52 protein-coding genes and 1 other RNA gene (1 of these 53 running past the window's edge) are annotated in these 57,671 nt (G+C 61.6%); 41 read left to right on the forward strand and 12 right to left on the reverse strand.

Annotation, left to right across the window (positions count from 1 at the left end):
- Window positions 1–279 precede the first annotated feature (279 nt).
- Together PSV26_RS10140 and zwf are read right to left on the reverse strand one after the other, a co-directional pair.
- Window positions 280–1,128: an SIS domain-containing protein gene (locus tag PSV26_RS10140; protein WP_300570497.1), complete on the reverse strand. Its 849-nt coding sequence runs from the start codon at window positions 1,126–1,128 to the stop codon at window positions 280–282.
- A gap of 261 nt (window positions 1,129–1,389) precedes the next feature.
- A complete protein-coding gene (gene zwf, locus PSV26_RS10145; RefSeq protein WP_300511872.1) occupies window positions 1,390–2,856 on the reverse strand; it encodes a glucose-6-phosphate dehydrogenase in 1,467 nt (488 codons plus the stop codon).
- Between the two features lie 132 nt (window positions 2,857–2,988).
- Between zwf and tal the strand changes: the two genes are divergently transcribed.
- The 3 genes from tal to PSV26_RS10160 all read left to right on the forward strand — a co-directional run bounded on the left by tal (window position 2,989) and on the right by PSV26_RS10160 (window position 5,919).
- Window positions 2,989–3,936 carry a transaldolase gene (gene tal, locus PSV26_RS10150; protein ID WP_300570315.1) on the forward strand — a complete coding sequence of 316 codons (948 nt, stop codon included), beginning with the start codon at window positions 2,989–2,991 and terminating at the stop codon, window positions 3,934–3,936.
- A gap of 9 nt (window positions 3,937–3,945) precedes the next feature.
- The gene (pgi, locus tag PSV26_RS10155) at window positions 3,946–5,511 is read left to right on the forward strand and encodes a glucose-6-phosphate isomerase (RefSeq protein ID WP_300570318.1); all 1,566 of its coding nucleotides are present in this window, start codon (window positions 3,946–3,948) and stop codon (window positions 5,509–5,511) included.
- Window positions 5,512–5,595: 84 nt separating this feature from the next.
- Window positions 5,596–5,919: a DUF805 domain-containing protein gene (locus PSV26_RS10160; protein WP_300511869.1), complete on the forward strand. Its 324-nt coding sequence runs from the start codon at window positions 5,596–5,598 to the stop codon at window positions 5,917–5,919.
- Window positions 5,920–5,987: 68 nt separating this feature from the next.
- Here PSV26_RS10160 and PSV26_RS10165 read toward each other — a convergent pair.
- From PSV26_RS10165 to groES, 3 genes are all read right to left on the reverse strand, one after another.
- Window positions 5,988–6,062: non-coding RNA, sX9 sRNA (locus PSV26_RS10165), on the reverse strand.
- Between the two features lie 51 nt (window positions 6,063–6,113).
- On the reverse strand, window positions 6,114–7,769 hold the full coding sequence (gene groL, locus PSV26_RS10170; RefSeq protein ID WP_300511868.1) for a chaperonin GroEL: 1,656 nt from the start codon (window positions 7,767–7,769) through the stop codon (window positions 6,114–6,116).
- A gap of 51 nt (window positions 7,770–7,820) precedes the next feature.
- Window positions 7,821–8,111: a co-chaperone GroES gene (groES, locus tag PSV26_RS10175; RefSeq protein WP_096667046.1), complete on the reverse strand. Its 291-nt coding sequence runs from the start codon at window positions 8,109–8,111 to the stop codon at window positions 7,821–7,823.
- A gap of 572 nt (window positions 8,112–8,683) precedes the next feature.
- Here groES and PSV26_RS10180 point away from each other — a divergent pair.
- A complete protein-coding gene (locus tag PSV26_RS10180) occupies window positions 8,684–8,872 on the forward strand; it encodes a hypothetical protein (RefSeq protein WP_300570321.1) in 189 nt (62 codons plus the stop codon).
- 240 nt (window positions 8,873–9,112) lie between these two features.
- On the opposite strand, the gene metK is transcribed toward PSV26_RS10180, so the two are convergent.
- Window positions 9,113–10,294: a methionine adenosyltransferase gene (gene metK, locus PSV26_RS10185; protein ID WP_300511866.1), complete on the reverse strand. Its 1,182-nt coding sequence runs from the start codon at window positions 10,292–10,294 to the stop codon at window positions 9,113–9,115.
- Window positions 10,295–10,461: 167 nt separating this feature from the next.
- On the opposite strand from metK, the gene PSV26_RS10190 reads away from it, so the two are divergent.
- On the forward strand, window positions 10,462–11,352 hold the full coding sequence (locus tag PSV26_RS10190) for a lysophospholipid acyltransferase family protein (RefSeq protein ID WP_300570323.1): 891 nt from the start codon (window positions 10,462–10,464) through the stop codon (window positions 11,350–11,352).
- Entirely contained in the window at window positions 11,349–12,245 is an 897-nt protein-coding gene (locus PSV26_RS10195) for a lipid A biosynthesis acyltransferase (RefSeq protein ID WP_300570325.1), read from the forward strand. The genes PSV26_RS10190 and PSV26_RS10195 overlap by 4 nt, the downstream gene beginning before the upstream one ends.
- A gap of 88 nt (window positions 12,246–12,333) precedes the next feature.
- Here the strand turns inward: PSV26_RS10195 and PSV26_RS10200 are convergent, their stop codons facing one another.
- Together PSV26_RS10200 and yihA are read right to left on the reverse strand one after the other, a co-directional pair.
- Complete coding sequence (locus tag PSV26_RS10200) at window positions 12,334–13,365, reverse strand: alpha/beta fold hydrolase (protein WP_300570329.1); 1,032 nt, start codon at window positions 13,363–13,365, stop codon at window positions 12,334–12,336.
- Between the two features lie 104 nt (window positions 13,366–13,469).
- The gene (yihA, locus tag PSV26_RS10205) at window positions 13,470–14,195 is read right to left on the reverse strand and encodes a ribosome biogenesis GTP-binding protein YihA/YsxC (RefSeq protein ID WP_300570500.1); all 726 of its coding nucleotides are present in this window, start codon (window positions 14,193–14,195) and stop codon (window positions 13,470–13,472) included.
- Window positions 14,196–14,415: 220 nt separating this feature from the next.
- Between yihA and PSV26_RS10210 the strand changes: the two genes are divergently transcribed.
- The 5 genes from PSV26_RS10210 to PSV26_RS10230 all read left to right on the forward strand — a co-directional run bounded on the left by PSV26_RS10210 (window position 14,416) and on the right by PSV26_RS10230 (window position 20,614).
- Window positions 14,416–15,060 (forward strand): c-type cytochrome, encoded by a 645-nt coding sequence (locus PSV26_RS10210; protein WP_300511862.1) that lies wholly within the window; start codon window positions 14,416–14,418, stop codon window positions 15,058–15,060.
- A gap of 176 nt (window positions 15,061–15,236) precedes the next feature.
- Window positions 15,237–17,477 (forward strand): cytochrome c biogenesis protein ResB, encoded by a 2,241-nt coding sequence (locus tag PSV26_RS10215; RefSeq protein ID WP_300511861.1) that lies wholly within the window; start codon window positions 15,237–15,239, stop codon window positions 17,475–17,477.
- Window positions 17,474–18,823, forward strand: a complete 1,350-nt coding sequence (gene ccsB / locus PSV26_RS10220; protein WP_300570332.1) for a c-type cytochrome biogenesis protein CcsB — start codon at window positions 17,474–17,476, stop codon at window positions 18,821–18,823. Before PSV26_RS10215 ends, ccsB begins: the two co-directional genes overlap by 4 nt.
- A gap of 78 nt (window positions 18,824–18,901) precedes the next feature.
- Window positions 18,902–19,900, forward strand: coding sequence for a protein-methionine-sulfoxide reductase catalytic subunit MsrP (gene msrP / locus PSV26_RS10225; RefSeq protein WP_300570335.1), 999 nt, complete (start codon window positions 18,902–18,904; stop codon window positions 19,898–19,900).
- A gap of 69 nt (window positions 19,901–19,969) precedes the next feature.
- Window positions 19,970–20,614: a sulfite oxidase heme-binding subunit YedZ gene (locus PSV26_RS10230; protein WP_300570338.1), complete on the forward strand. Its 645-nt coding sequence runs from the start codon at window positions 19,970–19,972 to the stop codon at window positions 20,612–20,614.
- A gap of 71 nt (window positions 20,615–20,685) precedes the next feature.
- Here PSV26_RS10230 and PSV26_RS10235 read toward each other — a convergent pair whose 3' ends face one another.
- The 3 genes from PSV26_RS10235 to PSV26_RS10245 form a co-directional block, all read right to left on the reverse strand.
- Window positions 20,686–21,513 (reverse strand): MBL fold metallo-hydrolase, encoded by an 828-nt coding sequence (locus PSV26_RS10235; RefSeq protein ID WP_300570341.1) that lies wholly within the window; start codon window positions 21,511–21,513, stop codon window positions 20,686–20,688.
- A gap of 86 nt (window positions 21,514–21,599) precedes the next feature.
- Window positions 21,600–22,889, reverse strand: a complete 1,290-nt coding sequence (gene lysA / locus PSV26_RS10240; RefSeq protein WP_300570344.1) for a diaminopimelate decarboxylase — start codon at window positions 22,887–22,889, stop codon at window positions 21,600–21,602.
- Between the two features lie 13 nt (window positions 22,890–22,902).
- Entirely contained in the window at window positions 22,903–23,235 is a 333-nt protein-coding gene (locus PSV26_RS10245) for a lipoprotein (RefSeq protein WP_366945993.1), read from the reverse strand.
- Between PSV26_RS10245 and cyaY the strand changes: the two genes are divergently transcribed.
- A complete protein-coding gene (gene cyaY / locus PSV26_RS10250; RefSeq protein ID WP_300511854.1) occupies window positions 23,209–23,544 on the forward strand; it encodes an iron donor protein CyaY in 336 nt (111 codons plus the stop codon). The genes PSV26_RS10245 and cyaY overlap by 27 nt on opposite strands.
- Before the next feature lie 6 nt (window positions 23,545–23,550).
- Here cyaY and PSV26_RS10255 read toward each other — a convergent pair whose 3' ends face one another.
- Window positions 23,551–25,977, reverse strand: coding sequence for a penicillin-binding protein 1A (locus PSV26_RS10255; RefSeq protein ID WP_300570347.1), 2,427 nt, complete (start codon window positions 25,975–25,977; stop codon window positions 23,551–23,553).
- A 267-nt stretch (window positions 25,978–26,244) separates the two neighbouring features.
- Here PSV26_RS10255 and PSV26_RS10260 point away from each other — a divergent pair, with 267 nt between their 5' ends.
- The 29 genes from PSV26_RS10260 to hisA form a co-directional block, all read left to right on the forward strand.
- Window positions 26,245–27,324, forward strand: a complete 1,080-nt coding sequence (locus PSV26_RS10260; RefSeq protein WP_300511851.1) for a pilus assembly protein PilM — start codon at window positions 26,245–26,247, stop codon at window positions 27,322–27,324.
- The gene (locus tag PSV26_RS10265) at window positions 27,321–27,974 is read left to right on the forward strand and encodes a PilN domain-containing protein (protein WP_300570349.1); all 654 of its coding nucleotides are present in this window, start codon (window positions 27,321–27,323) and stop codon (window positions 27,972–27,974) included. Before PSV26_RS10260 ends, PSV26_RS10265 begins: the two co-directional genes overlap by 4 nt.
- A 27-nt stretch (window positions 27,975–28,001) precedes the next feature.
- The gene (locus tag PSV26_RS10270; protein ID WP_300570352.1) at window positions 28,002–28,676 is read left to right on the forward strand and encodes a type 4a pilus biogenesis protein PilO; all 675 of its coding nucleotides are present in this window, start codon (window positions 28,002–28,004) and stop codon (window positions 28,674–28,676) included.
- Complete coding sequence (locus PSV26_RS10275) at window positions 28,673–29,233, forward strand: pilus assembly protein PilP (protein ID WP_300570355.1); 561 nt, start codon at window positions 28,673–28,675, stop codon at window positions 29,231–29,233. Before PSV26_RS10270 ends, PSV26_RS10275 begins: the two co-directional genes overlap by 4 nt.
- An 86-nt stretch (window positions 29,234–29,319) precedes the next feature.
- Window positions 29,320–31,377, forward strand: coding sequence for a type IV pilus secretin PilQ (locus PSV26_RS10280; RefSeq protein WP_300570503.1), 2,058 nt, complete (start codon window positions 29,320–29,322; stop codon window positions 31,375–31,377).
- Between the two features lie 170 nt (window positions 31,378–31,547).
- A complete protein-coding gene (locus tag PSV26_RS10285) occupies window positions 31,548–32,090 on the forward strand; it encodes a shikimate kinase (protein ID WP_300570358.1) in 543 nt (180 codons plus the stop codon).
- A gap of 112 nt (window positions 32,091–32,202) precedes the next feature.
- The gene (gene aroB / locus PSV26_RS10290; protein ID WP_300570361.1) at window positions 32,203–33,318 is read left to right on the forward strand and encodes a 3-dehydroquinate synthase; all 1,116 of its coding nucleotides are present in this window, start codon (window positions 32,203–32,205) and stop codon (window positions 33,316–33,318) included.
- Between the two features lie 83 nt (window positions 33,319–33,401).
- Window positions 33,402–34,616, forward strand: coding sequence for a deoxyguanosinetriphosphate triphosphohydrolase (locus tag PSV26_RS10295; protein WP_300570364.1), 1,215 nt, complete (start codon window positions 33,402–33,404; stop codon window positions 34,614–34,616).
- Window positions 34,613–35,830 (forward strand): CynX/NimT family MFS transporter, encoded by a 1,218-nt coding sequence (locus tag PSV26_RS10300; protein WP_300570367.1) that lies wholly within the window; start codon window positions 34,613–34,615, stop codon window positions 35,828–35,830. The genes PSV26_RS10295 and PSV26_RS10300 overlap by 4 nt, the downstream gene beginning before the upstream one ends.
- Before the next feature lie 286 nt (window positions 35,831–36,116).
- Window positions 36,117–37,232 carry an ABC transporter substrate-binding protein gene (locus PSV26_RS10305; RefSeq protein WP_300570505.1) on the forward strand — a complete coding sequence of 372 codons (1,116 nt, stop codon included), beginning with the start codon at window positions 36,117–36,119 and terminating at the stop codon, window positions 37,230–37,232.
- Window positions 37,233–37,316: 84 nt separating this feature from the next.
- A complete protein-coding gene (locus tag PSV26_RS10310; RefSeq protein WP_300570369.1) occupies window positions 37,317–38,015 on the forward strand; it encodes a transposase in 699 nt (232 codons plus the stop codon).
- A 235-nt stretch (window positions 38,016–38,250) separates the two neighbouring features.
- On the forward strand, window positions 38,251–43,041 hold the full coding sequence (locus tag PSV26_RS10315; protein ID WP_300570372.1) for a glutamate synthase-related protein: 4,791 nt from the start codon (window positions 38,251–38,253) through the stop codon (window positions 43,039–43,041).
- 33 nt (window positions 43,042–43,074) lie between these two features.
- Complete coding sequence (locus tag PSV26_RS10320; protein ID WP_300511839.1) at window positions 43,075–44,553, forward strand: glutamate synthase subunit beta; 1,479 nt, start codon at window positions 43,075–43,077, stop codon at window positions 44,551–44,553.
- Between the two features lie 377 nt (window positions 44,554–44,930).
- A complete protein-coding gene (locus PSV26_RS10325) occupies window positions 44,931–45,776 on the forward strand; it encodes an ABC transporter ATP-binding protein (RefSeq protein ID WP_300511838.1) in 846 nt (281 codons plus the stop codon).
- Window positions 45,773–46,552, forward strand: coding sequence for a lipid asymmetry maintenance ABC transporter permease subunit MlaE (gene mlaE, locus PSV26_RS10330; protein WP_300511837.1), 780 nt, complete (start codon window positions 45,773–45,775; stop codon window positions 46,550–46,552). Before PSV26_RS10325 ends, mlaE begins: the two co-directional genes overlap by 4 nt.
- Before the next feature lie 10 nt (window positions 46,553–46,562).
- A complete protein-coding gene (gene mlaD, locus PSV26_RS10335; protein WP_300511836.1) occupies window positions 46,563–47,069 on the forward strand; it encodes an outer membrane lipid asymmetry maintenance protein MlaD in 507 nt (168 codons plus the stop codon).
- Window positions 47,066–47,812 carry a VacJ family lipoprotein gene (locus tag PSV26_RS10340; protein WP_300511835.1) on the forward strand — a complete coding sequence of 249 codons (747 nt, stop codon included), beginning with the start codon at window positions 47,066–47,068 and terminating at the stop codon, window positions 47,810–47,812. The genes mlaD and PSV26_RS10340 overlap by 4 nt, the downstream gene beginning before the upstream one ends.
- Window positions 47,813–47,961: 149 nt before the next feature.
- Window positions 47,962–48,597 carry a phospholipid-binding protein MlaC gene (locus PSV26_RS10345; RefSeq protein WP_300511834.1) on the forward strand — a complete coding sequence of 212 codons (636 nt, stop codon included), beginning with the start codon at window positions 47,962–47,964 and terminating at the stop codon, window positions 48,595–48,597.
- Between the two features lie 14 nt (window positions 48,598–48,611).
- Complete coding sequence (locus PSV26_RS10350; RefSeq protein WP_300511833.1) at window positions 48,612–48,896, forward strand: STAS domain-containing protein; 285 nt, start codon at window positions 48,612–48,614, stop codon at window positions 48,894–48,896.
- A gap of 110 nt (window positions 48,897–49,006) precedes the next feature.
- Window positions 49,007–49,936, forward strand: a complete 930-nt coding sequence (locus PSV26_RS10355) for an ABC transporter ATP-binding protein (protein WP_300511832.1) — start codon at window positions 49,007–49,009, stop codon at window positions 49,934–49,936.
- A 139-nt stretch (window positions 49,937–50,075) separates the two neighbouring features.
- Window positions 50,076–50,831: an ABC transporter permease gene (locus PSV26_RS10360; RefSeq protein ID WP_300570375.1), complete on the forward strand. Its 756-nt coding sequence runs from the start codon at window positions 50,076–50,078 to the stop codon at window positions 50,829–50,831.
- Between the two features lie 108 nt (window positions 50,832–50,939).
- A complete protein-coding gene (locus PSV26_RS10365) occupies window positions 50,940–51,185 on the forward strand; it encodes a BolA family protein (RefSeq protein WP_300511830.1) in 246 nt (81 codons plus the stop codon).
- A 3-nt stretch (window positions 51,186–51,188) separates the two neighbouring features.
- The gene (gene murA, locus PSV26_RS10370) at window positions 51,189–52,475 is read left to right on the forward strand and encodes a UDP-N-acetylglucosamine 1-carboxyvinyltransferase (RefSeq protein ID WP_300570378.1); all 1,287 of its coding nucleotides are present in this window, start codon (window positions 51,189–51,191) and stop codon (window positions 52,473–52,475) included.
- A 28-nt stretch (window positions 52,476–52,503) separates the two neighbouring features.
- A complete protein-coding gene (hisG, locus tag PSV26_RS10375) occupies window positions 52,504–53,151 on the forward strand; it encodes an ATP phosphoribosyltransferase (RefSeq protein ID WP_300511828.1) in 648 nt (215 codons plus the stop codon).
- 7 nt (window positions 53,152–53,158) lie between these two features.
- Window positions 53,159–54,481: a histidinol dehydrogenase gene (gene hisD, locus PSV26_RS10380; RefSeq protein ID WP_300570381.1), complete on the forward strand. Its 1,323-nt coding sequence runs from the start codon at window positions 53,159–53,161 to the stop codon at window positions 54,479–54,481.
- Complete coding sequence (gene hisC, locus PSV26_RS10385) at window positions 54,478–55,554, forward strand: histidinol-phosphate transaminase (protein ID WP_300511826.1); 1,077 nt, start codon at window positions 54,478–54,480, stop codon at window positions 55,552–55,554. Before hisD ends, hisC begins: the two co-directional genes overlap by 4 nt.
- Window positions 55,551–56,171 carry an imidazoleglycerol-phosphate dehydratase HisB gene (hisB, locus tag PSV26_RS10390; protein ID WP_300511825.1) on the forward strand — a complete coding sequence of 207 codons (621 nt, stop codon included), beginning with the start codon at window positions 55,551–55,553 and terminating at the stop codon, window positions 56,169–56,171. Before hisC ends, hisB begins: the two co-directional genes overlap by 4 nt.
- An 81-nt stretch (window positions 56,172–56,252) precedes the next feature.
- Window positions 56,253–56,921, forward strand: coding sequence for an imidazole glycerol phosphate synthase subunit HisH (gene hisH / locus PSV26_RS10395; protein WP_300511824.1), 669 nt, complete (start codon window positions 56,253–56,255; stop codon window positions 56,919–56,921).
- A 94-nt stretch (window positions 56,922–57,015) separates the two neighbouring features.
- Window positions 57,016–57,671, forward strand: the 5' portion of a protein-coding gene (hisA, locus tag PSV26_RS10400) for a 1-(5-phosphoribosyl)-5-[(5-phosphoribosylamino)methylideneamino]imidazole-4-carboxamide isomerase (RefSeq protein WP_300511823.1). Its footprint extends 85 nt past the window's final position; 656 of the gene's 741 nt are visible here — the first part of the coding sequence; its start codon is at window positions 57,016–57,018; its stop codon lies beyond the right edge, outside the window.

Raw genomic sequence — 57,671 nt, forward strand, 5'->3', positions numbered from 1 at the left:
GGCTGGGCCGAGGAGCGCAGGCAAAAGCGGATCAGGGCTGGCGTTGTTTGAGCCGAAGGCGAGTTTAGCCAGACCCCGCTTTTACCGAGCACCGGAGCTTGCCCCGGAGCGCAGCGCAGGGGACCCAGACCATCGGGTCGCCTTTCTTTTGGGTACTTTTCTTTGGCGAAGCAAAGACAAAGTGCCTCGCCCGCCGGGGCGAGACCCGGCTTGCTTGAAGACCCACCGAAGCGCGAGCCTGCACAGGCCTCAAACAGACTCAGCCAGAGCCGGAAAAGCTCAAGCGTAGCGCTTGCTCCGCAAATTGTTCTTCATTTCCTTGAGCAGCGGCTGCAGGGTCGGGCTGCCGATGCGCAGCGCCACGCAGGTCGCCAGGATATCGACGATCATCAGGTGCAGCAGGCGTGACACCATGGGGCTGTAGCGGTCGTAGCCCTCCGGGTGGTCGGCGGCCAGATGGATATGGCCTTCAGCGGCCAGCGGCGAGCCGCTGGCCGTGATCACGATGGTGGTCGCGCCGTTCCTGCGGGCAATGTCGCAGGCGTCCATCAGGTCGCGCGTGCGGCCCGAGTTGGAGATGATCACCACGCAGTCCCCCGGCCTGAGCAGCGAGGCGCTCATGACCTGCAGGTGGCCGTCGCTGTAGGCGATGGCATGCACCCCGAGGCGGAAGAACTTGTGCTGCGCGTCCTGCGCGACGATGCCGGAATTGCCGACACCGAAAAATTCGATGCGCTGTCCGCTGCTGCAGGTCGCCGCCAGGGCCAGCACGGCCTTTTCAATGAGTGCCGCGCTGGCGTCATTGCGGTACTTCAGGAAGGCCGCCACCGTGTTGTCAATCACCTTGACCAGTACATCGCTCGTCTTGTCATCCGCATCGACACTGCGGTGAATGAAAGGCACACCTTCACTGACGTTTCCGGCCAACTTGAGCTTGAAGTCCGACAGGCCGTCATAACCGACACTGCGGCAAAACCGGATCACGGTTGGCTTGCTGACATGGGCACGTGCGGCCAGCTCGGTCACCGGCAGACTGGCAAAGGCCCGTGGATCGCTGAGCACCAGCTGCGCAACACGCTGCTCGGCCGGCGCCAGCGAAGGCAGGCAGGCCTTGATGCGGTCAAGCAAGGTGGCCCCCACGGTCGTTCGCTTCGCGTAACTCCCTGCCCCCCAAGGGGGCCGCCCCGCCCGCGGCCCGGCGAAGCCGGTTCCGCGGCTCGGACCGGTATTTTTGGAGCCGCGGGCTTGCGGTCTGCAGTGCTCGATACGCGACGAACGCCCGCGCAGCTTTCTGATTCAAGCAGGGGCCGCGGGTCCGGCTTTGCCGGCCCGCAGGCGCAGCGGCCCCCTCGGGGGGCAGCGCAGTACGCGAAGCGACAAGCGTGGGGGTCAAGACTCCTCGCTCCACCAGTGGCTGTCCCGCGCAATCATCGCGCTGGAGGCGCTGGGCCCCCAGGTGCCGGCCGTGTAGGGGCGCGGTCCATCGGTATCGTGTTGCCATGCGTCCAGAATCGGTTCGACCCAGCGCCAGGCTTCCTCCTGTTCGTCGCTGCGCACAAACAGGTTCAGCCGGCCGTCGATCACGTCCAGCAGCAGGCGTTCGTAGGCGCCGACACGTTCGGTGCCAAAACGCTTGTCGAAGTCGAGGTCCAGCTGCACCGGAGCCAGCGTCTGGCTGGCCGCGCGTGCGCCCTGCCGGTTGTCCTGGCCTTGCGCCAGCAGGTGCAGCTCCAGCCCGTCCTTGGGCTGCAGGTTGATCACCAGCCGGTTGCCGGCGCCCAGTGGCGACTTGAAGATGGCGTGCGGCGTCGGGCGGAAGTTCACCTCGATGTGGGCGTCGCGGTCGGCCAGCCGTTTGCCGGTGCGTATGTAAAAAGGCACGCCGGCCCAGCGCCAGTTGGCGATTTCGGCGCGCAGGGAGACGAAGGTTTCGGTCCGGCTGTCCGGGCTGACGCCGCTTTCGTGCAGGTAACCGGGCACGGCCTCACCGTTGATGTTGCCGGCGGCGTACTGGCCGCGAATCACGTGGTGCTTCAGGGTTTCCGGTGTCCACGCCTTGAGCGAGCGCAGGACCTTGAGCTTTTCGTCACGGATGGCGTCGGCATGGGCGTTGATCGGCGGCTCCATGCCGATCGCGCAGAGCAGCTGCAGCGCGTGGTTTTGCACCATGTCGCGCAGGGCGCCGGTGCTGTCGTAAAAGGCACCGCGTTTTTCCACGCCGAGTTCCTCGGCAATCGTGATCTGGATGTTGGCAATGGTCTCGCGGCGCCACAGCGGCTCGAACAGCGAATTGCCAAAACGCAGCGCAAACAGGTTTTGCACCGAAGGTTTGCCGAGGTAGTGGTCGATGCGGAAGATCTGCTTTTCCGGCAATACACGCAGCACGGCTTCGTTGATGGCGCGGTTCGAGGCGAGATCATGGCCCAGCGGTTTTTCCAGCACCACACGGGTTTGCGGCCCATTGAGCCCGACGGCCGCCATGTTTTCGCAGATCGCCTGGAACAGCGTCGGCGCGGTGGCTAGGTACATCACCACGGTGTCGGCCTGGCGAGCTTTGAGCAGGGTTGCGAGTTCCGCATAGTCGGCCGGACCGGACAGGTCCATGCGCAGGTAGTGCAGCAGCGCGGCAAAACGTTCGAACTCGTCACCGGTGGGGCGTTTGGCCAGCTCGACACTGTCAAAACGTGCGCGTATCAATGCGCGGTACTCTGCATCGCTCATGGCGTCGCGGCCCACGCCCACAATCCGGCCATCCAAGGGCAGCGAGCCGTGCCGGAAGGCCTGGAACAGCGCGGGCATCAACTTGCGCCAGGTCAGGTCGCCCGTGCCGCCAAACAGGACCAGATCAAAACTCATGGGGCCCCGCCTTCCCGATCGTTTCCCGATCAGGCGATATGTAATAAAGTTTCATAGGATATTGCCATAATCGTAACTCAATCAGGGCCTGCTCTTACAAAGCCGTGGCCGTCACCCACCTACACTTTCACCATGAACCAACTCGAAGCCCTCAAGCAGTTCACCACCGTGGTGGCCGACACCGGTGATTTCAGACAACTCGACGCCTACAAGCCGCAGGATGCGACGACCAACCCGTCGCTGATCCTCAAGGCGGTGTTAAAGCCCGACTACCAGCCGCTGCTGCGTGACACGGTGGCCAAGTTTCGCGGCCGCGCGCTCGATGAAACCATGGACCGGCTGCTGGTGCGTTTTGGCTGCGAGATCCTGTCCATCATCCCGGGCCGGGTGTCGACCGAAGTCGATGCGCGCCTGAGTTTCGACAGCAACGCCACCTTCACACGCGGTGAACGCATCATCGAGCTGTACGAGGCCGAAGGCATCCACATCGACCGTGTGTTGATCAAGGTGGCCGCCACCTGGGAGGGCATCCAGGCGGCGCGCCGGCTTGAGGACCGGGGCATCCACACCAACCTGACCCTGCTTTTTTCCTTCTGCCAGGCGGTGGCCTGCGGGCAAGCCGGGGTGCAGCTGATTTCACCCTTTGTCGGCCGCATCTACGACTGGTACAAGAAGTCGGCCGGCGCCGCGTGGGACGAAACCGCCCATGCCGGCGCCAACGACCCTGGCGTCCAGTCGGTGCGCCAGATCTACAACCATTACAAGAAATTCGGCATCAAGACCGAGATCATGGGCGCGAGTTTCCGCAACATCGGGCAGATCATCGCCCTGGCTGGTTGTGACCTGCTGACCATCAGCCCCGAACTGTTGGGCCAGCTGGCTGCCAGCGAGGCGCCACTGGCGCGCGCGCTGGACGCCGGTGCCGCACAGGCGCTGGACCTGCCTGCCGTCGGTTTTGACGAGGTGACGTTCCGCTACGCACTCAACGAAGATGCGATGGCCACTGACAAGCTGGCTGAAGGCATACGCGCCTTTGCGGCGGATGCAGTCAAGCTTGAACAGCTGATGCTGGCGGCCTAGGTCGGGCCGATGAACCATCCACCTTGCCACCAGACCCCCGCCTGGGCTGCGCTGCAGGCGCAGTTTGACGCGTCAGGGAAGACGTTCGACCTGCGCCGGGCCTTTGCGGCCGATCCCGGCCGGTTCGCTGCCTTCAGCCAGGAGGCGCCGCACGTTTTTGCCGACCTCTCCAAAAACCTGATCGATGCGCCCACGCAGGCCTTGCTGCTGGACCTGGCGCGCCAGCGCGGCGTGGAGCATTACCGCGATGCGATGTTCGCCGGCGAGAGGATCAACCGCAGCGAAGACCGGGCGGTCATGCACTTTTTGTTAAGAAATCCGGCTCCAGCCCAGCAGGGCCGGGCGCCGGCAGCTCCTGAAAACATAGCGACCGGGTTTGAGCAGGTGCACGAAACACTGGCCGCCATGCTGGCTTACGCAGAGCTGGTGCGTCGGGACGAGGCCATCACCGACATTGTCAACATCGGCATCGGTGGCTCCGACCTCGGTCCGCAGATGGCGGTGCTGGCGCTCGATGCGTTTCGCATTCCCGGCAAGCGCTTTCACTTCGTCTCCAACGTCGACGGGCAGGAGCTCGCCAGTGTATTGGCGCAGGTCCAGGCGCAGAACACCCTGTTCCTGATTGCCTCCAAGACCTTCACGACCACCGAAACCATGACCAACGCCCTGTCGGCGAAACGCTGGTTTGAAGCGCAGGGCGGTACGGACATCGCGCGTCACTTCGCGGCGCTGACGACCAACATTGCCGCGGCCCAGGCCTTCGGCATCAGCACGATCTTCGGCTTCTGGGACTGGGTGGGAGGGCGTTATTCGCTGTGGTCGGCCATTGGGCTGCCGCTGGCCATCAGCATAGGCGCGCCCGGTTTTCGCGACCTGCTGGCCGGCGCCCATGCCATGGACGACCATTTCCGCGCGGCAGCACTGGCGCAGAACCTGCCGGTACGGCTGGGGCTGCTGGATGTCTGGTATCGCAACTTCCACCGTTTCACCAGCCGCAGTCTGGCGCCCTACAGCAGCGCCTTGCGCCGCTGGCCGGCCTACCTGCAGCAGCTGGAGATGGAGAGCAATGGCAAACGAGTGGACATGGACGGCAGGGCGCTGCCTTTTGCCACCGCACCCGTGCTCTGGGGCGAGCCCGGCACCAATGGCCAGCACGCGTATTTCCAGATGCTGCATCAGGGCACGGACGTGGTGCCGGTCGAGTTTGTGGCCGTCAGAAAATCCTCCCATGGCTTGCCGGGCCATCACGACAAGCTGCTTGCGAACGTGCTGGCCCAAGCCCAGGCGCTGATGCTGGGCAAGAACGATGCCGGTGGGCACAGACACTTCCCCGGCAACCGCCCCAGCACCTTTCTCCTGCTGGAGGAACTGAACCCGGCCAGCCTCGGCGCGCTGATTGCGCTGCAGGAGCACCGCGTGTTTGTCAGTGGCGCGATCTGGGGCATCAACAGTTTTGACCAGTGGGGCGTCGAGCTCGGCAAGGTGCTGGCCAGGGACATCGAACCGCGTCTGCGCAGTGGAGATGTTTCAGGGCTGGATTCCTCCACCGCCGGCTTGCTCAAGCGCCTGCGCTGAGGGACCGCCGCACTACTGTCGCGGGTGTGGCATATCATGGCGCGGGGAATTTACCCCGTCTGTATCCTGAGGAGGAGAAAAAACATGAACTTCGGTCAAGCCATTTCCACCTGTTTCGCCAAGTACGCGACCTTTTCCGGCCGCGCATCGCGCCCTGAATTCTGGTGGTTTTTCCTGTTCCAGGTCCTGGTTTCCATTGCCGCTTCGATGCTCAGTGACACGCTGAGCGGGCTGGTGGGCCTGGCCCTGCTGCTGCCGGCCCTGGCCGCGGGCACGCGCCGGCTTCACGACATTGGCAAAAGTGGCTGGTGGCAACTCATCATGCTCACCGTCATCGGCTGGTTTGTGCTGGTCTACTGGTGGGCCCAGCCTGCCCGCGAAGCCGGCAGCGAGTACGCGTCGGCCTGAGTTTCGAACGTCCATGAAAAAACCCGCAGGGCTTGGGCCCTGCGGGTTTTTTGTTTGCCGCCCGGAAAGTCCGGACGGCGTAGCGAGCAGGTGCCAGGCTAGGCGGACGGAGCGCAGGAACCGGAACGTACCTTGGGGTACGTGAGGATTCCGAGCACCGCCCAACGACGCATGGCGCCTGCGCAGTAGCCGGATTACATGCCCATGCCGCCCATGCCGCCCATACCACCCATATCACCGCCACCCATGCCGCCGCCAGCGCCGGACTCGTCTTTCGGAGCCTCGGCAACCATGCATTCGGTCGTCAGCATCAGCGACGACACAGACGCTGCGTTTTGCAGTGCGGTGCGGGTCACTTTGGTGGGGTCCAGGATACCCATGTCGATCATGTCGCCATAGGTCGCGTTGGCGGCGTTGTAGCCGTAGTTGCCCTTGCCTGCCAGCACCGCATTGACCACAACGCTTGGCTCTTCGCCGGCGTTGGAGACAATGATGCGCAGCGGCTCTTCGATGGCGCGCAGGATCAGTTTGATACCGGCGTCCTGGTCAGGGTTGTCACCCTTGATGGTGCCAGCGGACTGCTTGGCACGCAGCAAAGCCACACCGCCACCAGCCACAATGCCTTCTTCCACAGCAGCGCGGGTAGCGTGCAGGGCGTCTTCAACGCGGGCTTTTTTCTCTTTCATCTCGACTTCGGTGGCAGCGCCCACCTTGATCACGGCAACACCGCCGGCCAGCTTGGCCACGCGTTCCTGCAGTTTTTCACGGTCGTAGTCGCTGGTCGCTTCTTCGATCTGGACACGAACCTGCTTGACGCGGGCTTCGATGTCAGCAGCGGCGCCGGCGCCGTCGATGATGATGGTGTTTTCCTTGCCCACTTCGATGCGCTTGGCCTGGCCGAGGTCGGCCAGCGTCACTTTTTCGAGGGTCAGGCCGACTTCTTCAGCAATCACCTTGCCGCCGGTCAGGGTGGCGATGTCTTCCAGCATGGCTTTGCGGCGATCGCCGAAGCCAGGGGCCTTGACAGCCACAACCTTCAGGATGCCGCGGATGGTGTTGACCACCAGCGTGGCCAGGGCTTCGCCTTCGACGTCTTCCGAGATGATCAGCAGCGGACGGCTGGACTTGGCGACTTGCTCCAGGGTAGGCAGCAGGTCACGGATGTTGCTGATTTTCTTGTCGTAGAGCAGCACAAACGGGTTGTCCAGAATCGCAGACTGCTTTTCGGGATTGTTGATGAAGTAGGGCGACAGGTAGCCGCGGTCAAACTGCATGCCTTCAACCACGTCGAGTTCGCTGTTGAGCGACTTGCCGTCTTCAACGGTGATGACGCCTTCCTTGCCAACCTTGTCCATCGCTTCAGCGATGATCTTGCCGACTTCTTCGTCGCTGTTGGCGGAAATCGTGCCGACCTGGGCAATTTCCTTGCTGGTGGTGGTGGGCTTGGAAGCTTTTTTCAGCTCTTCGACCAGGGCTGTCACAGCCTTGTCGATGCCGCGCTTCAGGTCCATCGGGTTCATGCCGGCGGCGACATATTTCATGCCTTCGCGAACAATGGCTTGTGCCAGAACGGTAGCGGTCGTGGTGCCGTCACCGGCGATGTCGGAGGTCTTGGAAGCAACTTCCTTGACCATCTGCGCGCCCATGTTCTGCAGCTTGTCCTTGAGTTCGATTTCTTTCGCGACGGACACACCGTCCTTGGTCACGGTGGGGGCGCCGAAAGAGCGCTCCAGCACCACGTTGCGGCCCTTGGGGCCCAGGGTGACCTTGACTGCGTTGGCCAGGATGTTCACACCCTCGACCATGCGTGCGCGGGCTTCGCCGCCGAAAATGACGTCTTTTGCTGCCATGTTTAATTCTCCAGATTCAGTTAATTAAGGTTGCGGTAGGTATGCGAGAACTTACTTCTCGACCACTGCGAACAGGTCGTCTTCTTTCATGACCAGCAATTCGTCGCCATCGACCTTGACGGTCTGGCCGCTGTATTTGCCGAACAGCACGCGGTCGCCGACCTTGACGGCCATGGCGCTGATTTCGCCCTTGTCGTTCTTCTTGCCAGGACCGACGGCCAGGACTTCGCCCTGATCCGGCTTTTCAGCGGCGCTGTCAGGAATGACGATGCCAGAGGCGGTTTTGGTTTCGTTTTCAACACGTTTGACGATCACGCGGTCGTGCAGGGGACGAAGTTTCATGGGAGCTCCTTGTTTTGAAACAGGTTTGGAATCAGAAAACACCAGCGCGGGGAGGCGGGTGCTTGTGAACGGGCTGGTGTAAGTGGTTGTTAGCACTCAATACCATCGAGTGCTAATCATAAGGCTGTTTCGTGGCAGTTTCAAGTCAGGAAACACAAAAAGGACAGGTCGCTGGCAGTTTCCTTTCTTGCCGTAGGCGCCGCCGCACAGTGGGAGCGGCATGGTTTGTCCTACAAAAGTCTGGCCGGCGTCCGACAACGGGTGCCCGGTTGCCGATTTAAAGTGGTCTCACGATTGATGGATTGATCGACGGGCAGGTTTGCCCATATTGGGGAATTTATGAGCCAATTTGTTATTGCCACGGGAGCCGGTCAGCCTGGCATCCGTTACGAGCGTCCAGCGACTGGAGACGGCAGGTTGTACGGGACTGGCCCGGGTGGCGGCGTGGTTCGCTCGGCATGGCCGTTCCTTGTTAAAGCCGGTACGTCATCGACGGTCGTGCAGCCGCAGAAGCATTGCAGCAGCCCGTCTGGCTTTGTGAGCTGATCCCCTGGCCATCATGGAGAGAGAAAATGGCTGACGTCAGCGTGGGACAGGGCAATCGGCGGGACCGAAACGAAAACGAAGTGGAAAAGGACAGCACCTTGAACAAGACCTTTGGCGAGGAGGGAACTGACAAGGCGCAGCCCAGGCCCGACCCGAATGCCAAACCAGTCGAAGTCGGGGACAAGGGGACCAAGCCGCCGCCCTTTACCCGCTGAGAATCCTTCGAGCCGAACAAAAAAGCCACCGTCTCCGGTGGCTTTTTTTCGTCTACCGCCCTGAGTGGCAGTGCGGAAACGGGGGCCGTCCGCCGGTTTCAAGCGGCGGATGGGGGTAACTGACTTGAGGCCGGCCGCTGCCCGCAGCACGGCGACCTTGTCCGTTTTTTGGGCGACACTCACATCGCTGCGCGATATGAGTGTCGCCCACGGACCAAGGCCGCGCTATGCGCGGTGGCCTTACAGGCCGGCTGCCGCCTTGAGGGCGTCAACTTTATCGGTGCGTTCCCAGGTGAATTCCGGCTCGTCGCGGCCGAAGTGGCCGTAGGCGGCGGTTTTCTCGTAGATCGGACGCAGCAAATCCAGCATCTGGATGATGCCTTTTGGGCGCAGGTCAAAGTGCTCATTGACCAGGGCCGAGAGTTTTTCGTCGGACATCACGCCCGTGCCTTCGGTGTAAACCGTGACATTCATCGGGCGGGCCACGCCGATCGCGTAGGCCACCTGGATCTGGCACTGGCGCGCCAGCCCGGCGGCCACGATGTTTTTGGCTACGTAACGGGCGGCGTAAGCAGCCGAACGGTCGACTTTCGAGGGGTCCTTGCCTGAAAAGGCGCCACCGCCGTGCGGGCAGGCGCCCCCGTAGGTGTCGACAATGATCTTGCGGCCAGTCAGGCCGCAGTCGCCCTGCGGGCCGCCGATGACAAAGCGGCCGGTCGGGTTGATCAGGTACTTGGTGTCCTTGAGCCATTCCTTGGGCAGCACAGGCTTGATGATTTCTTCAATGATGGCTTCAATGAAGGAGGCCTTCATCTTGTGCGGGGTTTCGCTCTGGTCGGGGCTGTGCTGCGAGGAGAGCACGACGGTGTCGATGCTGTGCGGCTTGCCGTCCACATAACGCATGGTGACCTGGCTCTTCGCGTCCGGGCGCAGGAAAGGCAGACGGCCGTCCTTGCGCAACTGGGCCTGGCGCTCGACCAGGCGGTGCGCGTAATAAATCGGCGCGGGCATCAGATCCGGCGTTTCGTCGCAGGCGTAACCGAACATCAGGCCCTGGTCACCGGCACCGGTGTTCAGGTGGTCGTCGGACGCGTGATCCACGCCCTGGGCGATGTCGTTGCTCTGCTTGTCGTAGGCGACCAGCACCGCGCAGCCCTTGTAGTCGATGCCGTATTCGGTGTTGTCGTAACCGATGCGCTTGATGGTGTCGCGTGCGACCTGGATGTAGTCCACATGCGCGTTGGTGGTGATTTCACCGGCCAGCACCACCAGACCGGTGTTGGTCAGGGTCTCGGCGGCCACGCGCGACAGAGGGTCCTGCTTGAAGATGGCATCGAGGATGGCATCGGAAATCTGGTCGGCAACCTTGTCGGGATGGCCTTCGGAGACGGATTCGGAAGTAAAGAGAAAATCGTTCGCCATTGCGTACACTCCATGAAGTTAGTCGGCGCGTTGCCGGCTTGGGGTGCCTCGGCGAACGCTTTAGCAGTTTGGTTTAATGTCGCCCTGCAAGTAGTTCAATAACTCGGCGACAAGCTTAATTATATCGCTTTGTCCTTTGCCACGGTGCCCGGCCCTATCCGCCTTTCATGATCCTGTTGTTCCGTTTTTTCTCCCACTGGCCTTTGCGCGCACTGCATGCACTGGGCGCGGCCCTGGGCTGGCTGGTCTGGCTGCTCAGCCCCAGCTACCGCCGGCAGTTTCGCGCCAACGTGACGCAGGCCGGCATCACTTTCGAGGCTGCCCGGCCGGCCATTGCCGAGGCCGGACGTTTTGTGGCGGAGCTGCCCAAGCTCTGGATGCGGCCACAAACCGAGTCGTGCCTGGGCAATGTGCGGGTCGAAGGCCAGGCCCATGCCGAGCACGCCTTTGACCGGGGCCGCGGGGTGATTTTTTTCGGACCGCATTGCGGCAGCTTCGAACTCGGCCCGCAGGCGCTGGCCGAACTGTATGGCCCGATCACCGCGATCTACCGGCCGGCCCGCAAGTCCTGGCTGGCGACGATTGAACAGGCGACCCGGCAGCGGCCGCAACTGACGGTGGTGCCCGCCAGCCTGAGCGGCATCCGGCTGATGCACCGGACGCTCAAGGCCAACCAGGCGGTGGCCCTTCTGACCGACCAGGTGCCGCCCGAGGGCCTGGGAGTGTGGGCGCCATTTTTTGGCAAACCGGCCTACACCATGACGCTGGCGGCCCGGCTGGCGTTGCAAAGCGGGGCCGTGCTGCTGCCGGTGAGTTGCGAGCGGCTGCCGCGCGGCGCAGGTTATTTCCTCAAGATCTGGCCTCCCGTGGCCGGTCCGCAGGCGCAACCATCACCACCACCGGCCGAAGGCGGCCCGCGCACCGGTCCATCGCCGGCGGACATCCTCCATGGCGTGACGCGCATCAACCAGGCGATCGAGGCCATCGTCCTGAGCCAGCCGGGGCAATACCTCTGGGGTTATGCGCGTTACAAGACCCCCCGCAAGGACGCGTTTTGAAGCCCCTCCGCCAATGGCTTGGCCGCCTGGTCACCCGCGCCGGCATCGGCCTGATGCAGGTGCTGGCGGTATTTCCGTTGCCCGTGGCGCGGGCGCTCGGTGTGGCCCTGGGCTGGACGCTGTATGCCCTGGTCGGGGCGCGCCGGCGTGTCGTGCGGTCTAACCTGCAGCTGTGCTTCCCCTCGCTCGTGGAGCGCGAGCGACGCCGGCTGACGCAGCAGACCTTTGTGTATTTTGCGCAGGCCTGGCTGGATCGCGCCTGGCTGTGGCATGCGCCCCGGGACTGGGTGCAGCGGCGTGTGCGGCTGACCGGCGCGGTGCATGAACTCGCCGGCAACGCCCCCACGGTGATCTTCCTGCCGCATTTTGTCGGTCTCGATGCCGCCTGGGCTGCGGCCGCCCTGCATTCGCCGCGCCAGTCGACGACCATTTACACCGACCAGTCGAACAAGCTCGTGGACCGGTGGATACTGCGCGGCCGGCAGCGTTTTGGCCACCTGCGTCTGTTCGGACGGGCCGACGGCGTCAAGCCCATCGTGACGGCCCTGCGCGAGGGGCAGCCGCTGTACCTGCTGCCCGACATGGACTTTGGCCCCGACGATTCCGTGTTTGTGCCGTTTTACGGCCTGCCGACAGCGACCGTGCCTTCGCTGTCCCGCTTCGCCCGCCTGGGCCGCGCCAAGGTGGTGCCCCTGGTGCCGCGCCTCACGCCCTGGGGTTATGAGGTGGAGGTCCTGCCGGCTTGGGCCAACTTCCCGTCGGACGATCCGGTGGCCGATACCGCTTTCATGAACGCACAACTGCAGGCCTACATCGACACCATGCCGGCGCAGTACTACTGGGTGCACAAACGCTTCAAGACCCGGCCGGAAGAGGCGCCTTCGCTCTACTAGGGCCCCAGCCGGGGTTCAGGCCGATTCCTCAGGTGTTTTCGGGCTTCAGCCCTTATCTGGAAAGCGCAGGCAGCTATAAAAACAGTAGCTAACGGACCTGGCCCAGAAAGTCCTGCAGATACCCGGCCACCCGTTCGGGCTGTTCATGCACGATCCAGTGGGAGGCGCCCGGCACCTGCTGCAGCTGCATCTCCGGCACGTAGTCGGCCAGGCCCTCGATCAGCGCCGGCGGCAAGGCGATGTCGTCGAGCGCCCAGATCACCAGCGTGGGCAGCAGGACGGTCATGCGTTCGCGCGCCATCGTGACTGCAGCGGCAGCCGGGTCGTGATGCGGTGGCCCGGGCCGGGGCGGTCGCAGCGGCGAGGCCCGGTACAGGTTGCAGCCGCCGGTGAGCCCGGCACCCCAGACCTCGCGGTACTGTTGCCTGACGCTGTCAGTGAGCCAGGCCGGCTGGCTGTCGCTGCCGTTGGTCAGAAACTGCCACAGGCGGCGGAAGTCGTCCCTGGCCAGCAGTGCTTCGGCGTCCGGGCGAATCAGGAAATTCATGTAGGCGCTGGCGGCCTGCTGGGCCGGCGAATGCTGCAGTTCGCGCAAAAAGGTGCCGGGATGCGGGGAGTTGATGATGGCGAGTTTTTTCATCAGCTGCGGCATCGCAGCAGCCAGGTTCCAGGCGATAGCGCCGCCCCAGTCGTGAGCCACCAGGCATTCCAGGTGGCCCCCACGCTTGTCACTGCGTGTACTGCGCTGCCCCCCGAGGGGGCGCTGCGCCTGCGGCCCGGCAAAGCCGGTTCCGCGGCCCCGGCTGGCAGGGAGGGATCCCCCGTTTTCTTCGTCGCACACCGCTGCGATCAGCGCGGCAATGTCCTGCATCAGGTGTTTGGGCCGGTAGGCGTCCACTTCCGGCGGCGCACTCGACTTCTCGAAGCCGCGCAGGTTGGGCGCGATGCAAAAGTAAGCACCGTTTTCCGGCCTGGCAAAGTGCGCCAGCAGGGCGTCCCAGACAAAGGCCCCTTCCGGAAAGCCATGCAGGAACATCAGGACCGGCCGGCCCGGCTCACCTGCCATGCGGCAGGACAGGCTGATGCCGTGGGGCAGGGGGATCAGGCGGGTTGCAATCATGGTGCTATGCATTCAGGAGCTGCCTGCGCCCGTGTTATTTGGGCCGCAGGAATTTTTTGCTTGAAAAATGCACAAGCGGCAGGGCTGGCCCGTCCGGCCGGGACTCAGCCTTCGCCGGTTTCCTCTTCCGGTGGCGGGGTAAGCGCCGCCTTGCTTGCCTTGTCAGGCTTGACCGGGGGATGGGCCCACTGCCACAGGTGCTGGGCGACTTCTTCCACGCCTTGCCGCTTGAGCGCAGAAAACAGTTTGACATCGCCGCCGCCGGCCTGCAGTCGCACAATGGACAGTGCCTTGGCCGCCTCGGTCTTGTTGAGCTTGTCGGACTTGGTCAGCAGCACCAGAAACTTCAGGCCTTCCTCGACCCGTGGACGGATCACGTCGAGCAGGATTTCGTCAAGTTCGGTCAGGCCCAGACGCGGATCGCACAGCAGGACCACGCCCTTGAGGTTGTCCCGCGTCTGCAGGTAATTGCCCATCACCTGCTGCCAGCGGTACTTGGCGGCCTTGGGCACGGCCGCATAGCCGTATCCCGGCAGATCGGCCAGCACCGCATCGGTCACCCCCTGTTTGCCGAGCGAAAACAAATTGATGCTCTGCGTGCGGCCCGGGGTCTTGGAGGCAAAAGCCAGGCGGTTGATTTGGGTCAGCGTGTTGATGCAGGTGGACTTGCCCGCGTTGGAGCGGCCGACAAAGGCAATCTCGGGAAACTCGTACACCGGCAGGTGCTTGAGCTCGGGGGCCGTGGTCAGGAACTTGGCGGTGTGCAGCCAGCCCATGGCAATTTTCGCCTCGGCGGACTGGGGTGGCTGGGCGGCCAGCGCCGCAGCCATTTTGGCCGCCGCTTCTTTGGGCGGCGCCCGCTTGGCGGTCGGCTTCTGCGTTTTAACGGGTGTAGATCGGGGAGATATGCTCATATTTTGGATTGTCCCCCAAGCCATTGTAAAATCAGGGAGTTTTGCGTTGGTCGGCGCCCCGGCGGGTTGTTAATTTCAGCCCAGGTTGTGCGCCGACTGCCTGGTCCACCTTAGAGTCAACTATTAAACCCCCGATATGAAGCTTGTTTCCACTTCGTTGATTACTTATTTATTCGCTGCCCTGATGGTCGTGCCGGCCGTGTCGCGGGCGGCCGGTGAGGCCGCTCCGGCCAAGGTGGCCAAGCCGGATCTGGTCAAGGGGGAGGCCACTTACACCGCAGTGTGTGTCGCCTGCCACGCGGCGGACGGCAATTCCGCGATTGCCGCCAACCCGAAACTGGCGCAGCAGCACCCCGAATATCTGGTCAAGCAGCTCCAGGAATTCAAGTCGGGCAAGCGCAACAATGCCGTCATGAAGGGTTTTGCCAGCGCCCTCAGCGACGACGACATGAAAAACATCGCTTACTGGGTGACCACCAAGAAGGCCAAGCCCGGGTTCGCGAAGGACAAGGCCTTGGTGACGCTGGGTGAGCGCATTTACCGCGGCGGCATCGCCGACCGCCAGGTGCCGGCCTGCGCCGGTTGCCACAGTCCGAACGGCGCCGGCATTCCCTCGCAGTACCCGCGCCTGGGCGGCCAGCATGCCGAATACACCGCGACCCAGCTGACGACCTTCCGCGACGGCGTGCGCAATAACAATCTGCAGATGACGCAGGTTGCCGCCAAACTGAACGACCGGGAAATCCGCGCCGTGGCTGACTACATCGCCGGTTTGCGCTGAATCCCCTGAAAATTCCATGGAATCCGTGGCCGGGGAGTTGGTGACGCCGCCTTCCCGGGAAAATACGGGAGCTCGCCCGGTTTGTATTGAACCCCAGCCAGAATAGTCACTCCATACAGGGCGGGTCTTTTGCAGAAGACCCGCCTTTTTTGTTTCCGTCCTACCGAACACCACGCATGACCGTTCCCAGCCACGCAGTTTCCACCCACGGCCTCAGGCTCAAGGCGGGCTCGCATGCCCTGCGCTCTACCGTGGAGTTGCTGTCGTCCATGCGCTTTTCCATCTCGCTGCTCACGGTGATCTGCATCGCCTCGGTGATAGGCACGGTGCTCAAGCAGCAGGAGCCGATTGGCAACTACGTCAACCAGTTCGGCCCGTTCTGGGCCCAGGTGTTTGGCGCCGTCAGCCTGTACACGGTGTACAGCGCATGGTGGTTCATGCTGATCCTGGCCTTTCTGGTGGTTTCCACATCGCTTTGCATCAGCCGCAACACGCCGAAAATTCTCGCTGACCTGAACCAGCTCAAGGAAAACATCCGGGAACAAAGCCTCCAGGCTTTCGGCCACCGCGCCCAGGCGGCGCTGGTTGAAGGGCCTGAAGCGGCCGCGCGGCGTATCGGACAGACGCTGGTGCAGGGTGGCTGGAAGGTCAAGCTGCAGCAGAGAACCACGTCTGGCGGAGAAGGCTGGATGGTGGCGGCCAAGGCCGGCGCCGCCAACAAGCTGGGCTACATCGCGGCTCACAGTGCCATCGTGCTGGTGTGTGTGGGTGGGCTTCTTGATGGCGATCTGATCGTGCGTGCGCAGATGTGGCTCAACAACAAGTCGATCTACACCGGCGGTGGACTGATTGCCGATGTGCCGGCCCAGCACCGGCTCAGCGAGCGCAACCCCACCTTCCGCGCCAACCTGCTGGTCGCCGAGGGAACGCAGTCAAGCACCGCCATCCTGAACCAGCCTGGCGGCGTCCTGTTGCAGGACCTGCCTTTTGCGGTGGAGCTGAAAAAATTCATTGTCGAGTACTACTCGACCGGCATGCCCAAGCTGTTTGCCAGCGATATCGTGATTCACGACAAGGCAACTGGCGAAAAGATCCCGGCTCGCGTCGAGGTCAATCACCCGGTGCGCCACAAGGGCATAGAAATTTACCAGTCCAGTTTTGACGACGGCGGCTCCAGCGTCACGCTCAAGGCGGTGCCGCTGGCCGTCGGAAGCCAGGCGACGAGCAAGGCGTTTGAAATCCAGGGCACGATTGGCGGCTCGAGCAAGCTGACGAATGGTCAAGGGGAAGGCGCCGAAAAGATGACGCTGGAATACACCGCGCTGCGTGTCATCAACGTCGAGAATTTTGGCGGCACGGGCAGCATGGGGGCAGGCTCGGGTGCGGATGTGCGCAAGGTCGATCTGCGCCAGTCCCTCGATGCGCGCCTGGGCGCGGCCAACAAGACCCGCGAAAAGAAGGAATTGCGCAACGTCGGCCCCAGCGTGACCTACAAGCTGCGCGATGCGTCCGGCCAGGCCAGGGAGTTTCACAACTACATGCTGCCGGTCAAGATGGACGCGGCCGAGTCCAGCCCGGCGCTGTTTTTGCTGGGTGTGCGCGAAAACCCGGCCGAGCCTTTCCAGTACCTGCGCATCCCTGCCGACGAGCAGGGCAGCATGGAAGGCTTTTTGCGGCTGCGGCGCGCGTTGGCCGACCCGGCCCAGCGCGACCTGGCCGTCAAGCGTTATGTGCGTCAGGCCATCGCGGCGGACCGGCCCGATCTGGCAGCGCAGCTGTCCGCATCCGCATCGCGAGCGCTGGCCCTGTTCGCCGGCCCGGACCAGCCGGTGAGCGGCGGCCAGACCAGGCCGCTGGCGGGGCTGCAGGCCATCTCTGACTTCATGGAAGCCAATGTGCCGGAAGACGAGCGCAACCGCGCCGGCGAGGTGCTGGTGCGCATTCTCAACGGCGTGCTGTTCGAGCTGGCGCAGCTCACGCGTGAGCAAAGCGGCCTGCAGCCGCTGCTGCGCGACGACACAACCCAGGCTTTCATGGCCCAGGCCGTGTTGTCCCTCAGTGATGCCCACTATTACCCGGCGCCGATGGCGTTTGAACTGAAGGACTTCACCCAGTTGCAGGCCAGCGTGTTCCAGGTGGCGCGTACACCCGGGAAAAATATTGTTTACCTCGGCTGTGCGCTCCTGATTCTGGGCATTTTTGCCATGTTGTATGTGCGCGAGCGCCGCCTCTGGGTCTGGCTGGCGCCGGCCGGAGGCGCTGCGGATTCCGAGGAGTCCCGAACAGCACTCGAAAAGGGGCCAGAATCGGGCGCAGGCAGCCAGGCGACCATGGCCATGTCGACCAACCGCCAGACCATGGACGGCGGCAAGGAATTCGAAATGCTGAAAATCAAACTTTTACAGGTGCCACGATGAACACCACCACTACCCTGAGCTCGCGCACCACGGACGCGACGACCATCAGCCTGCAGGAAGGCTATTTCGCCAAGCGCAATGCGCTGGACTGGATTTTTGCGGCCATCGCGCTGGCCGGCGGTCTGTACGGCCTTGCCAGGTACGGCGCTTTCATGGACGTCTATGAAAAGGGCATTTTGCTGGGCACCATTCCTGCCGTGATCGCCATGGGCTGGTTCTGGCGTCCGCTGCGCGCGCTGATGCTGCTGGTGGCGGGATTTTCCCTACTCGGCATCGTGTCTTACCAGGGTGATCTGGCACGCGCCGAACAGGTGTTCTGGCTCAAGTATTTCCTGTCCAGCCAGTCGGCCATTTTGTGGATGAGCGTGCTGTTTTTCATGAGTACCGCGTTTTACTGGATGGGCATGTTTGCCCGCGGGCAAAGCGGCACCATGGAGTTGCTTGGCTCGCGGATTGCCTGGGTGGCTGTGGGTATGGCACTGGTCGGCACCATGGTGCGCTGGTACGAAAGCTACCTCATCGGCGCCGACGTCGGCCACATTCCGGTCAGCAACCTGTACGAGGTGTTCGTGCTGTTCAGCTGGATGACCGCAGCGTTCTACCTTTACTTCGAAGCCCAGTACAAGACCCGCACCATGGGTGCGTTTGTCATGCTGGTGGTAAGTGCGGCCGTAGGTTTCCTGCTCTGGTACACCGTGGTCCGCGAAGCGCATGAAATCCAGCCGCTGGTGCCTGCCCTCAAGAGCTGGTGGATGAAACTGCATGTGCCTGCCAACTTCATCGGTTACGGCATGTTCTCGCTGGCGGCCATGGTGTCGCTGGCTTACCTGATCAAGCAGCAGGCGCTGGAGACCCGCTGGTACAGGCTGACGCCACTGTGGCTGCTGGGTGTGGTCCTGTGTTTTGTGCCGATTGTGTTTCGCAAGTCGACCGAGATCGGGGGCACCAATTACTGGCTCGGTTATCTGCTGGTCTCCGGCCTGATAGCCGCCGCCATTTTGCTGGGCCGCCAGCGTATCGCTGCGCGTCTGCCGAGCGCCGAGGTGCTCGACGACGTGATGTACAAGGCCATCGCCGTTGGTTTTGCGTTTTTCACCATTGCCACCGTGCTGGGCGCCTTGTGGGCGGCCGAAGCCTGGGGCGGCTACTGGAGCTGGGACCCCAAGGAAACCTGGGCATTGATTGTCTGGCTCAACTATGCGGCCTGGCTGCACATGCGGCTGATGAAGGGCCTGCGTGGTACCGTGGCCGCCTGGTGGGCCCTGGTCGGGCTGGCCGTCACCACGTTTGCCTTTCTGGGGGTGAACATGTTTCTGTCGGGCCTGCACAGTTACGGAACCTTGTAGCCGGGATTTGAATCCTTGTAAGAAGCGGCTGCGTACCAAGACTAACTCCCAGCCACTTCACCACAACAAGGACACACCATGCTCATCAAGACCGACCACCGTGGCTTCGACCACGGCGTTCCCAGCGACATCACGCCCGAGGGCGTTTACCAGCAGCGGCGCGACCTTATCAAGCTGATGGCGACCGGCGCGGCCGGGGCCACCATCGCCTCCTGGGCCGGTCGGGAAGCGCTGGCGCAGGCTGTCACTAAACCCGGGAAGCTGGCGGCTTTGCCTGGCGCCAAGTCAGGGGTGGCGGGTGCGGTCACGATGGAGAAAGTGACTGACTACAAGGACGTCACAAGCTACAACAACTTCTATGAATTCGGCACCGACAAGTCGGATCCGGCCAAAAATGCCCACACCCTGGTGACCAAGCCCTGGACGGTGGCCATTGAAGGCCTGGTCAAGCAGCCGAAGACTTATGCCATCGAAGACCTGATCAAGCTCAGCGCCCAGGAAGAACGCATCTACCGTCTGCGCTGCGTGGAGGGCTGGTCCATGGTGGTTCCCTGGGTTGGCTATTCGCTGGCGGAATTGATCAAGAAGGTCGAGCCGCTGGGCAACGCCAAATATGTCGAGTTCATCACCCAGGCCGATCCCAAGACCATGCCGTTCGTCGGCTCGCGTGTGCTGGACTGGCCCTATGTGGAGGCGCTGCGCATGGACGAGGCGATGCACCCGCTGACCCTTCTGAGCTTTGGCATGTACGGCGAAGTGCTGCCGAACCAGAGCGGTGCGCCGGTACGCCTGGTGGTGCCATGGAAATACGGTTTCAAGAGCGGCAAGAGCATTGTCAAGATCCGCTTTACCGACAAGGAACCGCGTACCGCATGGAACAAGGCGGCTGCCAACGAATACGGGTTTTATTCCAATGTGAACCCCTCTGTGGACCATCCGCGCTGGAGCCAGGCGACCGAACGCCGTATTGGCGAAGACGGGCTGTTCGCCAAGAAACGCAAGACCTTGATGTTCAACGGTTACGAGGCCCAGGTGGGGCAGTTGTATGCGGGCATGGACCTGAAGAAGTTTTATTGATTCGCTGCCGGCGCTCGCCGGGACGCCACACCTCGTGCGGCACCCCGGCGCCGTCTCGGCTTTTCAACCATGAAAAAACTTCTCCTCCATCCCGCGGCCAAACCGGTGGTGTTCGCCGCCTGTCTGTTGCCTTTTATCTGGCTGTTCTACAGCGCGCTGAGCAACCAGCTCGGTGCCAACCCCGCGGAAGCACTGATCCGGGCAACGGGCGACTGGACCCTTCGTTTCCTGTGCGTCGTGCTGGCCGTCACACCGCTGCGGGTGATCAGCAACACGCCCGCACTCGCACGTTTTCGCCGCATGCTGGGGCTGTTTGTCTATTTTTACGTGCTGGTCCACCTGCTCAGCTACAGCTGGTTCGACATGGGTTTTGATGTGGCCGACATCGTCAAGGACATCATCAAGCGGCCATTTATCCTGGTGGGTTTTGCCGCTTTCCTGCTGCTGACGCCGTTGGCTGCGACCTCCTTCAACGCAGCCATCCGCAAGCTCGGTGCGAAGCGCTGGCAAATGCTGCACAAGTTGGTGTACCTGATTGCCGGCCTGGGCCTCCTGCATTTTTTCTGGATGCGCTCAGGCAAGAACGATTTTGCCGAGGTGTCGGTCTATGCAGCCATCCTTGCGGTGCTGCTGGGCTGGCGCGTATGGCAGCGCTGGGGGCGGCGCAAGGCTTCGGCGGGCCCGCGTCCTGTCCCGGCGACGCGTCTGCCTTGAGTGGGGTGCTCCTGAATCAGGAGCTGGTGGCGCACGAGGGGTAAGGGCTGGAACAGGTTTTTGCCCTGAATCTAGGCGTTCACTGCCCGCAGCGGCGGCCGGGTCTGGCGAGCGACGGGGTCGATGCTCGCCACAGGCAACTGGTAAGCGCGATCGTCAAACAGGTCGATACCGCACATCAGGTTTTCAATCCAGTTGAAGAATTCGGTCACCGCCTGCTTGCCGAAGATGGGCGCACCGTGTTGCGGCACCAGCATGGCGATGTCCATGGGCCGCACCATGTTCACCCACAAGCGCAGGATCTTGTTCGATACCATGTAGCGCCGGTGGAAACCTTCCATCAGCGGAATGTGCGCTTTGAGGCTGGTGACCGGTACACGCGCTTGCGCACCGGACATCATCGACACCCCGAGATCGCCCGTGAACAGGATGCGGCTTACCGGATCGTAGAAGTGGAAATTGCCTTCAGAGTGCATGAAGTGTGCCGGAATCAACCACAATTCATGGCGGCCCAGAGGCAGGCGCCCGCCGCCGTCGGGCACGCCGATCACGCGTTTGTCGGTCTTGCCGACCTTGGTGAAGTGCGGAACAAAACGCTCCCACACCCGTGAAATCACCAGCATGGCCTGGGTGCTGCTCAGCCAGCGATCCAGCGAAGCGATGATGTCGGGGTCTGCATGCGAGGCGATGATGTACGACAGCTTGTGCGGCGGAAAATGCTGCGTCATGCCCATGAACAGTTCGTTGTAGGCCAGGTTGCCGCCGGGGTCAATGATGGCTCCCGTGCCGTTGTCCACGATGAGGAACTGGTTGGCCTGAACCGCCTGCCCATCTTCCTCGATGAGGTCGCTGAACATCAGGCAGGCGTGATTTTTGTCGCGGTAAAGTTCCAGAGGCATATCAGTGGGCAAGCTCGATTTGAAGAAAACCGACTGTACTTCCACCTCTGCCGAAATCGCTTGATGAGCATCAAGCGACGTTGAGCTCAAGGCAACAATTTTTCGCCGCGGAAGGTGTCTGCCGCTGTTTCGCGCTCGCGTATGAGGTGGGCCTGGTCACCATCGACCAACAGCTCGGCAGCACGGCCCCGGGTGTTGTAGTTGCTGGCCATGCTCATGCAGTAGGCGCCCGCTGAAAGCACGGCCAGACGATCTCCGGCGGCCACAGCCAATGTGCGATCACGGCCTATCCAGTCGCCGCTTTCGCAGACCGGGCCCACGACGTCATAACACGCCTCCTGCCTCTCCTGGTGCTGCGCAAGTGGAACGATGGCATGAAATGCCTGGTACATGGCGGGCCGTGGCAGGTCGTTCATCGCGGCGTCAATGACGCAGAAATTTTTCTGTTCACCGGGCTTGAGGTAAAGCACCTCGGTCAGGCAAACACCGGCATTGCCCACCAGCGAACGACCCGGCTCGACCATGAATTTTTTTCTGCCATGACCACGCGCATCCAGCTTGGCCAGCAGTTCCTGCCAGAGCGCATCTGCTGCGGGCGGCGTGTCGTGGTTGTAATTGATCCCCAGGCCGCCACCGAAGTCGATATGTTCAATCGGTATGCCGGCCGCTTCAATGCTGTCAACCAGGTCCAGCACCCGGTCCATGGCGTCCAGGTAGGGTGTGGTCTCGGTGATCTGCGAGCCGATGTGGCAGTCGATGCCGACGACTCGAAGCCCTTCCAGCGACGCCGCGTACCGGTAAATCCTCAGCGCATCCTCGTGCGCCACGCCGAACTTGTTGCCCTTGAGGCCGGTCGAGATATAGGGGTGGGTCTTCGGGTCGACATTGGGGTTGACGCGAATGCTGATGGGCGCGATGCGGCCCATGGCCAACGCCACCCCGGACAGCACATCCAGTTCTGCCTCGCTCTCGACATTGAAGCAACCGATGCCGGCGGCGAGGGCCAGCTGCATTTCAGGACGCGTTTTGCCGACACCCGAGAAAATCACTTTGCGCATGTCGCCGCCGGCCGCCCGCACCCGCTCAAGTTCACCACCGGAAACGATGTCAAAACCACAGCCGGCACGGGCAAACACCTGCAACACGCCGAGCGAGGAATTGGCCTTCATGGCGTAGCAGATCTGCGCGTGGCGTCCGGCAAAGCCCTGCTGGTAGGCCGCCAGGGCCGCCAGCATGGCGGCTTTGGAATAGACGAACAGAGGTGTGCCGTACTGGCTGGCCAGGCCATCAAGGCGGGCCGCTTCGAGGTAGAGGCCGTCCTGGCGGTAGGCCAGCTGGGGGGCGCCTGGCAGCGCGGTTGATGCAGGGGGGGTCATGGCCGGTGCCCCTTCATCGCAGCGGCAAGGTTGCAGGACCGGATGCCGGTGGCGGAGCCGGCAGATCGGTCGCGGCCGCGTTTTTCGGTGCGCTGGCGGCTGCGGCAGGCGCAGGCGCGGCGAACGGGGCAATGCCCGCCGGACGCGCTTTGGGCGGCGGCGGGAGAAAGAGGGGGCCTTTCTGGCCGCAAGCGGCAAGACCCATTGCAATGGCCAGAGCCGCGGCGACGGTTGAAAGGCCATGAACGCAGGAGGTTGGCTGGCGGCGGCCTAGAATTTGGCGCTGGATTTGAAATCTTGCAAACATGATGGGATTGTAATGACCGACCTGGAATATCTGGACCATGCCGAAGCCGCCCTCCAGACGATTGAAATGGCGTGTGACCGCATCAACGACGAAACGGATGCCGATGTCGACAACCAGAGGACCGGTGGCATGATCACACTGACTTTTGCCGACTGCAGCCAGATCATCATCAATCTCCAGAAGCCGCTTCAGGAAATCTGGATGGCCGCCCGCGCTGGCGGTTTTCATTACAGGTACAACCAGGGCCAGTGGACAGACACCAAGGATGGCAGCCTGCTGTTTGAGGAGCTGTCGCGCTACGCCAGTGCACAGGCTGGCCAGCCGCTGGTCTTCAACCCACCAGCCTGATCCTGTCTAGTTCTTGAACAGATCGAGAATCCGGCGGCGTTCGTCGCTCGGTGGGGGAGTCTGAATGGCGGCGCCAGGGGGGACGGGTTGACCCGCAACCGGGTTGTCCGCACCGGCGCCTGCAGCGGGACGGTCACCGAGTCCGACGCTGCTGATGCCGGAACCTTTGGCGTATTCGTCATAAAACCACTCGCCGCCGATATTGACAACACCCGGGGGAGCTGAAAACTCGGTCACTGGCACGCCTTTAAGTGCGTAGTCCATGAAGTTGATCCAGACCGGCAGGCTCAGGCCACCTCCGGTCTCCCGGTCGCCGAGTTTTTTCGGCGTGTCGTAGCCCATCCACACGGCTGCGGTGAGGGTCGGCTGGAAGCCCACAAACCAGGTGTCAATCGAATCGTTGGTGGTGCCGGTTTTGCCATAAAGGTCTGGCCGCTTCAGGGTCGCCTGTGCCTTGGCGGCGGTGCCGCTCCGGGCAACTTCCTGCAAGAGGCTTGACATGATGAAGGCGTTGCGCGCTTCGATACCGCGCACTGACTCGTCGAGTGTGGGCACTGGGCTGTCGACCACGACCTTGCCTTTCTGGTCGGTGATCCTGGTGATCAGATAGGGGTTCACGCGGTAGCCGCCATTGGCAAACACGGAATACCCAATGGCCATTTGCAGCGGAGTGACCGAGCCGGCGCCCAGCGCCATCGTCAGGTAGGCCGGGTGTTTGTCACCGTCAAAACCAAATCTGGTCACCCATTCCTGGGCATATTTGGGACCTATGGCCTGCAGTATCCGGATGGAAATCATGTTTTTAGACTTGGCCAGGCCGCGGCGCAGGCTCATCGGCCCTTCGAAGGTGCCGTCGTAATTCTTTGGCTCCCAAGGCTGGCCACCAGTGACGCCAGCGTCAAAAAACAGGGGGGCGTCGTTGACGACCGTCGCGGGGGTGAAGCCCTTTTCGAGGGCGGCAGAATAGATGAACGGCTTGAAGCTGGAGCCGGGCTGTCGCCAGGCCTGCGTCACATGATTGAACTTGTTTTTCTCGAAGTCAAAACCACCGACCAGCGCCCTGATCGCACCGCTGCGCGGATCCAGCGCCACGAAAGCGCCCTCGACCTCAGGGAGCTGCGTGATCTCCCAGGTGTTTTTGGGCGTTTTGGTCACGCGGATCAGCGCGCCAGGACGGATCCGGATGTTGGGAGCTGCTTTTTCGGACAGGCCCGACTGGGCGGGTTTGAGGCCGTCGCCAGTGATTTCGATGGTTTCGCTGTTCTGGCGAAGGGCCACGATTTTTTTCGGGCCGGCTTCCAGTACCACTGCCGACATCACGTCATCGTTGTCCGGACTCTCGGCCAGCGCATCGTCAATCGCGTCTTCGGTTTCCTTGGGATCGCTGGACAGGGCGATGAATTTTTCGGGACCGCGGTAAATCTGGCGTCTTTCATAATCCATGATGCCTTTGCGCAACGCCCTGTAGGCCATGGTCTGATCGGCCGCCCGCAGGGTGGTGAAGACATTCAGACCGCGTGTGTAGGTTTCGTCGCCATACTGGCTGTACACCAGCTGGCGTACGGTTTCCGCCACAAATTCAGCATGCACTCTCCCTGAGTCAGGACCGGATTTGACCTTGATGTCTTCGTTTTTTGCTGCCGCCGACTGCTCCGCCGTGATGAAGCCGTTTTCTTCCATGCGCTCAATGATGTACAGCTGGCGCGCTTTGGCCCGCCTCGGGTTGCTGATCGGGTTGTAAGCGGACGGGGCCTTGGGCAGACCGGCGAGCATGGCAGCCTCCGCAATGCTGATGGATTTAAGCGGCTTGCCGAAATAAATCTCGGACGCGGCGGCAAAGCCGTACGCGCGCTGCCCCAGGAAGATCTGGTTCATGTAGATCTCCAGAATTTGATCCTTGCTCAGAAGGTGTTCCAGCTTGAAGGTCAGCAGGATCTCGTAAATTTTCCGCGTGTAGCTCTTTTCGGTCGACAGGTAGACATTGCGGGCGACCTGCATGGTGATGGTCGAGGCACCCTGACTCTTGGCCCGCCCTACGTTGGCGAGGCCGGCCCGGATCACGCCGATGTAGTCGACCCCGCCATGGGAGAAAAAGCGTGCGTCTTCAATGGCCAGCACCGCATCCTTCATCACTTTGGGTATCTCTCCTATCGGCGTCAGATTGCGGCGTTCCTCGCCAAACTCGCCAATCAGGACGGCATCTGCTGAATAGACGCGCAGTGGAAGCTTGGGTCGATAGTCCAGCAAATCAGACACATCCGGCAGGTTGGGGTAGGCCACCGCCAGTGCAACGGCAATGATGATCAGAAGTGAAACAAGGCCAGCCAGCGCCAGACCCAAGCCCCATGCGAGGACCTTGAGTAGCCTGGGTAGCCAGGGAAGCCGGCCGGCAGGGGAGGGACGGGATTCGGGAGTCGAAGAATTTGACGGCATGGGTTTAACGTAAGTTCGCGCCAGCATTGGAAAAATCCCGGATGCTGGAAGACTTTGCAGGTTGTCGGGGATTTCACATTTTGCAATTGTGGCTTTGTCGCCGCGCCGGCATCAAGCCGGCCAAGCCATCAAAAGCGTCTACTTTTGACAACGGTGATAGTAAGCGAAAACTGGAAAATCCTTTGTTGTACAAGGACCTTACTGATAGCATTCAAGTGATTTCTTAAGTTTGTAAGGCTACATATTAGCCGTCATCTGGGGACCGTTTTGATCTCTCTGGGGTCTTTATTCAACCGTCAATCGTCAGCCTTGCTGGGCCTGGACATCAGCTCATCCAGTGTCAAGCTGGTGGAGCTGAGTCGGGACAAGGCCGGCAACCTGGTACTTGACCGGTGTTCCATTGAACCCCTGGAAAGGGGCTGGATCACTGACGGCAACGTCGAGAAGTTCGATGAAGTTGCGGAGGCCGTTCGCCGGCTGGTCAAGAAAAGCGGGACACGCACCAAGAATGTGGCCATGGCCCTGCCCGCCTCGGCCGTGATCACAAAGAAAATCATCCTGCCCGGCGGGATGAGCGAGCAGGAGCTGGAGATCCAGGTCGAAGCCGAGGCCAATCAGTACATCCCCTTTTCACTGGATGAGGTCAGTCTTGATTTCTGTGTCATCGGTCCGAGCGCCAGCTCCGCAGGTGACGTGGAAGTGCTGATCGCCGCGTCCCGCAAGGAAAAAGTCAATGACAGGCAGGGTCTCGCCGAGGCGGCAGGTCTCAGGCCGGTGGTGGTGGATGTGGAGTCCTATGCTTCACGGCTGGCGACGGCTCGATTGATTGAGAGCTTGCCGAACAAGGGCCTGGACACCATGGTGGCTCTGTTCGAAGTCGGAGCCTTGACCACCAGCATGCAGGTCATCAAGAACGACGAAGTGCTTTATGAGCGTGATCAGGCTTTTGGTGGGGCGCAGCTGACCCAGCTGATCGTTCGCCAGTATGGCTTTTCTCCGGAAGAGGCGGAAACAAAAAAGCGCAGCGGCGACCTGCCGGACGACTACGATGCCAGCGTGCTCAAGCCCTTTGTCGACAGCATGGCACAGGAGATTGGCCGTGCGCTCCAGTTCTTTTTTACCAGCACGCCGCACAACAAGGTGGACTATGTGATGCTGGCAGGCGGCTCGTCGGCATTGCCGGGGTTGACCGATGCGGTGACCCAGCAGACCTCATTTGCCTGCATGGTGGCCAATCCCTTTGAAGGGATGGTTCTGGGTGGCGATGTACGGGAGAAGAAGATGAAGCGTGAAGCCGCGTCTTACCTGACCGCTTGCGGGCTGGCTTTGCGGAGGTTTTTCCAGTGATTCTGGTCAATCTGCTTCCTCATCGCGAAGCGGCGCGCAAGCGCCGTCGCGAGGCTTTTTTCGGTGCCCTGGGTATTTCCGCCCTGGTGGGTGGTTTGCTCTGCGGAGCGGTTTATTCCTGGTACCAGACCCAGATATCCGGGCAGCAGGGCAAGAATGCCTTTCTGAAAACCGAAATCACCCGTCTTGAAAACCAGATCAAGGAAATTTCGGGTCTGCAGCAGGAAATTGCTGCCTTGCGTGCCCGGCAAATGGCAGTGGAAGATCTGCAGGGCAACCGGAATCTGCCGGTCTACCTGCTTGACGAACTGGTCAGGCAACTGCCCGATGGTGTTTACATCACCAGCATGAAACAGGATAACCAGGTGGTGCTGTTGACTGGCGTGGCCCAGTCCAATGAGCGGGTTTCGGAACTGCTGCGCAATCTGGGCAACAACAGCCCATGGCTGACCCGGCCCGAACTGATTGAAATCACGGGCAGGACCATCACGCTGGGCGCGCGCGACCAGCGGCGCGTGGCGAATTTTTCCATGCGCGTGGGACTCAAACGGGCCACCGATGTGCAGAAAGCTGCGGCTCCGGCGGCGGGGTCTTCCGGTCCGGCCTTGGGCAGGCTCGCCCAGCCCGGTCCGACTGCGGCCAAGAGCTGACCAACCGGGTCCGAACAGGCACTGACTATGGCAAGTACACCGAAATTCAATGTAGATTTCTCCGCGCTTCTGGATGGTCTGAAGGCGCAGTTTGTCGGTCTCAATCCGAATGACCCCTCTTCCTGGCCTGCGTTTCCCCGTTTCCTTCTGTGTTTTTTTGTGACCGCCGCGGTGGTGGTGGCCCTGTGGTTTGTATGGCTCAGTGATTCTGATGAGGAGCTCAAGTCAGAACAGGCGAAGGAAGTGCAACTGCGCGAAGATTTCAAGAAGAAGCTGGCGCAAGCTGTCAACCTGGAAGCCTTGAAAAAGCAGCGTGAGCAAGTCCAGCAATATGTGACTCAACTGGAGAAACAACTTCCCAGCAAGGCCGAAATGGATGCGTTGCTGTCCGACATCAACCAGGCAGGATTGGGTCGGAGTCTGCAGTTTGAGCTGTTTCGGCCAGGACAGGTCAGCGTCAAGGAATACTACGCGGAGCTGCCCATAGCCATCAAGGTGTCAGGTCGTTATCACGATATCGGGGCCTTTGCTGCCGATATTGCCAACCTGTCGCGCATTGTGACGCTCAATAACATGACGATTACTCCGGTCAAGGACGGAATGATGACCATGGACACCACCGCCAAGACATTCCGCTATCTTGATCCGGAGGAAGTTGCCCTGCAGCGTAAAGCGACGCCTGCGAAAGGCCCCAAAAAATGAAGCGGCCAGCTATCGAAAAGATTCTCTCGCTCGTCGCTACAGCGGTGGTTTGCTTGAGTCTGACGGCCTGCAGTTCTTCCGAGCAGGAGGAATTGCAGCAGTGGATGAGCGAGCAACGCAACCTGACAAAGCCCAGGATCGAACCCTTGCCTGAGCCCACCAAGTTTTCTCCGCAGGCCTACACCCAGGAGGGTGCTGTCGAGCCTTTCAGTCCCCAGAAATTGACGCAGGCGCTGAACCGGGATTCCAATCGGGCAACTGCCAATGCGGGCTTGATTGCCCCTGAGTTGAGCCGTCGCAAGGAACCGCTGGAAGCGATGCCGCTTGATGCGGTCGCGATGGTCGGCAGCCTGACCAAGCAGGGGCAGCCGGTAGCGCTGGTCAGGGTGGATAACCTGCTGTACCAGGTGCGGGTTGGCAACTACCTGGGCCAGAACTACGGGCGCATCACGAAAATTTCCGAGACGGAGGTCGCCCTGCGGGAAATTGTGCAGGACGCTGCGGGCGAGTGGTTAGAGCGGACAGCGACTTTACAGCTTCAAGAGGGGTCGAAATGAACAAGAATTCAAGGACGATGCAGGCAGTCCCGGCGCGGGGTGCGTGGTCGCGCATGGCGGTTGGACTGGCCATCGTGACGGTCTGGATGACACTCGCGCTGGCAACGCAGGCATCGGCTCAAACGCCCAATGCGATCGAGGCGGTGTCGGGTTCTGTCCAGGGAGGCTCGGAAGTCATTCGTATTGACCTGAAAGAAGCACTGACCGCAGTTCCCACTGGTTTCACCATTCAGACCCCAGCGCGGATTGCGCTCGATTTCCCTGGCGTCAGCAATTCGATGGGCCGTTCGGCCCTTGACCTGAACCTGGGCAACCTGCGTTCTGCCAACGTGGTCCAGGCGGGTGAAAGAACGCGTGTTGTCCTCAATCTCAAGGCTTCAACGGCCTACACGGCGCAGATTCAGGGGAAATCCTTGCTGATCACGCTGGACCCTGTGCCCGTTGCCACGCCTTCGCCCGTCGTTGCACCTGTTTTTGCCGAAAATCGCAACCGCGACACCTTGCCACTGAAAGATATCGATTTCCGGCGCGGGACGGATGCTTCAGGCCGGATTGTGGTTGATCTTGCCAATAACCAGGTGGGCGTCGATATCCGTCAGCAAGGGCAGACTCTGGTCGTTGAATTCCTGAAAACCGCCTTGCCTGAAGGTTTGCGTCGCCGGCTGGATGTGTCCGATTTCGGTACACCGGTTCAAAGCGTGACCACTTCCCAGCTGGGAGACAAGGTCCGCATGGTGGTCGAACCCAAGGGGTCGTGGGAACACAGTGCTTATCAAAGCGACAACCAGTTTGTGCTGGAGGTCCGCCAGCAGAAAGTGGACGAGTCCAAACTGTCACAGGGGCCTGGCTACACGGGTGAAAAACTGTCGCTCAACTTCCAGAACATCGAAACACGGTCCCTGTTGCAAGTCATTGCCGACTTCACCAATTTCAATATCGTCACCTCGGATAGCGTTTCTGGTGCTGTGACTCTGCGCCTGAAGGACGTCCCTTGGGATCAGGCCTTGGACATCATCTTGCAGGCAAAAGGTCTGGGGATGCGGAAAACCGGCAATGTGCTGCTGATTGCTCCCAAGGATGAATTGGCTGCCAAAGACAAGCTTGACCTGGAGTCGCGCAACGCCATCCAGACCCTGGAGTCGGTGCGCACGCAGTCTTTCCAGATCAACTATGCGAAAGCAGCGGATATCGGCGCCCAGATCACGGCCGGGGGCACCGGTCCGAACAGTGCTCGCATCCTGTCCAATCGTGGTAGTGCGATTGCCGAGGCCAGAACGAACCAGCTGTTTGTGACCGACATTCCGTCCAAGCTCGAGCAGGTGCAGAGCTTCATTGCAAAAATAGACATTCCCGTTCGGCAAGTCCTGATTGAGGCGCGCATTGTGGAAGCCTCGGATACTTTCGGGAAATCATTGGGAGTTCGATTAGGTGGTCGGCCCTTTACGCTCAATGGTGCAAGTAATGCTTCGTTCGGTCCAACTTACATCAACCCGGGCACCACGCCTGGTGCTCCGGTCCAAGGCGTGAACTACGGAACTACTACAGGCGACTTTCTTAACCTTCCCGGGGTGGGACAGAACGGGTTCAGTGCTGCCACATTTGCAGTTTCCCTCTTTTCGTCGGGCGCCACTCGGCTCCTGAACCTCGAAATCTCCGCCATGGAAGCCGACGGAAAAGGCAAAATTGTGTCAAGCCCGCGCATCGTGACGGCTGATCAGGTCAAGGCCCTGATCGAGCAGGGTACCGAGTTGCCTTATCAGCAGGCTACGTCCAGCGGTGCGACTTCCATCGCCTTCCGCAAGGCCAACCTCAAGCTGGAGGTGACCCCGCAAATCACGCCTGAAGGAAACATCATTCTGAATGTTGATGTGAACAAGGACAGTGTGGGCCGATCGACGACCAACGGTTTTGCGATCGATACCAAACACATTCAAACCCAGGTGCTGGTTGAAAACGGCGGCACGGTCGTGATTGGCGGTATTTTTGAGCAGAACGAGCGTGAAGACGAAACCAAGGTTCCTTTGCTTGGCGATCTGCCGGGAGTGGGCAACCTGTTTAAAACCAGGACGCGCACGGCCAACAAGTCCGAATTGCTGGTTTTCATCTCTCCCAAAATGATTTCCAACGGCGCGGCCTTGCGCTGAACGTTGGTTGCGCGACGCGAGCCCGGGATGGTCTTCCGGCGCGTCTTGCGGGTTCTTGGTCCCCCAATGGGTGAGGTGCCGGCAAGTCCGGTTCAGGTCTGGTCGCGACAGATATGTTCAAGGACGCTTTCTTTGTTTGTTGCCGTGATTCATCCTGACAGGAGACGCTTTTGAGCGGGCCGACTCATGTGGCACTCGTTGGTCTCCCCGGATCGGGGAAGTCCACCATCGGACGCCAGTTGGCCCGACGTCTCGGCCTACCTTTCATCGACACCGACCAGGTCGTCGAGCAGCGCGTCGGTTTATCCATCCGCGAGTTTTTTGAGCGGGAGGGCGAGGAGTCCTTTCGAGACCTTGAACAAGACGTCATCGACGAATTGACCTTGGGCGAGCCATGCGTTTTATCGACCGGTGGCGGGGCGGTGTTGCGTCTTATCAATCGCCAGCATTTGAAGCAGCGAACCCAGGCGGTGTACCTGCATTCGGCGCCTGAAGAGGTTTTTCGCCGGTTGCGGCACGACCGGAATCGCCCACTGTTGCAGGTGCCTGATCCCTTGGCGCGCTTGCGCGAACTGTATGCGTTGCGTGACCCGCTTTACCGGGAATGTGCCCGTTTTGTGGTGGAAACCGGGCGGCCCTCGGTAGCGGCACTTGTCAACATGGTGGCGATGCAACTGGAGCTGGCGGGGGTTGTTTCCGCTCCCCAACCCTGACACTCCATCTGCTGCAGAGGTCAGCGCGACTCAACACGGTACGGCCGCGCGGAGCGTCGTGACGCGGGCCACGGACTCCCTTGCGGGCCGGCAGAGCCTCTACACTTGTGTCATGGCTTCAAACTCCCTCCTGACGACGCAGCAGGTTTTCATTGACCTGGGCGAGCGCAGCTACCCCATTACCATTGGTGCCGGCCTGCTGGGTGATCCTGGTACTTACCTGAATCTGCCGAGCGCAAGCACCGCTCTGATTGTGTCGAATGACACGGTGGCCCCTCTGTATGCCCAGTCCCTGCAGCTGGCACTGCGGGGGCATTACAAAAAGGTGTTGCAGGTGATTCTTCCCGACGGGGAGGCACACAAGGACTGGCCCACCCTGCAACTGATTTTCGACGCCCTGCTGGCCAACGGCTGTGATCGCAAGACCGTGCTTTTTGCGCTGGGCGGTGGCGTGGTGGGTGACATGACGGGATTTGCGGCAGCTTGCTATATGCGCGGTGTGTCGTTTGTGCAGGTACCCACCACCTTGCTGGCGCAGGTGGATTCTTCGGTTGGTGGGAAAACGGCCATCAATCACCCGCTGGGCAAAAACATGGTGGGCGCGTTTTACCAGCCGGAGCGTGTGATCTGCGACCTGGACGCGCTCCAGACCCTGCCGACGCGCGAGTTGAGCGCCGGGCTTGCGGAGATCATCAAGTACGGGCCGATTGCCGACATGGCCTTTCTGGACTGGATAGAGGCGAACATCGAGGCCCTGCTCGCGCGTGAACCGGCGGCGCTGGCACACGCTGTGCGGCGCAGCTGCGAGATCAAGGCCGCGGTGGTGGGCCAGGATGAACGTGAAGCGGGGTTGCGCGCCATCCTGAATTTCGGGCACACCTTCGGGCATGCGATTGAGTCGGGGCTGGGTTACGGCCAATGGTTGCATGGCGAGGGCGTGGGCTGCGGCATGGTGATGGCCGCCAGCTTGTCGCAAAGGCTGGGTCTCGTCGATGGAGCGTTTGTCGACCGCCTGCGAGCGCTTGTCCAGCGCGCCGGGCTACCGGTGGTGGGTCCGAGCCTGTCTGACACCGACAACGCGGGACGTTATCTGGAACTGATGCGCGTGGATAAAAAGGCAGAAGCCGGTGAAATCAGATTTGTCGTGATCAATGGCCCGGGCCACGCCTCTGTGCGCAGTGCGCCGGATGCACTGGTGCGCGAGGTGATCGACGCGTGCTGCGGATGAATGCTTTTGCATTCGATTGCTATTAAAATGATAGCTGTTTGCGCAGGTATTGAAAGGGCGCATGCCCGATTGGATTCTGATTCATGACTGCGCTGGCTCCCTACGCCTGCGACCCGGCCCAGTCGCGCGGCCGTCGCTACCCCGAGCCCGCTGCGCCGACCCGTTCGGCCTTCCAGCGCGACCGCGACCGGATTGTGCATTCCACGGCATTTCGCCGCCTGGTTTACAAGACCCAGGTGTTTTTGAACCATGAAGGCGATTTGTTCCGCACGCGCCTGACGCATTCGCTCGAAGTTGCACAGCTTGGCCGTTCCATTGCCCGCACGTTGCATTTGAACGAAGACCTTGTCGAAGCCATTGCACTGGCTCACGATCTCGGTCACACGCCGTTTGGCCACGCCGGTCAGGACGCGCTCAACATCTGCCTGAAAAGCCACAATCCGGACAGCGCCGGCTTCGAGCACAACCTGCAAAGCCTGCGCGTGGTGGATACGCTCGAGGAGCGTTACCCGGATTACGACGGGCTGAACCTGTCTTTTGAAACCCGGGAAGGCATCCTCAAGCATTGCTCCCGCCGCAACGCCCGTCGGATTGAAGGGCGCGAGCCTGGTGGCGTGGCGCAACGCTTCCTGGCGCCCTCCGGCGCGGGGCCGCACGCGCAGCAACCCAGCCTCGAGGCCCAGCTCGCCAATCTCGCCGATGAGATCGCCTACAACGCCCATGACATTGACGATGGCGTGCGCTCCGGCCGGCTCAGCCTGGAGCAGCTCAAGGAGGTTGACTTGTTTGAGGCGTACCACCGGGAAACACTCGCCAGCCATCCAGGTTTGCAAGGACGGCGACTGTTGTTTGAAACCATACGCCGCATGCTCAGTGCCCAGGTTTACGACGTGATGGATGCCACTGGCGCCGCCTTGCGGACTGCGATGCCGTCCGATGTGCAGGCCGTCCGTCAGCACCCGCCACTGGTCTGCTTCAGTGATGAAATGGCCCTGAAGTCCTCGTCCCTCAAGCGGTTCCTGCTGCAAAATTTATACCGTCATCCGCAGGTGGTCGAGACCACACAGACGGCCCAGCAGGTGGTGCGCGACCTGTTTGCCGCATACATGGCCGATCCGGCGCAGATGCCACGGGCACACAGCGACCGGTTTGATCAACTGGACAGCAGTCCGTCCGGCAGTGCGAGATACCAGGCCCGGCCCGAACGCGTGGTGGCCGACTACATTGCCGGCATGACAGACCGGTTCGCCGCCAAGGAACACGAGCGGCTGGAGGGTCGCTCGGTGTTTCCTGCTTGAAGGCCGTTCACCCTGCCAGTCTGGTGATCGCCGCCGGCGTGGTGGCGGCGCTGCACGTGGGCAAGCTGCCGCCGGCGTTGCCAGCGCTGCAGCAGGTGTTGGGTGTGTCCCTGGTGCAGGCAGGCTTTTTGCTGGCGCTGTTTCAGCTCGCCGGGATGACACTGGGTTTGCCCGCGGGATTGCTGATTCAACGCTACGGTCCGCGGCGCAGCATGCTCGCCGGCTTGCTGTTGCTGAGTCTGGCCAGCGCTCTCGGCGGTGCGGCGCAGGGCGCGACCGGGCTGCTTGCAAGTCGCGTTTTTGAGGGGCTGGGGTTTCTGTGTGTGGTGTTACCCGCGCCGGGGTTGTTGCGCGCTCTCGTCCCGCCTGGGCGTCTGAGCCGCACGCTCGGTGCGTGGGGGGCTTACATGCCGCTGGGCGCAGCACTGGCCATGCTGCTGGGGCCGTGGGTGATGGCCCAGGCCGATGTCGCCTGGGGGTGGCGAGTCTGGTGGTGGCTGCTTTCAGCGTTGTCTGTTTTACTGGCCGCATGGGTTTGTCGCAGTGTCCCTGCGGACCTGTCCCGGGGGATGGCGCCATCGCGGACCTCATCGCCCGTGACGCGGCATTCCCCCGTCGGCCCTGGCCTCCTGCGCCTGACGTTGCGGTCACGCGGAGTCTGGCTGGTGGCCTTGTGTTTTTCCATGTATTCGGGGCAATGGCTGGCGGTCGTCGGATTTTTGCCGTCGATTTACGCTCAGGCCGGGCTGGCTCCCAGCCTCACCGCCTGGCTCACCGCGCTGGCTGCGGCCGTCAACATCATCGGCAACCTGGCGGCTGGCCGCTTGCTGCACCGGCGTGTACCTCCGCTTGCCTTGCTGGTGGCCGGGTTTGGCGCGATGGGCGGGGGGGCCTGGGTCGCCTTTGGGGCGGATGCCAACCCCTGGCTCCGGTATGGGGCGGTGTTGGTCTTTTCGATGCTGGGGGGCTTGATACCGGGGACGCTGTTCAGCCTCGCGGTTCGTCTGGCGCCAAGCGCGGCCACCGTACCCACCACGGTGGGCTGGATGCAACAGTGGTCGTCCTTTGGCCAGTTCTGTGGACCGCCGCTGGTCGCTTGGGTGGCGGGTCTGGTGGGAAACTGGCAGCTGACCTGGACGGTGACTGGTGCCTGCGCGCTGGCCGGTACGGGGCTGGCCTGGCAGATTCACTGCCTGTTGAAACGCGAACCCTAGCCTCTTCGGCGTCGGCAACCCCGGGCAGGGCCCCGCGAGCGGGATGCCATGCGCCATGGCCGGGTTTACCCATGGCCGTGGGGTCGCTCTTGCATAGCCTTATGACGTGTTGGCATCTTCACACCGTTTTTTTCCATCCCGAACGACTACCCTGCGGGAGTCCAATTTGTTACGAAAAGAACGTCTGGACTGTTTGCCTGCGTTCAGGCATTCATTGTGCTCGGCATAGTGACATTTCATAAGGTATTGCATGAGACTCAATCGACGTGCGCTGGTGATGGGCGGAATGGCAGCTGGCGTGGCGACTTTTGCCCCGCTGGTGCATTCGCAGACAGGCAAGAATGGCCGCAAACTGGTGATTGGCCAATCGGTACCCTTGACGGGCGCGGCCGATCAGATCGGGCTGGCCTATCTCAATGGTGCAAAGCTCTACTTTGATGCGATCAATGCCAAAAACGGTGCGGCAGGCTATCGGATAGAAGTCAAGACGCTCGATGATGGCTATAACCCGCTCAAGGCAGCCAGTAACGCCAAGCAGCTGATTGATGAGGATGTTGATGCCTTGTTCGGTTTTGTAGGGACAGCCAGCTGCGATGCCGCTTTTGCCGTCGCCAAGCCGGCCAACACCCTGTTTTTTGCCCCGTTCGCTGCATCGGACGCCCTGCGCGAATCCGCGCTCAGCAATGCGTTTCATATCCGTCCGGCCCTGGCTGACGAGGCTTACAAGATGGTGCGCCATTGCGCGACGCTGAGCCAGGACCGCATCGCCGTTTTTGCCGAGGACGACGCCATGGGCCGTGCGGGGTTGGCAGCTGTGAACCAGGCGCTGATTGATCTGAAGCGCCCGCCTCTTGTGGCAAATGCCTTCGCACCGGTCAACAGCGACAAGGTCGGGCCAGCAGTTGCCTTGCTGGCGAAGGCCCAGCCTCAGGCCATCATTCAGGTCAGCCTGTTCAACACTTCGGCGGCCTTTATCCGCGCCATGCGCAAAACCGGCTTCGCCGGCCAGTTTCTGAACTTCTCGGTGGTCGGGATCGATCCGCTGTTCACGGCGCTGGGCAAGGAGATCGGCGGCGTGGTCATCTCGCAAGTTGTACCCTCGCCGCGTAGCGCGGGAACCCCCATCATCAAGGAGTACCTGGACGTCCTGAACCTGACTGACCAGACCCCGAGTTACGAGAGTGTCGAAGGATATATCGCGGCTCGCACTTTTGCAGAGGGCGTGCGGCGCAGCGTAGCAGGGGGTGGAAAAGCCGATCGCGCCGGGCTCCAGAAGGCTTTTGAATCCATGACCGACTATGACGCCGGCGGCTTTCGCGTCAATCTTCGAGCCAAAAAATACGAGTCAGTCCGCCTCGTGGATCTGGTGACCATCACCCCGGACGGCAAAGTGGTCCGCTGACGCAGCGCTCAATTTTCGCAGGTGCTTGGCGCGAGGCGGAGGCGGGTTCCCCTATGATGGCCCTCTACTCCAGTGCATATTGTCATGGCCCGCCTTCCCCGCTTGAGCCTTCCGGGCTATCCGCACCACGTCATTCTGCGCGGCAACAACCGGCAGGCCATTTTTGCGTGTCCAGCTGACTACCAGACGCTGCTGGATCTGGTCGAGGAACACGCCAGGAAATCAGGCATTGCCGTGCACGCCTACGTACTGATGAGCAATCACTTTCATTTGCTGGTCACGCCGGAATCGGCCGATTCCCTGCCACGCATGATGCAGGCGGTGGGCAGGCGCTATGTGCGGTATTTCAACGACAGCCAGGGGCGGTCGGGCACCCTTTGGGAGGGGCGTTACCGTTCCACGCCGATCCAGACTGAACCCTATCTGCTGGCCTGCATGGCCTACATTGATCTCAATCCGGTGCGGGCAGGGTTGGTCGCCGAGGCGCGCGATTACCCCTGGTCCAGCCACGGCCACTACATCGGACTGCGCAGCGACAGACTGATAACGCCTCATCCCCTGTTCTGGGCTTTGAGAAACACACCTTTTGCCCGGGAAGCGGCATACGCCGAGATGGTGCGCATCGGGGTGTCCGACGGTCAACGGGTTGCGCTGACGGAGTCGGCGCTGGGGGGATGGGCCTTGGGGGACGTTGATTTCCTGGCGGACCTGCAAAAACGCACGGACCGCCGGCTTGTCCAAACGCGGGTTGGGCGTCCGCCACGGAAGCCGCGAATCGTCTGATCGGCAGTGAGAAGTTTCACCGGGCATTGAGTCCCGATTATTATCTGTCCCCAATTAAAATTAAAAACTGGTCGACTTTAATAAATTAGGATCTGACCCTAATTGTTTTGCTTGGCATTGTTGTTGCACTGCACTATTCTCTCTTTCCTCGCGACCCATTACGAAACTTGGCAGGACAGGCCGGCGTGTTCCATGCACGCCGATGCAGTTCTCCCTACCGACCCAGGAGTAAGCCATGACCACGGCTGCCGAAATCAAGCATTTTGAACAAAACGGCCTTTACAGCCCGGCCCATGAGCATGACGCCTGCGGCGTTGGTTTTGTGGCCCACATCAAGGGTCACAAAAGCCATGCCATCGTGCAGCAGGGCCTGAAGATCCTCGAGAACCTGGATCATCGGGGCGCAGTGGGTGCTGACAAACTGATGGGTGACGGCGCCGGCATCCTGATCCAGTTGCCGGATGCACTTTACCGTGAGGAGATGGCCAGGCAGGGTGTCCATCTTCCGCCTCCGGGCGAGTACGGCGTGGGCATGGTGTTCCTGCCCAAAGAGCATGCCTCGCGTCTGGCCTGCGAACAGGCACTCGAGCGTGCCGTGCGCATGGAGGGTCAGGTGTTGCTGGGCTGGCGCGACGTCCCGGTCAATCGCGAGATGCCGATGTCGCCGACGGTGCGCGAGAAAGAGCCCATCCTGCGCCAGATTTTCATTGGGCGCGGCAACGATGTGATCGTGCAGGATGCCCTGGAGCGCAAGCTCTACGTGATCCGCAAGACCGCCAGTGCGGCGATCCAGCGCCTGAAACTCACCCACAGCAAGGAGTATTACGTCCCGAGCATGTCCAGCCGCACTGTGGTCTACAAGGGCCTGTTGCTGGCCGACCAGGTGGGCACCTATTACCTGGACCTGCAGGATCCGCGTTGCGTTTCCGCGCTGGGCCTGGTGCACCAGCGCTTTTCCACCAACACCTTTCCCGAGTGGCCGCTGGCCCACCCTTACCGTTATGTTGCCCACAATGGAGAGATCAACACCGTCAAGGGCAACTACAACTGGATGAAGGCGCGCGAAGGCGTGATGTCCTCGCCGGTGCTGGGCGCCGACCTGCAAAAGCTTTACCCGATCAGCTTTTCCGACCAGTCCGATACCGCCACCTTCGACAACTGTCTCGAGTTGCTGACCATGGCCGGCTACCCGATCAGCCAGGCCGTGATGATGATGATCCCTGAGCCCTGGGAGCAGCACACCACCATGGACGAGCGCCGCAAGGCCTTTTATGAGTACCACGCCGCCATGCTGGAGCCCTGGGACGGCCCGGCATCCATCGTGTTCACTGACGGCCGCCAGATCGGCGCGACGCTGGACCGCAATGGCTTGCGTCCGTCCCGCTATTGCGTGACCGACGACGACCTGGTCATCATGGCTTCCGAGTCCGGCGTATTGCCGATCCCCGAGAACAAGATCGTGCGGAAATGGCGTCTGCAACCCGGCAAGATGTTCCTGATCGATCTGGAACAGGGCCGCATGATCGACGACGAGGAGATCAAGGCCACGCTGGCCCACAGCAAGCCCTACAAACAATGGATTGAAAACCTGCGTATCCGGCTCGACGATGTGCAGGCGACGACGGTGCCTGCGCCGACGGACGGCCTGAAGATGGGTTCCGACGAAGCGAGCGCGACCTCGGCGTCGAGCTCCGGCCTGACCGAGTCGCACTCCCTGCTGGATCGCCAGCAGGCCTTCGGATACACCCAGGAGGACATCAAGTTCCTGATGTCACCCATGGCGGTCAACGGTGAGGAAGGCACAGGCTCGATGGGCAATGACAGCCCGCTCGCCGTGCTGTCCAACAAGAACAAGCCGCTCTACAACTACTTCAAGCAGCTGTTCGCGCAGGTCACCAACCCGCCCATCGACCCGATCCGTGAGGCGATTGTGATGTCGCTGGTGTCCTTTGTGGGCCCCAAGCCCAACCTGCTCGATATCAACCAGGTCAACCCGCCGATGCGGCTGGAGGTTGGCCAGCCTGTCCTCAATGTCGCCGACATGAAAAAGCTGCGCGACATCGAAACCCACACCCAGGGGAAATTCAGAAGTTATACGCTGGACATCACGTATCCGCTTGCATGGGGACACGAAGGGGTTGAAGCCAAGCTTGCCTCGCTGTGTGCGGAAGCGGTCGACGCGATCAAGAGCGGCAAAAACATCCTGATCGTCAGCGACCGCGCCATCAGCCCGACCCAGGTCGCGATCCCGGCCCTGCTGGCGTTGTCGGCCATTCATCAGCACCTGGTCAAGGAAGGCCTGCGCACGACCGCAGGCCTGGTGGTGGAAACCGGCTCGGCCCGCGAGGTCCATCATTTTGCCGTGCTGGCCGGTTACGGCGCGGAAGCCGTGCACCCCTACCTGGCCATGGAAACACTGGCCGAACTCGCCAGGGATCTGCCTGGGGACCTCAGTGCAGACAAGGCGATCTACAACTACACCAAGGCGGTCGGCAAGGGCCTGTCCAAGATCATGTCGAAGATGGGTGTGTCCACCTACATGAGCTACTGCGGTGCCCAGCTGTTCGAGGCTATTGGCCTGAATCGCGTGACCATCGACAAGTTCTTTACCGGCACCGCCAGCCAGGTTGAAGGCATGGGCGTGTTTGAAATCGCCGAAGAAGCGCTGCGCATGCACAAGGCCGCCTTCGGCAACGACCCGGTGCTGGCCGATATGCTGGACGCCGGCGGTGAATACGCCTGGCGCGTACGCGGTGAGGATCATATGTGGACACCCGACGCTATTGCCAAGCTGCAGCATTCGACACGCTCCAACAACTGGAGCACCTACAAGGAATACGCCCAGCTGATCAACGATCAGAACCGCCGCCACATGACGCTGCGGGGCCTGTTCGAATTCCGCATTGATCCGTCCAAAGCCATCCCTATCGAGGAAGTCGAGTCGGCCAAGGAAATCGTCAAGCGCTTCGCCACCGGCGCGATGTCGCTCGGCTCCATCAGCACCGAGGCTCATGCCACGCTCGCTGTGGCCATGAACCGCATCGGCGGCAAGAGCAACACGGGCGAGGGCGGCGAAGATCCGAACCGTTATCGTCAGGAGCTCAAGGGCATCCCGATCAGAAAAGGCGAGACACTCAAGAGCGTGATTGGCGAGAGTGTGGTGGAGGTTGACCTGCCTTTGCAGGACGGGGATTCGCTGCGTTCGCGCATCAAGCAGGTGGCCTCGGGTCGTTTCGGCGTCACCGCGGAATACCTGGTGTCGGCCGACCAGATCCAGATCAAGATGGCGCAGGGCGCCAAGCCCGGCGAAGGCGGCCAGTTGCCCGGCGGCAAGGTCAGCGAGTACATCGGCCAGCTCCGTTATTCCGTGCCAGGCGTCGGCCTGATCTCGCCGCCGCCGCACCACGATATTTACTCCATCGAGGATCTGGCACAACTGATTCATGACCTGAAAAACGTCAATCCGCGTGCCAGCATCAGCGTCAAGCTGGTCAGTGAAGTCGGGGTCGGCACGATTGCGGCCGGTGTGGCCAAAGCCAAGTCCGACCACGTGGTGATCGCCGGCCATGACGGCGGCACTGGAGCCTCGCCCTGGTCGTCCATCAAGCATGCGGGATCCCCTTGGGAAATCGGGCTGGCCGAAACCCAGCAGACCCTGGTGCTGAACCGCCTGCGCGGCCGCATCCGCGTGCAGGCCGACGGCCAGATGAAAACCGGCCGCGACGTCGTGATCGGCGCCTTGCTTGGCGCTGATGAGTTCGGTTTCGCGACCGCGCCGCTGGTGGTCGAGGGCTGCATCATGATGCGCAAATGCCACCTGAACACCTGCCCGGTGGGCGTTGCCACGCAGGATCCGGTGCTGCGCCAGAAATTCAGCGGCAAGCCCGAACATGTCGTCAACTACTTCTTCTTTGTCGCTGAAGAGGCGCGCCAGCTGATGGCGCAACTCGGCGTGCGCAAGTTCGACGAACTGATTGGCCGTGCCGACCTGCTCGATACCCAGAAGGGAATTGAGCACTGGAAAGCCGACGGGCTGGACTTCTCGCGCCTGTTCTACCAGCCCAATGTGCCGGCCGATGTTCCGCGCAAACATGTCATGGAGCAGGACCATGCTCTGGGAAAAGCGCTGGATGTGCGCCTGATCGAGAAATCGAAAGCAGCTCTTGAAAAGGGTGAAAAAGTCCAGTTCATCGAGGTGGCCCGCAACGTCAACCGTACCGTCGGCGCCATGCTGTCGGGCGAGCTGACGCGGCGCCACCCTGAGGGGCTGCCGGACGATACCTTGCGTATCCAGCTCGAAGGCACGGGCGGCCAGTCCTTCGGCGCCTTCCTGGCCAAGGGCATCACCATGTACCTGATCGGCGATGCCAACGACTACACCGGCAAGGGCCTGTCTGGTGGGCGCATTGTGGTGCGACCCAGCATCGATTTTCGCGGTGACGCGGTCAAGAACACCATCGTCGGCAATACCGTGCTTTATGGTGCCACCACCGGCGAGGCCTTTTTCAGTGGCGTGGCCGGTGAACGGTTTGCGGTGCGCCTGTCGGGCGCCACGGCGGTCGTCGAGGGAACGGGCGATCACGGTTGCGAATACATGACCGGCGGCACCGTGGCGGTGCTTGGAAAAACCGGGCGCAACTTCGCAGCCGGCATGAGCGGTGGCGTGGCTTACGTGTACGACGAGGATGGCCAGTTTGCCAAACGCTGCAACACGGCCATGGTGTCGCTGGAAAAAGTGCAGCCTGCTGCCCAGCAGGAAGCTGGCGCCGACCACGCCTTGTGGCACGGCGGCAAGACCGATGAAGCGCAACTGAAGAAACTGCTTGAAGACCACAACCGCTGGACCGGCAGCAAGCGCGCCCGCGAGTTGCTGGACAACTGGGCCGAAGCGCGCGGCAAGTTCATCAAGGTGTTCCCGCTGGAATACAAGCGGGCACTCGGCGAAATGGCCGCAAGGAAGTTAGCCGTCCCTGCCAAGGCGCCTTCCAGGCCCGCAGGCGGGAAAGCCGCCAAAGCCGCAGCTTAAGCAGCCTCAACAAGAAGTATCTGGAGTAGCCTCATGGGAAAAGTCACCGGTTTCATGGAATACGAGCGCATCGAGGAAGGCTACAAGCCTGTGCCCGAGCGGCTGAAAAACTACAAGGAGTTTGTGATCGGGCTCGACGATGCGCAGGCCAACAAGCAAGCCGCGCGTTGCATGGACTGTGGCACGCCGTTTTGCAACAGCGGCTGCCCGGTCAACAACATCATTCCGGATTTCAACGACATGGTGTTTCGAAACAACTGGAAAAGTGCGATTGACACCCTGCACAGCACCAATAACTTTCCGGAATTCACGGGCCGGATTTGCCCCGCACCCTGCGAGGCGGCCTGCACGCTCAACGTGAACGACGACGCGGTGGGTATCAAATCCATTGAACACGCCATCATTGATCGCGCCTGGGCCGAGGGCTGGGTCCTGCCCCAGCCCCCCGCGCACAGGACCGGGAAAAAGGTGGCCGTGGTGGGGTCGGGCCCGGCGGGCATGGCTGCGGCGCAGCAACTGGCGCGGGCCGGCCACGATGTAACGCTGTTCGAGAAGAACGACCGTATTGGTGGCCTGCTGCGTTACGGCATACCCGATTTCAAGATGGAGAAAACCCATATCGATCGCCGTGTGACGCAAATGCAGGCCGAAGGCGTGACCTTTCGTACCGGTGTCATGGTCGGACGGGCGAAGGACGCGCTGGGAAAGGACTCGAAAGTCACCAACTGGGCCAAGGAAACCATCACGCCCGAGCAGCTGCAAAAGGATTTTGACGCGATCATTCTGTCCGGCGGTGCCGAGCAGTCGCGCGACCTGTCCGTGCCAGGGCGCGAACTCGCCGGCATCCACTTTGCGATGGAATTCCTGCCGCAGCAGAACAAGGTCAACGCCGGCGACAAGGTCAAGGACCAACTGCGCGCCGATGGCAAACATGTGATCGTGATTGGTGGCGGTGACACCGGCTCGGATTGTGTCGGCACCAGCAATCGCCATGGCGCGGCCAGCGTCACACAGTTCGAACTGCTGCCGCAGCCCCCTGAAGAAGAAAACCGACCCATGACCTGGCCCTACTGGCCGATCAAGCTGCGCACCAGTTCCAGCCATGAAGAAGGCTGTGAGCGTGAGTTTGCCATTTCCACCAAGGAATTCATCGGCGACAAGGGCAAGGTCACGGGTCTCAAAACGGTGCGCGTCGAGTGGAAGGACGGCAAGATGCAGGAGGTACCGGGCTCCGAGCAGTTGCTGAAGGCCGACCTGGTGCTTCTGGCCATGGGGTTTGTAGCGCCGGTTGCACCGGTGCTGGACGCCTTTGGGATCGAGAAAGACGCGCGCGGTAACGCGAAGGCGACCACCGATTTCACCAGCGGTTATGTGACCAATGTTCCCAAGGTCTTTGCGGCGGGCGACATGCGTCGTGGCCAGAGTCTGGTGGTTTGGGCCATTCGCGAGGGGCGCCAGGTGGCCCGTTCGGTGGACGAATTCCTGATGGGTTTCAGCGACTTGCCGCGTTGAAAGCTGTAGTCCTCGAGAAAGACCGAGTATTTGCAAGTCAGGGGCGGATGTGCTGGCCGCGATGCGTTGCGTGTGCTGAACATGCAGTAAGGACGGTTGCGGTCTCCGGTCTGTTTGGGGTCAACCGGTAGCAAACGGAAAACCCTTGCGATGGCCGGGAAACCTCTTTCGAAACTGGGCTTCGCAGCAACTGACTGCGCAAAAAACCGGAGGTGACCGTTCATTTTTTGCCGGCGCACGTCCCGAAAGCGGTTTGGCGGGCTGAGTTGGCATGCTTTTCGGGCGATTCCTGTGAAAAATGAACGATTCCTGACGCACGCGCGGGTCAGAGTAATCCCTTATGATCAATAAGCCGGATAACCGGCTTTTGTCTTTTTATGGCCCCCTCTTCCAATCCCTCCCTTGTTGAACTGCGTCACCTTACCTTTGGTTACGGGGAGCGTGTGATTCTGGATGACATTTCACTGTCGGTTCCGCGCGGCAAGGTGACGGCATTGATGGGAGCTTCCGGCGGCGGTAAAACAACAATTTTGCGGCTCATTGGCGGCCAGATTCGGGCCCAATCCGGCGAATTGCTGTTCGATGGCCAGGATGTCACCCGGATGGATCAGGCGCAGATCTATGCGGCGCGTCGTCGCATGGGCATGCTTTTCCAGTTCGGTGCCCTGTTTGCCGATTTGAGCGTTTACGAGAATGTGGCATTCCCGTTGCACGAACACACCGACCTGCCGGAAGCCCTGATTCGCGACATTGTGCTCATGAAGCTCAACGCGGTGGGCCTGCGCGGCGCGCGAGATCTGATGCCCAGCGAGGTTTCCGGTGGCATGGCACGGCGTATCGCGCTGGCCCGCGCCATCGCGCTGGATCCGGAACTGGTGATGTATGACGAGCCTTTTTCAGGCCTGGACCCGATTTCGCTGGGAACGGCGGCGCGGCTGATCAGGCACCTGAACGACGCCATGGGCCTGACCAGCATTTTTGTCTCGCACGAGCTCGAGCAGACCTTTGCCGTTGCCGATCATGTGATCATCCTGGCCAACGGAAAAATTGCGACGGAGGGCACGCCCGAGCATGTCCGGCAAAGTACCGATCCGCTGGTGTACCAATATGTCAATGCCCTGCCGGATGGCCCGGTTCAGTTCCACTATCCCGGCCCGTCGGTTGAAGAGGACTTTGGCGGCAATCCCAAGCCCGTCGCCCGACAGTCAGGAGCCGCATCATGAGCTGGTACAAACCTTCGGATGTCGGCTATGTCACCCGCAGCAAACTGGCTGACCTAGGGTTGGGCGCTCGCCTGTTCTTCCGGCTTCTTCTTTCCCTGCCCTCGACTTTTCGGCGTTTTGGCCTGGTGCGCGACCAGATCCATTTTCTTGGCAACTATTCGCTGGTCATCATCGCGGTGTCCGGACTGTTCGTCGGCTTTGTGTTCGGTCTGCAGGGATATTACACGCTGCAGCGTTTCGGCTCTTCGGACGCGCTGGGGTTGCTTGTGACGCTGACCCTGGTGCGGGAACTCGGGCCAGTGGTGACGGCATTGTTGTTCGCCGGACGGGCCGGTACTTCGCTGACCGCCGAAATCGGCCTCATGAAGGCCGGTGAGCAGATCAGCGTCATGGAGATGATGGCCGTCGACCCGGTGCAGCGCATCCTGGCGCCGCGTTTCTGGGCTGGCGTGATTGTGATGCCTCTGTTGGCTGCCGTTTTCAGCGCAATGGGCGTGATCGGCGGGTGGGCCGTTGGCGTGGTCATGATCGGAGTGGATGCGGGGTCTTTCTGGAGCCAGATTCAAGGGGGCGTCGATGTCTGGAAAGATGTGGGCAACGGCGTGATCAAGAGTGTTGTTTTCGGCTTCACTGTCACGTTCATCGCCCTGTTGCAGGGTTTTGAGGCGCAACCCACGCCGGAAGGCGTGGCCAGCGCCACGACGCGCACGGTGGTCGTGGCGTCCCTGTCGGTTCTGGGTCTGGATTTCATCCTGACCGCGATGATGTTTACCTGAGGAGGGTGTTGTGCAACGCTCAAAAAATGATGTGTGGGTGGGTATTTTTGTCATGATTGGCGCTGCGGCCATCCTGTTTCTGGCACTGCAGGCCGCCAATCTGCTGAACCTGAGTTTCCAGTCCACCTACCGGATCACGGCCAAATTTGACAACGTCGGGGGTCTCAAGCCCAAGGGTGCAGTCCGTAGCGGTGGTGTGGTGGTCGGTCGCGTGGAGTCGCTGGTGTTTGACGACAAGTCTTTCCAGGCGCGTGTCACGCTGGCCATGGAAAGCCGTTACAAATTCCCCAAGGACAGTTCGCTGAAAATCCTGACCAGTGGTTTGCTGGGTGAACAGTACATCGGCATCGAGGCGGGTTCGGACGACAAGAGCCTGGTGGCCGGCGACACCATCTCCAGCACGCAATCGGCGGTTGTGCTGGAAAATCTCATCAGCCAGTTTTTGTACAGCAAGGCGGCGGACAGCAGCTCTGGCTCGGTGACTGCACCGCCCGCAGGGAGTAATGAAAAAAAATGAAAACACAAATCACAATGAAATGGAGCGGCCTGTGGGCCGGTCTGCTGGTGCTGGCGCTGCTTCAAGGCTGTGCTCTCGGCCCCAACCCGCGCGACCCGTTCGAGCCCTTCAATCGCAGCGTGACCCGTTTCAACGACGGTCTGGATGAAGCCATCGTCAAGCCGGTCGCGCAGGCTTACCAGAACACGATACCGTCGCCGGTGCGCACGGGTGTCAACAACTTCTTCGGCAATCTGTCGGACGTCTGGTCTTTTGTCAACAACGTGCTCCAGGCCAAGCCGCAGGCGGCCGTCGACAGCTTCATGCGTGTCAGCGTCAACACGCTGATTGGCCTGGGCGGCGTGCTCGACTGGGCCACGCCCATGGGCATAGAACGTCACAGCGAGGATTTCGGCAAGACGCTGGGTCACTGGGGCATGGCGACCGGCCCTTACCTGGTGTTGCCGGTGCTCGGCCCCTCCACGGTACGTGATGCGGCTGCACGTGTGGTCGACGCCCAAGGCGACCTGGTGTTGCAGATCGACAATGTGCCTGTGCGCAATTCGCTGTACGTCCTGCGCGCGGTAGACCTTCGCGCCAGTCTGTTGCGCGCCGGCGAGGTGCTTGATCAGGCTGCGCTCGATAAATACAGTTTCACACGCGACGCCTATCTGCAGCGCCGCGGTGTGGTGATAGACAGCAACGGCGATACTGAGGAGCGGTACGACCTGCCCGAAACACCTGCGCCGGCACCGGCCAAGTAAAGAACACTTACACGCAGTGCCTTAACTTCACTCAAAACAACTGAACGAAGCCGGAAAAACGCTGTCAAATCAAGCACTTGTCTGTCAGTTGTGCCAGAAGGGCGCCCGCCCCGGCCCGGCAGGCCTGTATTCCGAACCGAAAGAAAACCATGAACCGTCGAATTTTTAGCCACGTCGCAGGGGTCTGCCTTGCCGGGTTTCTGCTGGTTGCGGGTCCTGTTGCAAGTGCGGCCGACGAAGCCCCTGACGCGCTGATCAAGCGCACCTCCACCGAAGTGCTGGACATCATCAAGGCAGACAAGGCCATCCAGTCCGGCGACACCGGAAAAATCATCGCCCTGGTCGATGGCAAAGTCATGCCCCATGTGAATTTCACGCGCATGACGGCGGCGACCGTGGGCCGCAACTGGCGCCAGGCTACCCCCGAGCAGCAAAAGCGTTTGCAGGAAGAGTTCAAGACCTTGCTGGTTCGTACCTACTCCGGGGCACTGGCGCAGGTCAAGGACCAGACTGTCAGCGTCAAACCCCTGCGCGCCGCGCCGACGGACAATGAGGTGATCGTACGCACCGAGGTGATAGGCCGCAGTGAACCGATCCAGCTCGATTACCGCATGGAAAAAACGCCCACGGGCTGGAAAATCTATGACCTGAACGTCCTTGGCATCTGGATGGTGGAAACCTACCGTACCCAGTTCGCGCAGGAAATTTCGGCCAAGGGTGTGGATGGACTGATCTCCGCGCTGTCCCAGCGCAACAAGTCGAACGCCAGCGAGAAAAAGTCCTGAAAGGGCATTCTGCCGTGTTGACGCTTCCGCCTGTCCTGACCCATGCCGTGGCTGCGGGTTTTGCCCGCGGCCTGAAACCCGAGCTGTTTGCCGCCGGGCCCGCGGAGGTGGTGGCCGATGCCGGGGCACTGCAGCAGTTTGACTCATCTGCTCTGGCGGTCCTGCTGGAGTGTCGACGCCACGCCCTGGCGGCAGGCAGGCGCTTCTCGGTCAGCGCCGCCCCTGCGCGCCTGCGGGAACTGGCCGAGTTGTATGGCGTTGCAGAGTTGATTCCGCCATCCGCAGCTGCCACGACCTGAGCGCAGCCCCCGCGTTTTTCGTTAGACAGTCCTGGCTCGATGCAAGGCGGGCTGGCATTTGCGCGGTCGGACCAGAGGAAACAGGCGTCAGCCCTTAAAATAGAGTGCTCATGCCCGCCATTTCATTTCAGTCCGTCTCCAAAATCTACCCATCGACACGCAGCCAGACTGGTCCCGGCGTCCGGGCACTTGACAATGTCAGCTTTGACATCCAGCAGGGCGAATTTTTCGGCCTGCTGGGGCCCAACGGGGCCGGTAAAACCTCGTTGATCAGCATCCTGGCGGGCCTTTCGCGGGCCAGCAGCGGCCGCGTGCTGGTGCATGGCAGCGATGTGTTGACCGACTACGCCGCTGCCCGCCGCAAGCTCGGCATCGTGCCGCAGGAGCTGGTGTTTGATCCTTTCTTCACGGTGCGTGAGGCCTTGCGCATTCAGTCCGGCTATTTCGGCGTCAAAAACAACGACGCCTGGATCGATGAATTGCTGCTCAGTCTCGGGCTGGCCGACAAGGCTGACGCCAACATGCGGCAGCTGTCGGGCGGCATGAAGCGCCGCGTGCTGGTCGCGCAGGCGCTGGTGCACAAGCCGCAGGTCATCGTGCTGGACGAACCTACCGCCGGTGTCGATGTGGAGTTGCGCCAGACCCTCTGGCAATTTGTCGCCCGGCTCAACAAACAGGGCAGCACCGTGCTGCTGACGACCCACTACCTTGAAGAGGCCGAGGCGCTGTGCAGCCGGATTGCCATGCTCAAGCAGGGCCGCATGGTGGCGCTGGCCCAGACCTCCGAACTGCTCAAGTCCGCGTCGTCGAATGTGCTGCGGTTCAAGATCGACAGCGAGTTGCCCAAGGCGCTGGCCGACAAGGCCCGTATCACCGGTCGCATCGTGCAGCTGCCGGCCCACAACGCGCATGAAATCGAGCAATACCTCAGCGCCATCCGTGAGGCCGGCCTGGTCGCTGAAGACGTCGAAATCCGCAAGGCCGACCTCGAAGACGTCTTCCTGGAAGTGATGGCGGAGAAAATCGGGGTGGCGGCATGACAGGCGCAAGAATTCCGTTTTTACCAGCCGGGGCCGCAGAACCGGTTTTGCCGGGCTGCAGGCGCAGCGCCCCTCTTCTTCGTGCAAGGGGCAGCGTACCGCCGAAGGCACGCGCAGCGAAAAGCGTGGGGGCAGTATCTTGACCGGCTGGCAAACCCTGTTCTACAAGGAAGTGCTGCGTTTCTGGAAAGTCGGTTTCCAGACCGTCGGTGCGCCCATCCTCACCGCTGTCATGTACATGCTGATCTTCGGCCATGTGCTGCAGGACCAGGTCAAGGTGTATGGCACGGTCAGCTACACCGCCTTCCTGGTGCCCGGGTTGGTGATGATGAGCGTGTTGCAAAACGCTTTTGCCAACAGCTCTTCCTCGCTGATCCAGAGCAAGATCATGGGCAGTCTGGTGTTTGTGCTGCTCAGCCCGCTGTCGCATTGGCACTGGTTTTTTGCCTATGTCGGTTCGTCGGTCGTGCGCGGTCTGGCAGTCGGCCTGGGCGTGTTTGTGGTCACCGTGTATTTCGGCCAGCCCAGCTTTGTGGCGCCCCTCTGGATTCTCGTGTTCGCGGTGTTTGGTGCGGCGCTGCTTGGCTCCTTGGGGTTGATCGCCGGACTGTGGGCCGAGAAATTTGACCAGATGGCAGCGTTCCAGAATTTTGTGATCATGCCGATGACCTTTCTCAGCGGCGTTTTCTACTCTATTCACTCCCTGCCGCCGTTCTGGCAAACCGTCAGCCACCTGAACCCGTTTTTCTACATGATTGACGGCTTCCGTTACGGCTTTTTCGGCGTCAGCGACGTGTCTCCGTGGCTGAGCCTGGCCATCGTGGGCAGCGCGCTGCTGGTGGTCAGCGGTATCGCGGTGAATTTGCTGCGTATCGGCTACAAAATCAGGCACTGATCAAATGACCCCCACGCTTGTCACTTCGTGTACTGCGCTGCCCCCGAGGGGGCGCTGCGCCCGCGGCCCCTGCTTGAATGAATACAGCTCCAGCGAAACCAACAAAATATGACCAGCGAAGAACTCCAAACCATCATTGCCGCAGGCCTGCCCTGCGAACACATCGAGCTCACCGGCGACGGCCGGCATTGGTATGCCACCATCGTGTCAGCAGCTTTTGAAGGCCAGCGCCTGATCCAGCGTCACCAGCGGGTGTATGCCACGCTGGGTGGGCGCATGCAGACCGACGAGGTGCATGCCCTGTCGATGAAAACCTACACGCCCGCCGAATGGGCCAACCACCCCGCAGAGTAAGACATGGACAAACTATTGATCAGGGGCGGCCGGTCGCTCTCCGGCACCGTCGATATCTCCGGCGCCAAAAACGCGGCCCTGCCCGAGCTGTGCGCGGCGCTGCTGACGGCAGACACCGTGACGCTTGACAATGTCCCGCGCCTGCAGGACGTGGCCACCATGCTCAAGCTGATCCGCAACATGGGCGTGACGGCAGAGCGTAGCGACAGCGCGCCCGGTCGTGTGGTCATCAATGCCGGCGCCCTGAGCTCACCTGAAGCGCCGTACGAGCTGGTCAAGACCATGCGCGCGTCGGTGCTGGCGCTCGGCCCGCTGCTCGCGCGTTTCGGCGAAGCCACGGTGTCTCTGCCCGGCGGCTGCGCCATCGGCTCGCGGCCGGTGGACCAGCACATCAAGGGCATGCAGGCCATGGGCGCCGACATCGTGGTCGAACACGGCTACATGATTGCCAAACTGCCGCTGGGGTCGAACGGCCAGCGCGGGCGCCTCAAGGGCTGCAGCATCCTGACCGACATGGTCACGGTCACCGGCACCGAGAACTTCCTGATGGCTGCCACCCTGGCCGAGGGCGAAACGATTCTCGAAAACGCGGCGCAGGAGCCCGAAATCGGTGACCTCGCCGAAATGCTGATCAAGATGGGTGCGAAGATTGAAGGTCAGGGAACCAGCCGCATCCGCATTCAGGGTGTGGAGCGCCTGCACGGCTGCACGCACCAGGTGGTGGCCGACCGCATCGAGACCGGCACCTTTCTCTGTGCCGTGGCGGCCGCCGGCGGCGACGTGGTGCTGCGCCACGGCCGCGCCGACCACCTCGAGGCCGTGATCGACAAGCTGCGTGACGCCGGTGCGGTGATCACCGCCGGCGACGGGTTCATCCGGGTCCAGGCCTCGGGGCGCATGCAGGCACAGTCCTTTCGCACCACCGAGTACCCGGGCTTTCCGACCGACATGCAGGCCCAGTTCATGGCGCTCAATGCGATTGCCGAGGGCCCGAGCAAGGTCACGGAAACGATTTTCGAGAACCGTTTCATGCACGTCAACGAGATGGTGCGCCTGGGCGCGAAGATCGAGATTGACGGCAAGTTCGCCATCATCGAGGGCGTTGAGAAGCTCTCCGGCGCCACGGTCATGGCGACCGACCTGCGCGCGTCGGCCAGCCTGGTGATTGCCGGCCTGGTGGCCGAGGGCGAGACGCTGATCGACCGCATCTACCACCTGGACCGCGGCTACGACCAGATGGAAACCAAGCTGCGCGGCATAGGCGCGGACATCGAACGGATCAAGGCATGATCACGCTCGTTACTCAGGAGTTGCCATCGTGATCACGCTCGCCCTGTCCAAAGGCCGCATCTTCGACGAAACCCTGCCGCTGCTGAAAGCCGCCGGCATCGAGGTGCTGGAAGATCCGGAAAAATCGCGCAAGCTGATCATCGGCACCAACCGGCCCGACGTGCGCGTGGTGCTGGTGCGTGCCACTGACGTACCCACCTATGTGCAGTACGGCGGCGCCGACATCGGTGTCACCGGCAAGGACACGCTGATCGAACACGGCGGCCAGGGCCTGTACCAGCCGCTGGACCTGCAGATTGCCAAGTGCCGCATGAGTGTGGCGGTGCGCGCCGGTTTTGACTATGAAGCGGCGGTGAAGCAGGGTTCGCGCCTGAAAGTCGCCACCAAGTTTGTCAGCATCGCGCGCGATTTTTTCGCGACCAAGGGCGTGCACGTCGACCTGATCAAGCTTTACGGCAGCATGGAACTGGCGCCGCTGACGGGACTGGCCGACGCGATTGTCGACCTGGTCAGCAGCGGCAACACGCTCAAAGCCAACCACCTGGTCGAGGTCGAGCGCATCATGGACATCAGCTCGCACCTGGTGGTCAACCAGGTCGCGCTGAAACTCAAGCAGGCGCCGATTCGCGCCATCATCAATGCATTTTCCTCGGCCATCGCCCGGCCTGTTGCTTGAGGTTGCTATGAAGTTAATAGCTGTTCCCGCCCGCCTGTCAACGGCTGAAGCCACTTTTGAGGCCCAATTCACGGCACGCCTGCACTGGTCGGCCGACACCGATGCAGCCATCGAGCAGCGCGTGGCCGACATCCTGGCCGATGTGCAGCAGCGCGGCGATGCGGCGGTGCTGGAATACACCGCGCGTTTTGACGGGTTGACGGCAGCCTCGATGACGGCGCTGGAACTCACGCAGGCCGAACTCAAGGTCGCTTTCGACACGATTCCCGCGGCGCAGCGGGAGGCCCTGCAGGCTGCCGCCGCCCGTGTGCGCAGCTACCACGAGGCGCAGAAAAAGGCCAACGGCGAGAGCTGGAGCTACCGCGACGAAGACGGCAGCCTGCTGGGCCAGAAGGTCACGCCGCTGGACCGCGTCGGCATCTACGTGCCGGGCGGCAAGGCGGCTTACCCTTCTTCGGTGCTGATGAACGCCATTCCCGCCCATGTGGCAGGTGTCGGTGAAATCATCATGGTGGTGCCCACGCCCAAAGGCGAAAAAAACGCGCTGGTGCTCGCTGCGGCCTATGTGGCGGGTGTCACACGCGCCTTCACCATCGGCGGCGCCCAGGCCGTGGCGGCACTGGCCTACGGCACGCAGACCGTGCCCAAGGTCGACAAGATCACCGGCCCCGGCAACGCCTATGTGGCCAGCGCCAAGAAACGTGTCTTCGGCACGGTGGGCATCGACATGATTGCCGGCCCCAGCGAAATCCTGGTGCTGGCCGACGGCAGCACGCCGGCCGACTGGGTGGCGATGGACCTGTTCAGCCAGGCCGAGCATGACGAACTCGCGCAGAGCATCCTGCTGTGCCCGGATGCGGCCTATATCGATGCTGTCCAGGAGGCCATCAATCGCCTCTTGCCCACCATGCCGCGTGCGGAAATCATTGCCAGGTCCCTCAGCGGCCGCGGCGCCCTGATCCAGACGCGCAGCATGGAAGAAGCCTGCGCCATCAGCAACCGCATTGCGCCCGAACACCTGGAAGTCTCCAGCCGTGACCCGCACCGCTGGGAGCCGCTGCTCAAACACGCCGGCGCGATTTTCCTGGGCGCCTACACCAGCGAATCGCTGGGTGACTACTGCGCCGGCCCCAACCATGTGTTGCCGACCAGCGGCACCGCGCGTTTTTCCAGTCCGCTCGGCGTCTACGACTTCCAGAAGCGTTCCAGCCTGATCGAGGTCAGTGAAGCCGGCGCGCAGACGCTGGGAAAAATTGCCGCTGAACTGGCGTATGGCGAGGGGCTGCAAGCGCACGCCCGTGCTGCCGAAATGAGAATGAAAAAACAATGAACGACGTTGCTCCTGCGCTGAAAAAACTGATCCGGCAAGACGTCCAGTCCATGCACGCCTACGCCATTCAGGATTCGGCCGGCATGATCAAGCTCGATGCGATGGAAAACCCGCACCGGCTACCACCGGCCCTGCAGGCCCACCTGGGCCAGCGGCTGGGCGCCCTGGCCCTGAACCGCTACCCGGACGGCCGCGTGAACGACCTGCGCCAGGCCCTGGCCGGCTACGCGCAGATGCCCGAAGGCTTCGACCTCATGCTGGGCAACGGCTCCGACGAGCTGATCTCGCTGCTGGCCATGGCCTGCGATGTGCCAGGTGCCTCGATTCTGGCGCCGTTGCCCGGCTTTGTGATGTACGCCATGAGCGCGCAGCTGCAGGGCCTGAAGTTCATCGGTGTTCCCCTGACGGCGGACTTCGAGCTGGACGAAGCCGCCATGCTCGCCGCGATCACCGAACACCAGCCGTCCATCATCTACATTGCCTACCCGAACAACCCGACGGCCAATCTCTGGGACGATGTGGTGATCGAGAAGATCATTGCTGCGGCGCCCGGCCTGGTGGTGATCGACGAGGCCTACCAGCCCTTTTCGAGCAAAAGCTACGTCGACCGCATCGGCCGGCACAGCCATGTGCTGCTGATGCGCACGCTGAGCAAGTTCGGCCTGGCCGGCGTGCGGATTGGCTACATGATGGGCCCGAAAGCCCTGATCGCCGAGATCGACAAGGTGCGCCCGCCCTACAACATCAGCGTGCTCAATTACGAGTGCGCGCTGTTCGCGCTCGAACATGCCGACGTGTTTGCGGCGCAAGCCCAGGAAATACGGGCACAACGTGCTATTCTTTTCGAAGCGCTGCAGGCCTTGCCGGGGCTCAAGACCTGGAAAAGCGATGCCAACATGATCCTGGTGCGGGTGCCCGATGCCCAGAAAACCTTCGAGGGCATGCGGGCACGCAAGGTGCTGGTCAAAAACGTTTCTAAAATGCATCCATTGCTGGCCAACTGCCTGCGCCTGACCGTTGGCACCGCCGACGACAATGTGCAGATGCTGGCAGCCCTCAAAGAATCCCTATGACCACCCCCACTGCCACGGCGCCCCTTGCCCCCAGAACGGCCGAAGTCTCGCGCAACACCGCCGAGACACAAATCACCGTCAAGCTCAACCTCGACGGCACCGGCCAGGCCCGGCTGTCCACGGGCATCGGCTTTTTCGACCACATGCTGGACCAGATCGCCAGGCACGGCCTGATTGATCTGGACATCCAGGCCAAGGGCGACCTTCACATCGACGGCCACCACACGGTGGAAGACGTGGGCATCACCCTGGGGCAGGCCGTGGCGCAGGCCGTCGGCGACAAGAAAGGCCTGCGCCGCTACGGCCACGCCTATGTGCCGCTGGACGAAGCGCTGTCGCGCGTGGTGATTGATTTTTCGGGCCGGCCCGGACTGGACATGCACGTGCCTTTCAAGAGCGGCATGATCGGCGCCTTCGACAGCCAGCTGGCCTACGAGTTCTTTCAGGGCTTCGTGAACCACGCTTTTGTGACCCTGCATATCGACAACCTCAAGGGCGACAACGCGCACCACCAGGCTGAAACCGTCTTCAAGGCCTTCGCCCGTGCCCTGCGCATGGCGCTGGAGATCGACCCCCGGTCGGCGGGCGTGATCCCGTCGACCAAAGGCTCGCTGTAGGCTGTTTTATATGTTTTCGCCTTCCGGCCCTTGTTGCATATGCGCGAGCAGCTATAAAAACAGTAGCAAAACTTCCTCCTGATGGCCAAATTCAAGAAAATCGCGGTGGTGGACTACGGCATGGGCAACCTGCGTTCGGTGTCGCAGGCGGTCCAGCACGTGACGGCCGACAGCGGTTTCGAAGTGCTCGTGACCTCCCGCGCCCAGGACGTGCTGGACGCCGACCGCATCGTGCTGCCCGGTCAGGGTGCCATTGCCGACTGCATGCACGATCTGCAGGCCTCGGGCATGCTGGAGGCGGTGCTGCAGGCGGCCGCCAGCAAGCCGCTGTTCGGCGTCTGTGTCGGCATGCAGATGCTGCTGGACCACAGCGCGGAGGGGCGGGGCGGCGAAGGCACGCGCGGTCTGGGCCTGATTCCGGGCGAAGTGCTCAAGTTTGACCTGGCCGGGCGGCTTCAGCCTGACGGCAGCCGGTTCAAGGTGCCGCAAATGGGCTGGAACCAGGTCTACCAGCCGGTGCCGGTGCATCCCTTGTGGGCGGGCATTCCCGACGCATCCTGGTTTTATTTCGTGCACAGCTTTTACGCGCGTCCGTCGGATGCGCGCCACACCGCGGGCGAGGCCGACTACGGCGCGCGCTTCACGGCAGTGCTTGCGCGCGATAATATTTTCGCCACCCAGTTCCACCCTGAAAAAAGCGCAGACCAGGGACTGGCCCTGTATCGCAACTTCCTGCACTGGAATCCCTGATTTACCACGCCGGCCCGCCTGCCCCGTCCGCTTACCGCCCTGTCGCACCGCTTTTCCTCACGTTTCACTTTCATCCACCGTTGCCTCATTGCCCATGCTACTCATCCCCGCGATTGACTTGAAAGACGGCCATTGTGTGCGCCTCAAACAGGGCGATATGGACCAGTCCACCATCTTCAGTGAAGACCCGGCCGCCATGGCGCGCAGCTGGGTGGACAAGGGCGCGCGCCGCCTGCACCTGGTGGATCTGAACGGGGCGTTTGCCGGCAAGCCGAAGAACGAAGCGGCCATCCGCAAGATCCTGCTGGAAGTCGGCAGCGAGATCGACGTGCAGCTGGGCGGCGGCATCCGCGACCTGGACACCATCGAGCGTTACCTCGACTCCGGCCTGCGCTACGTGATCATCGGCACGGCGGCGGTAAAAAACCCCGGCTTCCTGCAGGATGCCTGCACGGCGTTTGGCGGCCACATCATCGTCGGGCTCGACGCCAAGGACGGCAAGGTCGCGACTGACGGCTGGAGCAAGATGACCGGCCATGAAGTGGTGGACCTCGGAAAGAAGTTCCAGGACTACGGCGTCGAATCCATCATCTACACCGACATCGGCCGCGACGGCATGCTCACCGGCATCAACATCGAGGCCACCGTCAAGCTCGCCCAGGCCCTGACGATTCCCGTGATCGCCTCTGGCGGCCTGTCCAACATGGCCGACATCGAGGCGCTGTGCGCGGTCGAGGACGAAGGCATTGA

Origin of the sequence: Polaromonas sp. (assembly GCF_029945685.1) — a bacterium.
Classification (GTDB): Bacteria; Pseudomonadota; Gammaproteobacteria; order Burkholderiales; family Burkholderiaceae_C; genus Polaromonas.

Bases quoted from the DNA above. Each gene is read 5' to 3' on its own strand.
- zwf (WP_300511872.1), bottom strand. From the start codon at position 2,856: ATGAGTTTTGATCTGGTCCTGTTTGGCGGCACGGGCGACCTGACCTGG.
- tal (WP_300570315.1), top strand. From the start codon at position 2,989: ATGAACCAACTCGAAGCCCTCAAGCAGTTCACCACCGTGGTGGCCGAC.
- pgi (WP_300570318.1), top strand. From the start codon at position 3,946: ATGAACCATCCACCTTGCCACCAGACCCCCGCCTGGGCTGCGCTGCAG.
- PSV26_RS10160 (WP_300511869.1), top strand. From the start codon at position 5,596: ATGAACTTCGGTCAAGCCATTTCCACCTGTTTCGCCAAGTACGCGACC.
- groL (WP_300511868.1), bottom strand. From the start codon at position 7,769: ATGGCAGCAAAAGACGTCATTTTCGGCGGCGAAGCCCGCGCACGCATG.
- groES (WP_096667046.1), bottom strand. From the start codon at position 8,111: ATGAAACTTCGTCCCCTGCACGACCGCGTGATCGTCAAACGTGTTGAA.
- PSV26_RS10180 (WP_300570321.1), top strand. From the start codon at position 8,684: ATGGCTGACGTCAGCGTGGGACAGGGCAATCGGCGGGACCGAAACGAA.
- metK (WP_300511866.1), bottom strand. From the start codon at position 10,294: ATGGCGAACGATTTTCTCTTTACTTCCGAATCCGTCTCCGAAGGCCAT.
- PSV26_RS10190 (WP_300570323.1), top strand. From the start codon at position 10,462: ATGATCCTGTTGTTCCGTTTTTTCTCCCACTGGCCTTTGCGCGCACTG.
- PSV26_RS10200 (WP_300570329.1), bottom strand. From the start codon at position 13,365: ATGATTGCAACCCGCCTGATCCCCCTGCCCCACGGCATCAGCCTGTCC.
- yihA (WP_300570500.1), bottom strand. From the start codon at position 14,195: ATGGCTGCGGCGCTGGCCGCCCAGCCACCCCAGTCCGCCGAGGCGAAA.
- PSV26_RS10210 (WP_300511862.1), top strand. From the start codon at position 14,416: ATGAAGCTTGTTTCCACTTCGTTGATTACTTATTTATTCGCTGCCCTG.
- PSV26_RS10215 (WP_300511861.1), top strand. From the start codon at position 15,237: ATGACCGTTCCCAGCCACGCAGTTTCCACCCACGGCCTCAGGCTCAAG.
- ccsB (WP_300570332.1), top strand. From the start codon at position 17,474: ATGAACACCACCACTACCCTGAGCTCGCGCACCACGGACGCGACGACC.
- msrP (WP_300570335.1), top strand. From the start codon at position 18,902: ATGCTCATCAAGACCGACCACCGTGGCTTCGACCACGGCGTTCCCAGC.
- PSV26_RS10230 (WP_300570338.1), top strand. From the start codon at position 19,970: ATGAAAAAACTTCTCCTCCATCCCGCGGCCAAACCGGTGGTGTTCGCC.
- PSV26_RS10235 (WP_300570341.1), bottom strand. From the start codon at position 21,513: ATGCCTCTGGAACTTTACCGCGACAAAAATCACGCCTGCCTGATGTTC.
- lysA (WP_300570344.1), bottom strand. From the start codon at position 22,889: ATGACCCCCCCTGCATCAACCGCGCTGCCAGGCGCCCCCCAGCTGGCC.
- cyaY (WP_300511854.1), top strand. From the start codon at position 23,209: ATGACCGACCTGGAATATCTGGACCATGCCGAAGCCGCCCTCCAGACG.
- PSV26_RS10245 (WP_366945993.1), bottom strand. From the start codon at position 23,235: ATGGTCCAGATATTCCAGGTCGGTCATTACAATCCCATCATGTTTGCA.
- PSV26_RS10255 (WP_300570347.1), bottom strand. From the start codon at position 25,977: ATGCCGTCAAATTCTTCGACTCCCGAATCCCGTCCCTCCCCTGCCGGC.
- PSV26_RS10270 (WP_300570352.1), top strand. From the start codon at position 28,002: ATGGCAAGTACACCGAAATTCAATGTAGATTTCTCCGCGCTTCTGGAT.
- PSV26_RS10275 (WP_300570355.1), top strand. From the start codon at position 28,673: ATGAAGCGGCCAGCTATCGAAAAGATTCTCTCGCTCGTCGCTACAGCG.
- PSV26_RS10280 (WP_300570503.1), top strand. From the start codon at position 29,320: ATGACACTCGCGCTGGCAACGCAGGCATCGGCTCAAACGCCCAATGCG.
- aroB (WP_300570361.1), top strand. From the start codon at position 32,203: ATGGCTTCAAACTCCCTCCTGACGACGCAGCAGGTTTTCATTGACCTG.
- PSV26_RS10295 (WP_300570364.1), top strand. From the start codon at position 33,402: ATGACTGCGCTGGCTCCCTACGCCTGCGACCCGGCCCAGTCGCGCGGC.
- PSV26_RS10305 (WP_300570505.1), top strand. From the start codon at position 36,117: ATGGCAGCTGGCGTGGCGACTTTTGCCCCGCTGGTGCATTCGCAGACA.
- PSV26_RS10310 (WP_300570369.1), top strand. From the start codon at position 37,317: ATGGCCCGCCTTCCCCGCTTGAGCCTTCCGGGCTATCCGCACCACGTC.
- PSV26_RS10315 (WP_300570372.1), top strand. From the start codon at position 38,251: ATGACCACGGCTGCCGAAATCAAGCATTTTGAACAAAACGGCCTTTAC.
- PSV26_RS10320 (WP_300511839.1), top strand. From the start codon at position 43,075: ATGGGAAAAGTCACCGGTTTCATGGAATACGAGCGCATCGAGGAAGGC.
- PSV26_RS10325 (WP_300511838.1), top strand. From the start codon at position 44,931: ATGGCCCCCTCTTCCAATCCCTCCCTTGTTGAACTGCGTCACCTTACC.
- mlaE (WP_300511837.1), top strand. From the start codon at position 45,773: ATGAGCTGGTACAAACCTTCGGATGTCGGCTATGTCACCCGCAGCAAA.
- PSV26_RS10340 (WP_300511835.1), top strand. From the start codon at position 47,066: ATGAAAACACAAATCACAATGAAATGGAGCGGCCTGTGGGCCGGTCTG.
- PSV26_RS10345 (WP_300511834.1), top strand. From the start codon at position 47,962: ATGAACCGTCGAATTTTTAGCCACGTCGCAGGGGTCTGCCTTGCCGGG.
- PSV26_RS10355 (WP_300511832.1), top strand. From the start codon at position 49,007: ATGCCCGCCATTTCATTTCAGTCCGTCTCCAAAATCTACCCATCGACA.
- PSV26_RS10365 (WP_300511830.1), top strand. From the start codon at position 50,940: ATGACCAGCGAAGAACTCCAAACCATCATTGCCGCAGGCCTGCCCTGC.
- murA (WP_300570378.1), top strand. From the start codon at position 51,189: ATGGACAAACTATTGATCAGGGGCGGCCGGTCGCTCTCCGGCACCGTC.
- hisD (WP_300570381.1), top strand. From the start codon at position 53,159: ATGAAGTTAATAGCTGTTCCCGCCCGCCTGTCAACGGCTGAAGCCACT.
- hisC (WP_300511826.1), top strand. From the start codon at position 54,478: ATGAACGACGTTGCTCCTGCGCTGAAAAAACTGATCCGGCAAGACGTC.
- hisB (WP_300511825.1), top strand. From the start codon at position 55,551: ATGACCACCCCCACTGCCACGGCGCCCCTTGCCCCCAGAACGGCCGAA.
- hisH (WP_300511824.1), top strand. From the start codon at position 56,253: ATGGCCAAATTCAAGAAAATCGCGGTGGTGGACTACGGCATGGGCAAC.